The organism is Pseudomonas paraglycinae, from assembly GCF_021601625.1.
Classification (GTDB): domain Bacteria; phylum Pseudomonadota; class Gammaproteobacteria; order Pseudomonadales; family Pseudomonadaceae; genus Aquipseudomonas; species Aquipseudomonas paraglycinae.
This window is the reverse complement of sequence record NZ_BQHR01000027.1, coordinates 1-54,645: the sequence shown is the minus strand read 5'-3', so window position 1 is coordinate 54,645 and position 54,645 is coordinate 1. Positions and strand designations below refer to the sequence as shown.

45 protein-coding genes and 2 pseudogenes are annotated in these 54,645 nt (G+C 63.2%); 20 read left to right on the top strand and 27 right to left on the bottom strand.

What is annotated here, in order from left to right; translation table 11 throughout:
* Positions 1-397 (bottom strand): contractile injection system protein, VgrG/Pvc8 family (locus L6D82_RS27170; RefSeq protein ID WP_248285768.1); only part of this gene is annotated, 397 nt, incomplete at its 3' end.
* Positions 398-666: 269 nt separating this feature from the next.
* Between L6D82_RS27170 and L6D82_RS27165 the strand changes: the two genes are divergently transcribed.
* The gene (locus L6D82_RS27165) at positions 667-1,659 is read left to right on the top strand and encodes a diaminopimelate epimerase (protein ID WP_102688662.1); all 993 of its coding nucleotides are present in this window, start codon (positions 667-669) and stop codon (positions 1,657-1,659) included.
* A gap of 143 nt (positions 1,660-1,802) precedes the next feature.
* Here L6D82_RS27165 and codA read toward each other — a convergent pair whose 3' ends face one another.
* From codA to L6D82_RS27140, 5 genes are all read right to left on the bottom strand, one after another.
* Positions 1,803-3,044 (bottom strand): cytosine deaminase, encoded by a 1,242-nt coding sequence (gene codA / locus L6D82_RS27160; RefSeq protein WP_236192026.1) that lies wholly within the window; start codon positions 3,042-3,044, stop codon positions 1,803-1,805.
* Between the two features lie 13 nt (positions 3,045-3,057).
* On the bottom strand, positions 3,058-4,329 hold the full coding sequence (codB, locus tag L6D82_RS27155) for a cytosine permease (protein ID WP_102688664.1): 1,272 nt from the start codon (positions 4,327-4,329) through the stop codon (positions 3,058-3,060).
* A gap of 172 nt (positions 4,330-4,501) precedes the next feature.
* Positions 4,502-5,314 carry an alpha/beta fold hydrolase gene (locus L6D82_RS27150; protein WP_102688665.1) on the bottom strand — a complete coding sequence of 271 codons (813 nt, stop codon included), beginning with the start codon at positions 5,312-5,314 and terminating at the stop codon, positions 4,502-4,504.
* Between the two features lie 85 nt (positions 5,315-5,399).
* Positions 5,400-5,756, bottom strand: a complete 357-nt coding sequence (gene queD, locus L6D82_RS27145) for a 6-carboxytetrahydropterin synthase QueD (RefSeq protein ID WP_007955941.1) — start codon at positions 5,754-5,756, stop codon at positions 5,400-5,402.
* 86 nt (positions 5,757-5,842) lie between these two features.
* A complete protein-coding gene (locus L6D82_RS27140) occupies positions 5,843-6,922 on the bottom strand; it encodes a patatin-like phospholipase family protein (protein ID WP_129974348.1) in 1,080 nt (359 codons plus the stop codon).
* A gap of 146 nt (positions 6,923-7,068) precedes the next feature.
* Between L6D82_RS27140 and L6D82_RS27135 the strand changes: the two genes are divergently transcribed.
* From L6D82_RS27135 to L6D82_RS27120, 4 genes are read left to right on the top strand one after another with little or no spacing between them, the layout of a single operon-like run.
* Positions 7,069-7,377, top strand: a complete 309-nt coding sequence (locus L6D82_RS27135) for a PepSY domain-containing protein (protein WP_011335107.1) — start codon at positions 7,069-7,071, stop codon at positions 7,375-7,377.
* Positions 7,377-7,688: a PepSY domain-containing protein gene (locus tag L6D82_RS27130; protein ID WP_039770259.1), complete on the top strand. Its 312-nt coding sequence runs from the start codon at positions 7,377-7,379 to the stop codon at positions 7,686-7,688. The genes L6D82_RS27135 and L6D82_RS27130 overlap by 1 nt, the downstream gene beginning before the upstream one ends.
* A 3-nt stretch (positions 7,689-7,691) precedes the next feature.
* Positions 7,692-8,360: a response regulator transcription factor gene (locus tag L6D82_RS27125; RefSeq protein WP_011335105.1), complete on the top strand. Its 669-nt coding sequence runs from the start codon at positions 7,692-7,694 to the stop codon at positions 8,358-8,360.
* Positions 8,357-9,670, top strand: coding sequence for a sensor histidine kinase (locus tag L6D82_RS27120; RefSeq protein WP_236192025.1), 1,314 nt, complete (start codon positions 8,357-8,359; stop codon positions 9,668-9,670). Before L6D82_RS27125 ends, L6D82_RS27120 begins: the two co-directional genes overlap by 4 nt.
* 201 nt (positions 9,671-9,871) lie before the next feature.
* On the opposite strand, the gene L6D82_RS28805 is transcribed toward L6D82_RS27120, so the two are convergent.
* Complete coding sequence (locus tag L6D82_RS28805) at positions 9,872-10,627, bottom strand: methyl-accepting chemotaxis protein (RefSeq protein ID WP_371807414.1); 756 nt, start codon at positions 10,625-10,627, stop codon at positions 9,872-9,874.
* A gap of 102 nt (positions 10,628-10,729) precedes the next feature.
* Positions 10,730-10,876: pseudogene (locus L6D82_RS28800) on the bottom strand (HAMP domain-containing protein); the annotation flags it as partial.
* 1,457 nt (positions 10,877-12,333) lie between these two features.
* Between L6D82_RS28800 and L6D82_RS27110 the strand changes: the two are divergent.
* From L6D82_RS27110 to L6D82_RS28790, 3 genes and pseudogenes are all read left to right on the top strand, one after another.
* Entirely contained in the window at positions 12,334-13,650 is a 1,317-nt protein-coding gene (locus L6D82_RS27110) for a Na+/H+ antiporter family protein (RefSeq protein WP_102687106.1), read from the top strand.
* 212 nt (positions 13,651-13,862) lie between these two features.
* A pseudogene (locus L6D82_RS28795) lies at positions 13,863-14,639 on the top strand (cache domain-containing protein); the annotation flags it as partial.
* Between the two features lie 84 nt (positions 14,640-14,723).
* Positions 14,724-15,545: a methyl-accepting chemotaxis protein gene (locus tag L6D82_RS28790; RefSeq protein WP_371807413.1), complete on the top strand. Its 822-nt coding sequence runs from the start codon at positions 14,724-14,726 to the stop codon at positions 15,543-15,545.
* 210 nt (positions 15,546-15,755) lie between these two features.
* On the opposite strand, the gene L6D82_RS27100 is transcribed toward L6D82_RS28790, so the two are convergent.
* Positions 15,756-16,691: a LysR family transcriptional regulator gene (locus tag L6D82_RS27100; protein WP_236192023.1), complete on the bottom strand. Its 936-nt coding sequence runs from the start codon at positions 16,689-16,691 to the stop codon at positions 15,756-15,758.
* 111 nt (positions 16,692-16,802) lie between these two features.
* Between L6D82_RS27100 and L6D82_RS27095 the strand changes: the two genes are divergently transcribed.
* From L6D82_RS27095 to L6D82_RS27085, 3 genes are all read left to right on the top strand, one after another.
* Positions 16,803-17,291, top strand: a complete 489-nt coding sequence (locus L6D82_RS27095) for a DMT family transporter (RefSeq protein WP_039770247.1) — start codon at positions 16,803-16,805, stop codon at positions 17,289-17,291.
* Positions 17,292-17,294: 3 nt separating this feature from the next.
* Positions 17,295-17,750, top strand: a complete 456-nt coding sequence (locus L6D82_RS27090; protein WP_085686889.1) for a DMT family transporter — start codon at positions 17,295-17,297, stop codon at positions 17,748-17,750.
* Positions 17,751-18,134: 384 nt separating this feature from the next.
* Complete coding sequence (locus L6D82_RS27085) at positions 18,135-18,302, top strand: metallothionein (RefSeq protein ID WP_074689145.1); 168 nt, start codon at positions 18,135-18,137, stop codon at positions 18,300-18,302.
* Between the two features lie 25 nt (positions 18,303-18,327).
* Here L6D82_RS27085 and L6D82_RS27080 read toward each other — a convergent pair whose 3' ends face one another.
* Together L6D82_RS27080 and L6D82_RS27075 are read right to left on the bottom strand one after the other, a co-directional pair.
* Positions 18,328-18,600 (bottom strand): hypothetical protein, encoded by a 273-nt coding sequence (locus tag L6D82_RS27080; protein ID WP_085745874.1) that lies wholly within the window; start codon positions 18,598-18,600, stop codon positions 18,328-18,330.
* A gap of 38 nt (positions 18,601-18,638) precedes the next feature.
* Entirely contained in the window at positions 18,639-18,866 is a 228-nt protein-coding gene (locus tag L6D82_RS27075; RefSeq protein ID WP_011335095.1) for a DUF6555 family protein, read from the bottom strand.
* 146 nt (positions 18,867-19,012) lie between these two features.
* On the opposite strand from L6D82_RS27075, the gene L6D82_RS27070 reads away from it, so the two are divergent.
* From L6D82_RS27070 to L6D82_RS27060, 3 genes are all read left to right on the top strand, one after another.
* Complete coding sequence (locus L6D82_RS27070) at positions 19,013-19,792, top strand: AraC family transcriptional regulator (protein WP_236192022.1); 780 nt, start codon at positions 19,013-19,015, stop codon at positions 19,790-19,792.
* Positions 19,793-19,881: 89 nt separating this feature from the next.
* Positions 19,882-20,055: a DUF1427 family protein gene (locus L6D82_RS27065; RefSeq protein ID WP_007958996.1), complete on the top strand. Its 174-nt coding sequence runs from the start codon at positions 19,882-19,884 to the stop codon at positions 20,053-20,055.
* A 30-nt stretch (positions 20,056-20,085) separates the two neighbouring features.
* Positions 20,086-21,042, top strand: a complete 957-nt coding sequence (locus L6D82_RS27060; protein ID WP_236192021.1) for a quinone oxidoreductase family protein — start codon at positions 20,086-20,088, stop codon at positions 21,040-21,042.
* 139 nt (positions 21,043-21,181) lie between these two features.
* On the opposite strand, the gene L6D82_RS27055 is transcribed toward L6D82_RS27060, so the two are convergent.
* Complete coding sequence (locus L6D82_RS27055) at positions 21,182-21,559, bottom strand: DUF6124 family protein (RefSeq protein ID WP_039770242.1); 378 nt, start codon at positions 21,557-21,559, stop codon at positions 21,182-21,184.
* A gap of 487 nt (positions 21,560-22,046) precedes the next feature.
* The gene (locus L6D82_RS27050) at positions 22,047-23,006 is read right to left on the bottom strand and encodes a nucleoside-specific channel-forming protein Tsx (protein WP_102718753.1); all 960 of its coding nucleotides are present in this window, start codon (positions 23,004-23,006) and stop codon (positions 22,047-22,049) included.
* 410 nt (positions 23,007-23,416) lie between these two features.
* Between L6D82_RS27050 and L6D82_RS27045 the strand changes: the two genes are divergently transcribed.
* The 3 genes from L6D82_RS27045 to mnmH all read left to right on the top strand — a co-directional run bounded on the left by L6D82_RS27045 (position 23,417) and on the right by mnmH (position 36,177).
* A complete protein-coding gene (locus L6D82_RS27045) occupies positions 23,417-33,940 on the top strand; it encodes an autotransporter-associated beta strand repeat-containing protein (RefSeq protein WP_236192020.1) in 10,524 nt (3,507 codons plus the stop codon).
* A 99-nt stretch (positions 33,941-34,039) separates the two neighbouring features.
* Positions 34,040-35,074, top strand: a complete 1,035-nt coding sequence (gene selD / locus L6D82_RS27040) for a selenide, water dikinase SelD (protein WP_129974238.1) — start codon at positions 34,040-34,042, stop codon at positions 35,072-35,074.
* The gene (gene mnmH / locus L6D82_RS27035) at positions 35,074-36,177 is read left to right on the top strand and encodes a tRNA 2-selenouridine(34) synthase MnmH (RefSeq protein ID WP_129974239.1); all 1,104 of its coding nucleotides are present in this window, start codon (positions 35,074-35,076) and stop codon (positions 36,175-36,177) included. The genes selD and mnmH overlap by 1 nt, the downstream gene beginning before the upstream one ends.
* 27 nt (positions 36,178-36,204) lie before the next feature.
* Here mnmH and L6D82_RS27030 read toward each other — a convergent pair whose 3' ends face one another.
* Positions 36,205-36,879 carry a histidine phosphatase family protein gene (locus L6D82_RS27030; RefSeq protein WP_085745881.1) on the bottom strand — a complete coding sequence of 225 codons (675 nt, stop codon included), beginning with the start codon at positions 36,877-36,879 and terminating at the stop codon, positions 36,205-36,207.
* A gap of 294 nt (positions 36,880-37,173) precedes the next feature.
* Here L6D82_RS27030 and L6D82_RS27025 point away from each other — a divergent pair, with 294 nt between their 5' ends.
* Positions 37,174-37,872 carry a glutathione S-transferase family protein gene (locus L6D82_RS27025; RefSeq protein ID WP_102718853.1) on the top strand — a complete coding sequence of 233 codons (699 nt, stop codon included), beginning with the start codon at positions 37,174-37,176 and terminating at the stop codon, positions 37,870-37,872.
* A gap of 142 nt (positions 37,873-38,014) precedes the next feature.
* Entirely contained in the window at positions 38,015-38,989 is a 975-nt protein-coding gene (gene hemB, locus L6D82_RS27020) for a porphobilinogen synthase (protein ID WP_064380881.1), read from the top strand.
* 4 nt (positions 38,990-38,993) lie between these two features.
* On the opposite strand, the gene L6D82_RS27015 is transcribed toward hemB, so the two are convergent.
* Positions 38,994-40,529 carry an FAD-dependent oxidoreductase gene (locus tag L6D82_RS27015; RefSeq protein WP_236192019.1) on the bottom strand — a complete coding sequence of 512 codons (1,536 nt, stop codon included), beginning with the start codon at positions 40,527-40,529 and terminating at the stop codon, positions 38,994-38,996.
* A 193-nt stretch (positions 40,530-40,722) separates the two neighbouring features.
* Between L6D82_RS27015 and L6D82_RS27010 the strand changes: the two genes are divergently transcribed.
* Complete coding sequence (locus L6D82_RS27010) at positions 40,723-41,811, top strand: DUF1615 domain-containing protein (protein ID WP_276574283.1); 1,089 nt, start codon at positions 40,723-40,725, stop codon at positions 41,809-41,811.
* A 78-nt stretch (positions 41,812-41,889) separates the two neighbouring features.
* On the opposite strand, the gene L6D82_RS27005 is transcribed toward L6D82_RS27010, so the two are convergent.
* The 12 genes from L6D82_RS27005 to L6D82_RS26950 all read right to left on the bottom strand — a co-directional run.
* Positions 41,890-42,369, bottom strand: coding sequence for a phage infection protein (locus L6D82_RS27005; protein ID WP_236192017.1), 480 nt, complete (start codon positions 42,367-42,369; stop codon positions 41,890-41,892).
* A gap of 113 nt (positions 42,370-42,482) precedes the next feature.
* The gene (locus L6D82_RS27000) at positions 42,483-43,178 is read right to left on the bottom strand and encodes an anti-sigma factor (RefSeq protein ID WP_236192016.1); all 696 of its coding nucleotides are present in this window, start codon (positions 43,176-43,178) and stop codon (positions 42,483-42,485) included.
* Positions 43,175-43,708, bottom strand: coding sequence for a sigma-70 family RNA polymerase sigma factor (locus L6D82_RS26995; protein ID WP_170928941.1), 534 nt, complete (start codon positions 43,706-43,708; stop codon positions 43,175-43,177). Before L6D82_RS26995 ends, L6D82_RS27000 begins: the two co-directional genes overlap by 4 nt.
* 42 nt (positions 43,709-43,750) lie before the next feature.
* Positions 43,751-44,272, bottom strand: a complete 522-nt coding sequence (locus L6D82_RS26990) for a DUF3455 domain-containing protein (RefSeq protein WP_064597927.1) — start codon at positions 44,270-44,272, stop codon at positions 43,751-43,753.
* A 119-nt stretch (positions 44,273-44,391) separates the two neighbouring features.
* Positions 44,392-46,005 (bottom strand): ABC transporter ATP-binding protein, encoded by a 1,614-nt coding sequence (locus L6D82_RS26985; RefSeq protein WP_102687113.1) that lies wholly within the window; start codon positions 46,003-46,005, stop codon positions 44,392-44,394.
* Between the two features lie 14 nt (positions 46,006-46,019).
* On the bottom strand, positions 46,020-47,042 hold the full coding sequence (locus L6D82_RS26980; protein WP_085648212.1) for an ABC transporter permease: 1,023 nt from the start codon (positions 47,040-47,042) through the stop codon (positions 46,020-46,022).
* Positions 47,042-48,106, bottom strand: coding sequence for a microcin C ABC transporter permease YejB (locus L6D82_RS26975; RefSeq protein WP_236192015.1), 1,065 nt, complete (start codon positions 48,104-48,106; stop codon positions 47,042-47,044). Before L6D82_RS26975 ends, L6D82_RS26980 begins: the two co-directional genes overlap by 1 nt.
* Before the next feature lies 1 nt (position 48,107).
* Positions 48,108-49,979: an extracellular solute-binding protein gene (locus L6D82_RS26970; RefSeq protein ID WP_236192014.1), complete on the bottom strand. Its 1,872-nt coding sequence runs from the start codon at positions 49,977-49,979 to the stop codon at positions 48,108-48,110.
* 110 nt (positions 49,980-50,089) lie between these two features.
* Positions 50,090-52,795, bottom strand: a complete 2,706-nt coding sequence (locus L6D82_RS26965; protein ID WP_173892847.1) for a TonB-dependent receptor — start codon at positions 52,793-52,795, stop codon at positions 50,090-50,092.
* Between the two features lie 208 nt (positions 52,796-53,003).
* Positions 53,004-53,405, bottom strand: coding sequence for an ExbD/TolR family protein (locus L6D82_RS26960; protein WP_011335072.1), 402 nt, complete (start codon positions 53,403-53,405; stop codon positions 53,004-53,006).
* Positions 53,405-54,109 carry a MotA/TolQ/ExbB proton channel family protein gene (locus tag L6D82_RS26955; protein WP_039770206.1) on the bottom strand — a complete coding sequence of 235 codons (705 nt, stop codon included), beginning with the start codon at positions 54,107-54,109 and terminating at the stop codon, positions 53,405-53,407. Before L6D82_RS26955 ends, L6D82_RS26960 begins: the two co-directional genes overlap by 1 nt.
* Before the next feature lie 49 nt (positions 54,110-54,158).
* Positions 54,159-54,645 (bottom strand): energy transducer TonB (locus L6D82_RS26950; protein ID WP_236192013.1); only part of this gene is annotated, 487 nt, incomplete at its 5' end.

Here is a 54,645-nt window from a genome sequence, read left to right as displayed (position 1 = left end):
TGTAGGCGTTGCCCTTGATGCCGTGCTCGTCGAGGATCAGCGCGATGATTTTCGGCGCCGACATCTGCTGGTAGATGCGCTGGTTGGTGCGGTGATGCAGGTATTGCAGCTGCGGCACCAGCGAGACTTTGTAGCGGGTCAGGCGCTTGCCGGCATCACCTTGGGCGACGCGGTAGATCTGGCCGTGGATACCGGAGCCTTGTGGATCGAGGGCGAGGAACGCCTGTTTGTGCAGGAGTTTTTCCAGGTCCAGATCCGGGTTTTCGCTGACCAGTTCCAGGTCGAAACGAAACGGCTGGCTGATGCCTTCGGTGCCGGTGAACGACAGGACTTGCAGGTCGCCCACGTAGTCTTCAACGGTCAGGCTGAAGTGCGTTTCGTTGGCTGGACTGAACATTTGACGCTCCTTGAGGTGAAACTGAATCTCCTGAAAGTTCTAACCTCGGCGAAAGCCTGATCCAGAACCGAGTCGGATCATAAAGGCTTAAAGTTGCGCAAAAAGTTGCGCACATGCCCTGAAAGCCGCGGTTCATAAGGCCTGTTCGAAGTTGCTACGAGATGTTTCTTGGCAAAGTGATATCACTTTCGCTGATATTTCCACGTGATTGTCGATACCGTCAGGCGATACAGTGGAGCGCAGACAGCAACCTGAACGCAGGAAACGAGATGGCAACGTTTTACGATGCGCGCGGCAATATCTACGGCGTGGTTTCACCCCTACAGGTACGTGAGGCGGGCATCGACCTGCCGGCCAACGCACAAGAGGCGGCGTCATCCAGAGCCATCTGGAGCGAGCAGACCATCGCGACATTCTGCCAATGGCCTGATTCAATCCGGCCCGCCGGAGCCAGGCATCATCGCAGCGATGGCTTGCTGATCGGCCCTTTTCAGTCCTTGGCACCCTTTGATCTGCTGATCGTCAACACCGACGGCACGCTGGCTGAACGCAGCGGCAACGGTCTGACGATTTTTTCTCAGGCACTGCTTGAGCAGGGGCTGATGCCAGAGCAGGGCGCATCGTTGCAGGTGCATCACGACAAACAGGATGCGCAGTCGCCCGTGCCGATCTCGGTCAAGCCGGCTGAGGTCGCGGGCGTGCAGGGCTTCTGGCTGGATCTCGGGCAACCCGGATTCGGCCCGGCAGCCGTCAGTGCGCTCGGCGTTGAACCGGTGCCGTTCAATGGTGTGGAAATCAGCCGTGTTCGACCGTTGGCGCAACTCGATCCCGGCTGGGCACACAGTCAGTTCGTGAGAATCGGCAATCCGCACTGCGTGACGCTGCTGGAGGACGAGGCGGCATTGCCGAGCAACGAACAGATGCTTGAGTCGCCGCTGGCGGACAGTCTGACCGCCATCGCCTTCGCCGTGCCCACCGGCGCCGGCCAGCCGTGCCCGGCCGGGGTAAACCTGCAATGGGCGATACGTGCTGGCGATCAACGCATTGTGGCGCGGGTATTCGAACGGGGCGAAGGCCCGACCGCCTCATCCGGCACCAGCGCCAGTGCAGTGGCAAGCGCGGCGTGGCGGGTGGGCTGGGTGTCTGCGGGAGAAGTGCAGGTGGTGATGCCCGGCGGAACCGCGCCGATCCTGCTGGAGGAGCGCGACGGAGAACTGCTGCGAGTGCGCCTGTTCGGCACGGCGCACACGACAGAAAAGTGAAGTCCCTTTCATGATCGTCCCCCCGGGAACGATGGATCCCTTGGGCTTTACTGTGAGCCGGTTCGAGGCGGTTGTCGCCTGTCAGATCTGACAGGCTGGCTCTTTCGATTCGCGATAAAACCGGCGCGAGCAATAACCGCCACTCAACCCTCCACGAACTCCACCACCGGCATCTGCCGCTTCATCAGCACCTCGCCATTGCGGATCGAGTACAGCGGCAGGCCCTGGCTGCGGATCACTTCGTAGTCGCTGTCCGCCGACAGGATCAGCAGGTTGGCCGGGCGGCCCTGTTCCAGGCCATAGCGTTCGCCAAGGTGCATGGCCTTGGCGCTGTTGTCGGTGACCAGATCCAGCGCGCTTTGCAGGTTGCGGTAACCGAGCATGTGGCAGATGTGCAGGCCGGCTTCGAGGACCCGCAGGATGTTGCCGTTGCCCAGCGGATACCACGGATCGACGATCGAATCCTGACCGAAACAGACGTTCATCCCGGCTTCGAGCAGCTCGTTGACGCGGGTCACGCCCCGGCGTTTCGGGAAGTTGTCGAAGCGCCCTTGCAGGTGAATGCTTTCGGTCGGGCAGGAGACAAAACTGATCCCCGAATGCCCGAGCAGGCGGAACAGTTTGGCGCAGTAGGCGTTGTCGTAGGAGCCCATCGCCGTGGTGTGGCTGGCGGTCACGAGGGCGCCCATGTCGCGGCTGCGGGCCTCTTCGGCCAGCACTTCGAGGAAGCGCGAATGCGGATCGTCGGTTTCGTCGCAGTGCACATCCACCAGACAACCGGTGCGCTCGGCCAGGTCCATCAGGAATTTCACCGAGCTGACACCTTGGTCGCGGGTGTACTCGAAATGCGGGATCCCGCCGACCACGTCAGCGCCCATACGGATCGCTTCTTCCATCAGCTCGCGCCCATTGCGGAACGATTCGATGCCTTCCTGGGGGAACGCGACGATCTGCAGGTCGATCAGGTGACGGCTTTCCTCGCGCACATCGAGCATCGCCTTGAGCGCGGTGAGTTGCGGATCGGTGACGTCGACGTGGGTGCGCACGTGCTGGATGCCGTGGGCGGCGAGGGTCTGAATGGTTTTCTTCGCCCGGGTCTTGGTGTCTTCCTGGGTGATGGTGACCTTGCGCTCGCCCCAGCACTCGATGCCTTCGAACAGCGTACCGCTCATGTTCCAGCGCGGCTCGCCGGCGGTCAGGGTGGCGTCGAGGTGAATGTGCGGCTCGACGAAGGGCGGCACCACCAGGTTGCCGCCGGCGTCGAGGTCGTCGGGGCCCAGGGTCGGCGCTTCGGTCTGGCGCGCGATGCTGCGGATCAGGCCGTCTTCGAGGTGCAATTCGTGCAGACCTTCCTGGTTGCGCAGTCGGGCGTTGATGATGTGCATCGGGCGAATCCTTTTATAGATCTTGTAGAGGGGCGGCCGCGTTGCGGGCGCCGAGCAGGCCGGTCACTGCGATATACGTTAACGCGGCAACGGCGATGCCGACCAGCGGCGCGACCCACGGCGAGCCGAACGCCGCGACGGTACCGGCCGCGTAAGCCGCGAGCCCCGGCCAGTTGAACGCCGGTAACCGTGCGTCGGCCAGACGCGGATAACGCCCGCGCCAGCGGTAGAAAAAGTCCGCCATGATCACGCCGCCAATCGGCGGGATCACCGTGCCGAGCAGGATCAGATAAGGCACCAGCATGTCGTACATGCCCAGCAACGCGAGCGCGGTGCCGATCACGGCGCCGGCCAGGGTCACGGTCTTGCGGCGACCGGTGCGCAGCAGGTTGCAGCCGGCGACGGCGAAGTTGTAGATGGTGTTGTCCTGGGTACTCCAGATGTTCAGCAACAGCATCGCCATCGCCGCCATGGCGAAGCCCTGCAACAGCAGCACTTCGACCACGTCGGGCTGTTGATAGACGATCGCACCATAGGCACCGATCAGCACCATCAGGCCGTTGCCGATGAAAAAACCGATCAGACTGGCCAGCACCGCGACCCGTGCCGAACGGGAAAAACGCGTCCAGTTGGTGGCCTGGGTCGCGCCGCTGACGAAGGTACCGAATACCAGCGTGATGGCGGTCGACCAGTCCAGCGAACCGCTGGGCACGACGCTGAGCAAACCGTCGAGGCCGCCGACTTTCACGGTCGCGACCCACATCGACAGCATCAGCAGCAACATCATCGCCGGCACCGCGATGTACGACAGAATCTCCAGCCCGCGATAACCGACATACGCCGTGGCGCAGAACACCAGGCCGAACAGCACCATCAGCCCCAGCACCGTGGCTTCGTTCAAATCGAAATACTTGCCGAGCACCACCGCCGCCGTCGCGGTGCCCCAGGCGTACCAGCCGATCTGGGTGAACCCGAGGATCAGGTCGCTGAGCTTGCTGCCGACTTCGCCAAAACAGAAGCGCCCCATCAGCACCGAATTCAGCCCGCTTTTGAAGGCGATGTAACCCAGGCCTGCGGCGTACACGCCGAGCAGCAGGTTGCCGATGATGATGACGGCGAGCATTTCGCCGAAGTTGAACGCCACGCCGAGCTTGCCGCCGGCAAACATGGTTGCGGTGAAGAAGGTGAAGCCCAGCAGCACCATCGCCGTGGAGGCCAGGCCTTTGCGCGCGTGCATCGGCACTTCACTGAGGGGGTAATCGTTGCCGGGATCGTTTTGCGTCATGGGGCGTTCCTTGCTGGAAAGGGGAGGACGCGAAGTGGTTGCAGCGGTCGTGCCAAACGCAATGTTGCGGGTATTTATAGACGAGGCACGGATGATCGGCGCGAAAGCAGTGCATCGGGCGCCGCACCGAACCATGTGGGAGCAGCTGTTCCCACAGGGTCACGGGATTGGATCAGAGGAACCGCAGCAGCGCGGCGACTATGGCTTCAGGCGCATCTTCCTGCACCAGATGCCCGGCATTCGGGACCGGATGAAACTGCGATCCCGGAATCATCTTGTGCAACTCACGCCCGCGTTCGATGGGGATCCACTGATCCTCTTCGCCCCAGAGAATCTGCACCGGGCAACGGATCGTCGGGTACAGCGGCTGCGCCTCCAGCGTGTAGCGCTGATCCATCTGCGCGATCTGCCGGTAGAACGCCGCTTGCCCCGGATCGCCCAGCCACGGCTGGACGTAGGGCGCCAGTTCATCGTCGGGAATATCCCGCTGGATCGCCCCGCGAATATAGGTCGGCACAATGGCGCGCTGGATGTAATCCGGCAGGCCGCCGAACGCCGCTTCATGCTGGCGCACGTGCTGCACGAACGGCGAACCCCAGGGTGTCAGCGCGACTGGGTCGATCAGGGTCAGGCTGCGGTAATCCTTGCCGTTGAGCAGGTGCGCGCGCAGCACGGTGGCGCCGCCGAAGTCGTGGGCGACCACGTCCGGGCGTTGCAGATTCCAGTGATCGAGCAACTGCGCAAGCAATTCGTTCTGCACGCCGAGGGAGACATCGGCGTCCGGTTGCTCGGATTGGCCGTAGCCCAGCAGATCGAAGTAATGCACCCGATGCGTGGCGAAAAAGTGCGGCGCGATGCGGTGCCACACGTAAGACGAGAAGGGCGTGCCGTGCACGAACACCAGCGGCGGGCCGTCGCCGCGCACCCCGTGGCGAATCTGTCGCCCGTTGAAATCAAAGATCTGATCCAGCAGCCAGTCCCTCATGGGCCTGTCCTCTTGGCGGGTTCGAGCCAAAAAGCATAGGCGTAAAAAAACCACCGGTCTCGGTGGTTTTTTTGTGTCGCGGGAATTACTCGCCGCGATAGATGCAACCGCTGGTGCAGGTCTCGTGGATGCGGATCGCACTGAGTTCCGGCAGCAGGGGCTTCAATTCATTCCAGATGAATTTGGCCAGCACTTCGCTGGTCGGGTTCTCGAGGCCCGGAATGTCGTTGAGGTAGTTGTGGTCCAGACGCTCGTACAACGGCTTGAAAATCGCTTTGATCTCGGAGAAATCACGGATCCAGCCGGTGTGCGGATCGAGGTCGCCGCTCAGGTGAATCGCCACTTTGAACGAGTGACCGTGCAGGCGTCCGCACTTGTGGCCGTCCGGTACGTGGGGCAGGCGGTGGGCGGATTCGAACGTAAATTCCTTGAAGATTTCCACAGTGATTTCAGCTCTGTTCAGATGGCGTTCGCCGCAGCGAATTCGGGCAGGCGGCGAGTTTATCAGCTTGTTCCCGGCTGTGCTGACTAAAGGGTCAGCAAGCGCTCGGCGAGGCGACCATTGGCAGTCAGTTCAAGGAACTCATCACCCAATCGGCGACTTTCGTCCATCGCCGCGCGCCAGTATTTCTGCCGGCTCGGCGCATCGCCCATGAAGCGTTTGAAGTCGTTACGGTCGGGGAGTTTGCCGTAGGGCAGGCGCGCCAGGTATTCCTTCGATGGCGCCAGCAACAGCACGTCCTGCAAACGCTCGACCGAAGCTTTGCGCCACGGCAGGGTCTTGTCGAACCAGCCCGGAATCACCCGGTCGGTGAAGTGCGGATACAGCACGATGCCGTCGCCGCTGTAGGGCAGGTCGAGGTGATAGTCCAGCAGACCGCCGTCGCGGAACGTGCCGGCACCGGCGCCCGGCAGGTCGCGCACGCCTTCCATGACCATCGGGATCGAACCGGACGCCAGCAGCGCCTGACGCAGGTTGCCGGCATCGAGGGCGACGAAACGTGACGGGAAGTCATTCAGCGCATGCACCGGCGGCGCCAGGCGCGGGTCGTGGATGATCAGCCGTTCGAAGTGCCGCGACAGCCGCGCACGACCCCGCAGGTTGTCGGCGATCACCGAGCCCAGCGCCAGCCCGAGCCGGCCGCGATGGTCGTCCGCCAGCCCGCCGTGGCTTTTGACCACCATGATGTTCAAGCGGTAATGGGCGTTGGTCAGAAGGCTGGTGTCGCGGCCGTCGAGCAGGTCATCGAGCATTCGCTGCGAACTGCGGCTGACGTCGCCGATGGTCACGCCTTTGTTGAAGTTCTGCTCGGTGTACAGATGACCGAGGCGGCGGATGCCTTCGGCGGCGTCCGGCAGACAAGCGCTGGCGAAGCGCCAGGAACCCACCGACGCACCGATCAGCGAACGCTCGCGCGGCGCCGCCGGCAGCCACTCGCCGAACAACGCCAGATCCAGCCCTTGAATCCCCAGCGCCTTTGGCCCGCCGGCAGCACCGGGCAGGGTGCCGACGTCGGCGGCGCTCAGGCCTTGGGCACGAATACGCGCCATGGCCCTGGGGCCGGCCTTGAGGGTGAGGGCAGGGAACTTGATGTGAATGGCGGTCATACCGGTCTCGATCGTTAGCAAGCGAAAGATTATAAGCACATGTTGCCGTGGCTGCAGGAGCAGGCCCAATGATGGCCATTCAGTTTCAGTTAAGTTCGCACCGTTAAGGTGCCGACCGTAGCGACACATAAAAATACGGAGACACCATGAAAACCCTGACTGCCCTGACCCTCGCCTCGATCATCGGCCTCGCCGCCAGCACCGTTCACGCCCGCGATCTCGGCCCGGATGAAGCCCTGCGCCTGCGCGACGCTGGTACTATCGTCTCCTTCGAGAAGCTCAACGCCACCGCGCTGGCCAAACACCCGGGTTCGACGATCACCGACACCGAGCTGGAAGAACAGTACGGCAAGTACATCTACCAGATCGAACTGCGTGATCCGCAGGGGCTGGAATGGGATCTGGAACTGGATGCGGTGAGCGGGCAAGTGCTCAAGGATCATCAGGATACGTAATGAAGGTTAATGTTCGCGCCACCCGCCGTACGGCATTGGCGCTGGTGATGTTTTGCTCGACGGCGATGGCCCGCGACCTGGGGCCCGACGAAGCCCTCAATCTGCGCAAGCAGGGCGTGATCCTGCCGCTGGAGCAAGTGCTGCAGCAGGCGATGGATCGTTATCCCGGCGCGAAACTGCTGGAAGTCGAGCTGGAAGAAAAACACGACGTCTACATTTATGAAGTCGAGTTGCTGACCGTCGAAGGTGTGGCCCGCGAGCTGCACCTGAAGGCCGACACCGGTGAACTCGTGAAAGACAAGGAAGATTGACCGATGCGCTTGCTTCTGGTGGAAGACCACGTACCGCTGGCTGACGAACTGCTCGCCGGCCTGCAACGTCAGGGCTACGCGGTGGACTGGCTGGCGGACGGGCGCGATGCGGTCTATCAGGGCAGCAGCGAGCCCTACGACCTGATCGTCCTCGACCTCGGTCTGCCCGGCGTGCCGGGGCTTGAGGTGCTGGCGCAATGGCGCGCCGGCGGTCTGACGATTCCGGTGCTGATCCTTACCGCCCGTGATTCCTGGGCCGAGCGCATCGAAGGCCTGAAGGCCGGTGCCGACGATTACCTGACCAAACCTTTCCACCCGGAAGAACTGTATTTGCGCATCCAGTCGCTGCTGCGCCGTTCCAAGGGCCAGGCCAACCAGCCGACGCTCAAGGCCGCCGGTCTGCACCTGGACGAGGGCCGTCAGTGTGTCGTGCGCGACGGTGCCGATATTCAGCTGACCGCCGCCGAATTCCGTCTGTTGCGCTACTTCATGCTGCACCCGGAGCAGATCCTCTCCAAAAGCCACCTCGCCGAACACCTCTACGACGGCGAGACCGAGCGCGATTCCAACGTGCTGGAAGTCCACGTCAATCACCTGCGGCGCAAGCTCGGCAAGAGCGTGATCGAAACCCGTCGCGGCCAGGGTTATCTGTTTGGCGGACAGGCTTCGTGAGATCGATCCAGCGCCGCTTGAGCCTGGGGTTGATCAGTGTGCTGGTGGTCGTCGGCGTGCTGCTGGCGCAAACCAGTCTGTGGTTGTTCGAAGTCGGATTGCAGCGCTATCTCGAAGCCGGCTTGCGTAACGACAGCGAGAGCCTGCTGGTGGCGCTGGTTCGCGGCCCGCAAGGCTTGCAGCTGGATGAGCGGCACTTGTCGCCAGCCTACCAGCGACCGTTTTCCGGGCATTACTTCCGCATCGATTTCGCCGACAGCCATTGGCGCTCCCGCTCGTTGTGGGATCAGGATCTGCCGCTGCTCGAACGCTCCGGGTTGCACAGCAACCTGCAGCTGGGGCCGGACGGTCAGCAATTATTGGTGCTGCGTTCGGACTATCGACGGCTCGGCCAGTCGATTTCCATCAGCGTGGCCCAGGATTACACGCCGGTGCGCGAGAGCTTCCAGCGCATGCGCCAGATCGGTCTCGGCCTCGGGCTGGCCGGGTTGCTGCTGATTCTGTTGCTGCAACGCCTGACCGTGCGCCGCGCGTTGCGTCCGCTGGAAAAGGCTCGTGAACAGATCGCCCAGTTGCAGCAGGGCCAGCGTTCACAACTCGATGAACAAGTACCGGCGGAGCTGGAACCGCTGGTGGCGCAGATCAACCATTTGCTGGCGCACACCGAAGACAGCCTCAAGCGTTCGCGCAATGCCCTGGGCAATCTCGGGCATGCGCTGAAAACCCCGTTGGCGGTGCTGCTCAGTCTGGCGTCGAGTGAAAGGCTCGACGCGCACCCGGAACTGCGCAAGATTCTCAAGGAACAACTGGAACAGGTTCAGCAACGGCTGAACCGCGAGCTCAACCGTGCGCGGCTCTCTGGCGATGCGCTGCCGGGAGCGTTGTTCGATTGCGACGCCGAGCTGCCGGGGCTGCTGTCGACGTTGAACATGATTCATGGCGAGCATCTGGAGTTGAGTTATGTGGCACCGCCGGGCCTGCAATTGCCGTGGGATCGTGAGGATCTGCTGGAACTGCTCGGCAACCTGCTGGACAACGCTTGCAAATGGGCGGATGCCGAGGTGCGGTTGAGCGTGGTCGAAACGGCCGAAGGTTTTGTGCTGAGCGTGGAGGATGACGGGCCGGGGATTCCCGAGGCGCAGCGGGCTCAGGTGTTCAGCCGGGGAGCGCGGCTGGATGAGCAGACCCATGGGCATGGGTTGGGGCTGGGGATTGTGCGGGATATTGTTGAAACGTGGGGTGGGGTTTTGGTGTTGGGTGAAAGTGAGTGGGGTGGGTTGAAGGTGGAGATTCAGTTGCCTCGGCGGTGAGCTTCAAGAGCCCCCTCACCCTAACCCTCTCCCGGAGGGAGAGGGGACTGACCGAGGTGGATGTTCGAGTCTCACCGACTTGATATATCGAGGTGTACTCAGGCTCCGATAGCAACGGAGATCTGCTCCCTTTCCCCCTCGCCCCCTTGGGGGAGAGGGCTGGGGTGAGGGGGTAAGCTCTTGATCTTCAGCAATCCCGAGTCAAACCCGAAACTGATCCATCAAACTCTGCTGCTGATTCGCCAGGCTATTGAGCGACTGACTCACCCGCGCCGATTCATTCGCCTGTCCCGAGAGCGACTCCGTCACATCACGAATCGTCGCCACGTTGTTGTTGATCTCTTCGGCCACCGCGCTCTGCTCTTCGGCAGCGCTGGCGATCTGCAGGTTCATGTCGCTGATCACCGTCACCGCATCGCCGATCTGGCGCAGCGCGGTAACCGCTTGACCCACCTGTTCGACGCTGCCCTGGGCCTGACGATGGCTGTTGCCCATCGAGCCGACCACGTCCTGGGTGCCGTTCTGCAATTGCTCGATGACCTGACGGGTTTCTTCCACCGACTCTTGGGTGCGGCGGGCGAGGTTGCGCACTTCGTCGGCGACCACCGCAAAACCACGTCCGGCTTCACCGGCACGGGCCGCTTCAATGGCGGCGTTGAGGGCCAGCAGGTTGGTCTGTTCGGCGATGGCGCGGATGGTTTCCAGCACGGTGCCGATCTTCTCGCTGTTGGCGGCTAGGCCTTCGACCTGCACCATCGCCGCGCTCATGTCGGCGGCGAGGGTGTCGATGCTGGCGGTGGTCCGGTCGATCACGGTCAGGCCCTGACGGGTGGCGCGATCGGCATCCTTGGCCGCTTCGGCGGCTTGTGCCGCGCTGCGGGCCACGTCCTGGGCGGTGGCGCTCATTTCGTGGGATGCGGTGGCCACCTGATCGACCTGACGGTATTGCTGCTCCATGCCGGCGCTGGTCTGAGTGGCGATGGCCGAAGACTGATCGGCGGTGTTGCGCGCGTCCTGCACCGAGCGTTTCACCTCGGCGATGATCGGTTGCAGCTTGTCGAGGAAGCGGTTGAACCAGCCGGCCAACTTGCCAAGCTCGTCCTTCTTGTCGTAGGCCAGACGGCGGGTCAGATCGCCTTCGCCGCTGGCGATGTCTTCCAGCATGTGGGCCACGCCGAGGATCGGTTTGGTCACGCTGCGGGCCATCAGCCACACCAGCAGCAGGCCGATCAGCGCGGCGAGCACGCCCAGGCTCAGTTCGATGAGGGTGCCCGAGGTGTTGCTGGCATCCAGTTGCTGCTTGAGCGCTTCGGCGCGGCTGACCAGCACTTTCTCCGGCACATCGAGCAGCACGCCCCACGACGGGCCGCCGGGAATCGGCTGGAACGGCGACAGCACTTTCAGTTGCGCGTTGCTGTGCAGGCTGCTGACGGTGTGGCTCGAAGCGAGCAGGCGCAGCAGCTCGGCGCCGCTGGTGGTGTCCACGGCATCCAGGCGCTGGCTGAGTTTATTGGCATCCGGGCTGTAACCGGCGAGCAGGCCGGCGGGGCTGATGATGCTCACGGCGGTCTGGCCGTCGTAGAGCTTCTTGCTGGCGCTCTGGCTGATCGCTTGCAGGCTGTTGAGGTTGATATCCACCGACAGCGACGCGATGACTTTGCCGTTGACCATCAGCGGGAACACGATGCTGGTCATCAGCACCTTTTGCCCGTCGATCACATAGAAGTAGGGTTCGATCACGCACGGCTTGAGCGTGGTGCGCGGGCAGGTGAACCAGGCGTTGGCGGCCTGGCCGCTGGGGCCGGTGCTGGTGTCGGTCATGTCGCTTTCCGGCAGGGCCATCGAGGTCACCTTACCCGGGGTCGGCTGCGACCAGTACAGGGCGAAGCGGCCCTTGTCGTTGCTGCCGAGTTCTGCCTGGCCGGCAAACAGTTCGTCCTTGCCGTCCAGCGCGTTGGCTTCGAACACCAGCGACAGGCCGAGCAGATCCGGATTGGCCTGCAGCGCCGATTTCACCTGACGGGTCATGTCCTCGCGCAAGTCGAAGGCATCGAGGAAGCGCTTCTCGGCCTGTTCGCGCAGGAACAGCACCTGACGCGAGAACCCGTGGCCATATTGATAGGCGTCCATGAACTGCTGGCGAATGCCCGCTGCCTGGACTTCGCCCTGGGATTCGATGCGGGCCTGGGCCGATTCGGTGAGCATTTCCATGCTCGAAGCTTTCACCAGTTCGGAACTGTGCTCCATGCGATACAGCGAAAGACCCACCAACAGGGTCACGATACCGGCCAGGCAGAGCCCGGCGAGCAGGGTGATTTTCCATTGAATGGAAAGTTGTCTGAGTGACATGGAAACGTCCTTATTCGATAAATATCTGAGACTTTGCACTGTAACGGCCGCGTTTCGGCTTTCTTTATGGCGTAAATGCAATAGGGCGAATTGACGCATGTTGTGGCGGATATGCCTTGTTCAGCGGATTGATCATGGAAAGTTACACAGTGTTGCGACCAGTCGCTTTGACACTGCGCCCGCGCTGCGGCACAGTGCGCGCCCTTCTAATAAGACCCTCTATGCAAATCCGCTGGCGACCCTCGTGGCTTGTCGGCCGGACTCATCCTGTCTGGCGGTGAATGGCTTTACCGTCGTGTTTTCGAGGTAGTGAAATGAATGCAGTGATTGCTGCGGTCGGCGTCATGCTGATCCTCAGCCTGTCCCGGGTGCATGTGGTGATCGCGTTGATCGTCGGTGCGCTGGTTGGTGGCCTGACCGGTGGTCTGGGCATCGACGCCACGCTCAAGGCCTTCAACAGTGGCCTGGGTGGCGGGGCGACAGTGGCGTTGTCCTACGCGTTGCTCGGCGCTTTCGCCGTGGCGATTGCCAAGTCCGGTCTGGCCCACGCGCTGGCCGACAAGGCTCTGGCGATGGTCGACCGCCAGCATGCGACCGGTGGCGGCAGCGTCAAATGGATGCTGATCGGCCTGCTGTGGGTGGTGGCGATCGCGTCGCAGAACATCCTGCCGATTCATATTGCGTTCATTCCGCTGCTGGTGCCGCCGCTTTTATATGTACTGACCAAGCTGCAACTGGACCGCCGGTTGATCGCCTGCGTCATGACCTTCGGCCTGATCACGCCGTACATGTTCCTGCCGGTTGGCTTCGGCAACATTTTCCTCAACGAGATCCTGCTGGCCAACGTTGCCCGCAGTGGCGTGGACATCAGCGGGATCAACGTCACCCATGCCATGGGGATTCCGGCGCTGGGCATGCTGGTGGGGCTGGGCATCGCCTTTATCAGTTACCGCAAGAAGCGCGTATACGACCTGGGAAAAATCGAGCAGGTCGAGCAGGTGGCAGTGCAGTACAACCCGCGCAGTCTGTTGATCGCCGGTGTCGCCATTGCCGCAGCTTTCATTATTCAGTTGCTGCTGGATTCGATGATTATCGGGGCGCTGGCCGGTTTCCTGATCTTTTCGGCGTCGGGCATCGTCAAATGGCGCGAGACGGATGACCTGTTTACCGAAGGCATGAAGATGATGGCGATGATCGGCTTCATCATGATCGCCGCTTCCGGATTCGCCGAAGTGATGAAGGCCACTGGCGAGGTGCAGACGCTGGTCGAGTCTTCGGCGTCGTGGATCAACCACAGCAAGGGCATCGGTGCGTTGCTGATGCTGCTGGTCGGTCTTCTGGTGACCATGGGCATAGGCTCGTCGTTTTCCACGGTGCCGATTCTGGCGGCGATTTTCGTGCCGCTGTGCGTGCAACTGGGTTTCAGCCCGATTGCCATTGTCTGCATCGTCGGCACGGCCGGGGCCTTGGGCGATGCCGGTTCGCCCGCGTCAGACTCGACCCTTGGCCCGACCTCCGGTCTGAACATCGACGGCCAGCACCACCACATCTGGGACACCGTTGTTCCGACCTTCCTGCACTACAACCTGCCGCTGCTGGCGTTTGGCTGGGTGGCTGCGATGGTCCTTTAACTCCCGTGATCGTTCCCACGCTCTGCGTGGGAATGCAGCCCGGGACGCTCCGCGTCCCAAAGCGTGACGCAGAGCGTCACAAGAGGCATTCCCACGCAGAGCGTGGGAACGATCGGCGTCGAGGTGTCGTTCTCAAGCTGCAGCTCAACTTTTGGTTACGCGTGCCGTTAAAGCCTTTAACCACGCCAATAAAACCAAAAGAGTGAGCCCCCATGCGCCTGAGTCTCAAGGCTAAAGTCCTGTCCCTTGCCGTCCTTCCGGTGCTGCTCTTTGCGCTGGTGATCAGCCTGACCACGCTGTTCATCCTTCAGGAACAGGCGCGCAATGAAGTCCAGCAGACCCGCGAACGCCTGCTCGGCGACGCCAAAGCCACGCTGGCCAGTTACGTCGCCGTGGCCATGACCACCATCAAACCGTTGTACGACGCCGCCGCTCCCGGTGACGCCGAGGCGCGGGCGCAGGTGATCAAGCTGCTGTCGAGCATCAAGTACGGCAAGGACGGCTACTTCTTCGGCTACGACTCCGAGACCGTGCGCCTGTTCAAGGCCAACGACCCCGAAGGCGTGGGCAAAAGCTTCAAGGACAACCGCGACCCGAACGGCGTCTATGTCAACCGCGACCTGGTGAAAGTCGCGAAGGACGGCACTCACTACCTGCAATACAGCTCGCCGCTGCCGGGCAACGCGCAAGTGCTGGTGCCGAAACTTGGCTACACCGAATATCTGGCGAAGTGGGACATGGCGGTCGGTACGTCGGTCAACCTCGACGGCATCGAAGCGCAAGTGGCGGTGGTCGAGGCCAAGGTGCAGGAACGCATGCAGGGCGTGGTCTTGAGCATCGTCGGTGTGGCAGTGGTGGTGCTGCTGGTGATCGCGGCGGCGGGGATGCTGCTGGCCAACACCATTCTGCGACCGCTGACCCTGATGAAAGCCAACCTCGATGACATCGCGGCGGGCGAGGGTGACCTGACCCGGCGCCTGACCATCACCAGCCAGGACGAACTCGGCGAACTGGCCGGCTCGTTCAACCGTTTCGTCGACAAGATCCACGGCCTGGTGCGGCAGATCACCGAGATGACGTCGCAACTGACTGGCTTGGTGACGCAAGTGTCGGATCAGGCCCAGCGCTCCGATCAGGCCATGGAACGTCAGCGTCACGAAACCGATCAGGTCGCCACGGCGATCAACGAGATGTCCGCCGCCGCCCAGGAAGTCGCCAAGAGCGCGCAGAACGCCGCCGTCGCCGCGCAGCAGACCGACGAAGAGGGCCAGACCGCCAAGCGCGTGGTGGCCGGCAGCATCAAGCAGATTCATGCGCTGGTGGACGACATCCGCAGCAGCGGCGTGTCCCTCGACAGCCTGCAGCAGGACGTGTCGTCGATTGTCGGCGTGCTCGGGGTGATCCGTTCGATTGCCGAACAGACCAACCTGCTGGCACTCAACGCCGCGATCGAAGCGGCCCGGGCCGGTGAGGCCGGGCGCGGTTTTGCGGTGGTGGCGGACGAGGTGCGGGCGCTGGCGTCGCGCACGCAGATCAGTACGCAGGAAATTCAGGGCATGATCGACCGCTTGCAGGCGGGTACGCAGTCGGCGGTGGAAGCGATGCGCCGTTCCAGCGAGGCGGGTGACGGTACTTCGGCTCAAGCCAATCAGGCGGGGGCGTCGCTGGATGCGATGGCGGATCTGATTGCGACCATCAACTCGATGAACGCGCAGATTGCCAGTGCCGCTGAAGAGCAGACGGCGGTGGCGGAAGAGATCAACCGCAGCGTGCACCAGATTGCGGTGGCGGTGGATAACGTGGCGGATGAGACCCAGTTGGGGGCGCAGACCTCGCGCAGTCTCGCGGAGTTGGGGCAGCGGCTTGGGAAGTTGGTGGGGCAGTTCCGGATCTGACCCCCAAAGGCCCCCTCACCCTAACCCTCTCCCGGAGGGAGAGGGGACTGACCGCAGTGTCTTGCGTCATACATCGACCTGAAAAATCGTGTCGATTATGGATTCACAGCCGATCGCTCATGTCGGCGTATCTCTCGAATATCCCCCGTTCGGTTCCCTCTCCCTCCGGGAGAGGGCTAGGGTGAGGGCCGGCTTTTGACTTTGGCGAGCTCAGGGCCTGTCCCAGTAGGGGACTTCGCCAAAGCACTCGATAAAAAAGTCGATGACCGTCCGCACCTTCACCGACAACCGCCGGCTCCCCGGCCACAGCACCGAAATCTGCTGCGGCTCGACACTGTTCGACACCTGATAATCCCCCAACACCGGCACCAGCGTGCCCTCGCGCACCGCCTCGCCGATCAGCCATGACGGAAACATCACCAGCCCCAGCCCTTGCACAGCGGCCTGGGTCAACGTGTCCGCATGGTTGCCGGTAATCGGGCCCTTGACTGCATAGGGTGTCCACTCGCCCTGACCCTGACGGAAGAACCAGCGCTGCTGACCGGTCGCGCCCTTGTAGGCCAGGCACTGGTGGCGGGCGAGGTCTTCGGGATGTTGTGGCGTGCCGGCGCGCTTGAGGTACGCGGGACTTGCCGCGACCTGAAACCGGTGCGGCGCGAGGATCCGCGCCTGCATGCTTGAGTCGTGCAGCGGGCCGATGCGAAACAGCAGGTCGGCGCCTTCCTGCAGCGGATCGATGTAGTGGTCGGTCTGCTGGATGTCCAGTTGCAGCTTCGGATAGCGCTCGCACAAACGGCCGAGCCATGGCGTCAGGTGGCGTTGGCCGAACACCACCGGGGCGTTGATCCGCACCAGGCCGGTCGGCTCGCTTTGCTGTTCCTGCAACGCCTGTTCGGCCTCTTCCAGTTGCACCAGCACCAGCCGCGCGTGGTGGCCGAGCATGCGCCCGGCTTCGGTCGGCGTGACCGCTCGGGTGTGGCGGTAGAGCAGCTGCTGGTTCAGCGCTTGCTCCATCAACTGGATCTGCCGGGAAATCGAGGAGGGCGCCACGCCCTCGCGGCGGGCGACTTCGGAAAAACTGCCGTGGTCGAGCACCGCCACAAACAGCCTTAGCGCCTTGAATCCCAGTTCGTTGAGCCCGTGCATGGTCTGTCCTGCTGTGCGATTTGCGCAAAAGTGTTGTCCGGATGCTGCCATTTATCGCACAGCTGCGCCAGCCGATAATCCGCGCCATCGTTTCCTTCAGAGGTTTTTCAGATGCAGTCGTTTGATGAAGTGAGTGCCGCGCCGGCGCCGGTAGCGCGGCCCGGTTTGCGTTTGTTGCTGTTGCCGCTGGTGATTCTGGCTGGCATGGGTTTGTCGGTGGAGGCGGGGTTGCTGGGGCCGTTGGGTGAGCAGGTCGGGCATTTGTGGGCGACCTTGAGCATCTTCGGGGTGGGCTCGGCGATTCTGTTTTTGTTGTTGCTGTTTGCGGGGCCGCAGAAGGGGCCGGCGCTGACCGATCTGCCGCGCTGGCAGTTGATCGGCGGTTTTCTGGGGCCGATGTATGTGGTGGTGTTGACGCTGGCGACGCCGCATATCGGGATTGCGATGACGATGATTGCGATTTTGTCGGGGCAGGTTGGCAAGAGTGTGTTGATTGACCATTTCGGGTGGTTTGGGGCTACGCGCAAGAAGGTCAATGCTGAGCGGTGGCTGGCGTTGGGGTTGATTGTGGCGGCTTTGGTTTTGATTGCGCGGGGGTGAGTGATGAGTCTGGTTATTTTGTTGGCGGTGGTGGTGTTGGCCGGTGCGGTGTTGAGTGTGCAGGCGGCGATCAATGGGCGGTTGGGGGAGACCGTTGGGGTGTTGCGCAGCAGTTTGTTGACGTTTGTCGTCGGCGCTGTTTCTACGGGGTTGTTGATTCTGTTTTTTGAGCCTGCTCAGGCGGTGAGTTTGCTGGAGGTGCCGAAGTGGCAGTTGAGTGGGGCGCTGTTTGGGGTGGTTTATATGATGGTGATGGTTGGCGCGGTACCGCGCGTCGGTACGGCTGTGGCGACCGTGGCGGTGATTGTCGGGCAGTTGGGGATGGGGATGTTGATTGATAATTTTGGGTGGTTGGGGAATCCGGCGATTGAGCTGTCTTCTAGTCGAGTTTTGGCGATGGTTTGTCTCGGGTTGGCGCTGGTTTTCATGTATCGCAGTAGCGTGCGTCAGGCTGATTGATTGAGTGAATATCCGTTTCTTCGGGGGTGGCTGCTTATGGTTCCGCCCTTACGGCGGGTCACTTTTTCCAAACGCCGAAAAAGTAACCAAAAAGGCTTTACCCTGACGTACGGCCCTCGCTGTGGCTCGGGTTCCTTCGCTCCGGGATTGATCCGGGGGCATCGCCTACGGTTTGCTTCGCTGCACCTCCTCTCGATGCATGCGGCTGCGCCGCACGGTCGCTGCGCTCCCACCCCCGGATCAATCCCTCCACTCAGCCTGCCGACGGGCGTTGCGATCAAAAGCGGTACTTGAGCTAACGCTCATCGTGGTCAGCACCTTCTACACTGGTAGCACGGCTTGTTCTTTCGGCCTCAGACAACCACCACCGAAGGAGTCTGTTCCATGGCAGATAGAAAATGCGATTGTCCGGGATGTCGTTGTACGATCAAGGAGGGTGAGCATTCTTATGTGGCGCACGGGAAGCATTATTGCTGTGAGGCCTGTGCGCATCATCACAAGAGTGGTGAGGAGTGTTCTGGTAAGGGGTGTCAGTGTGCGCATCCCAAGTAATCTCGGGTATTGAAAAAAGTGGAGCCTAGTCGGGCTCCACTTCCAGTTTCAGGCTGTCGTCGTCCAGGCGTTCGGTGTGGCGGACGTTGCCTTGCAGGCGGCGGCCTTCGACGTTGACGACGATGGTTTTGGCCTTTTCAAGGTCTTCCGGCAAGGGGGCCGGGACGCGCAGGGCGAAGCGGTAGGGGTCGTTTTCGACGGGTTCCAGGCCAACCGGGCAGTCGACGCTTTTGGTGATGCGGCCAAAGAGGGTGTCCAGGCCGTAGTCCAGGTGCGCGGGGCTGTTGATGGTTGTCATGTGTAATCCCCCGAAATAGTTCCCGCCTGCGCGCAAGCTTAGCTGGCCGGTCGCCATGTGACGTTTTCCACGCCGAATTTTTCTGCCATCGGCTTGCTGGTCTTTTGCACTTTCTCCCGGCCGAAACGCGGGATGCGGCCGACCCCTGCGTCGCAGCTTGCCCAGTGCCACGCCTCGGTGTTGTCCATTTTGTCCGAGCGGATAATGAACGACTTTGGCGCGCCGTGAAGGGTGTAATCGATGACGTACAGTTTTGCGTTGTTCATAAAGCCCATCTTCCTCCCTGTGGTAATAGAAGGATCGCTGGGCTCCGGGAAAATTCACTCGGATTGTCCGACGGTATCTATCAATGGCGAGGTTCCGGTCGGACTGGTTACCATAGTGCTTCCGCCAACCCCGATGAACGCTCGCCATGGCCCTCGCTGCACCCCCCGATCTGAGTGATACCGATGTGCCGGTGCAACCGCTGGCGCGTACGTATCCGCGTGGTCTGTTCATCGAGCCGCATGAGCATGTCTGGGGGCAGTTGCTGTATGCGATGAGCGGGGTGATGTGGGTCGAGACCCCCCACGAGGCGCTGGTGGTACCCCCTCAGCGGGCGGTGTGGTTGCCGCCGGGGGTGCCACACGGGATTCGGGTGGTGTCGGATTTGCAGATGCGTAATATCTACTTGCGCCCGGCGCTGGCGGCGACGCTGGATGAGACGGTGCAGGTGATCGAGGTCGGCGGGCTGCTGCGTGAGTTGATCGTCGGGCTGGTGGCGCAGGGCGACAGCGGCGATGCCGAGTACTACGAGGCACTGGTCGGGCTGGCGCTGCTGGAGCTGAAACGCGCAAGGCGTTCGCAGTTGAAAATCCCGTTGCCGGACGACGCCGACCGGCGGCTGATGAGTCTGTGTCAGGCGGTGATGGCCGCGCCGTCGCTGGACATTCCTTTTGAGCAACACGCCGAGAACGCCGGGGCCAGCGTGCGCACCCTGGCGCGGTTGTTCAAGGAAGGGTTGGGCATGGGCTTCGCCGAGTGGCGGCGGCAGGTGCAGTTGGCGACGGCAGTGGCGGAGTTGATTCAGGGCGTGCCGGTCAGCGCGATTGCCCGGGAGCTGGGTTATTCGCCGAGCAGTTTCAGCGACATGTTCCGTCGGGAACTGGGTGTCGCGCCTTCGCAGTTCGACGGCGGGCCGCTTGCCGGCTGATTTGGCAGAAATTCAGAAGTCCTTGGCCGATGCCGGTCGCCGCCTTTCCCTAGACTCTACCCATTCCTTTTTTGTGGCGGAGTGATCCCATGAATTACCTGATTTCACTGGGCGTCGGTCTGGGTGTCGGCCTGCTGTATGGCGCGCTGGATGTCCGTTCTCCGGCGCCGCCGACCATCGCGCTGGTGGGCCTGTTGGGCATGCTGGCGGGCGAGCAGTTGTGGCCGATGGGGCGGCAACTGGTCAGTGGCTGGCTGTCCTGAATTTCCTTTTTTCATTCGGTGGATGAACTCATGAAAGCACTGCAATTCGATAAAACCGGCGACCTGTCGTCCCTGCGCTTCGTCGAGGTGCCGACGCCGGTGCCGGACGCTGACGAGGTGCTGGTGCAGATCAGGGCTGCCGGCCTCAATCCCAGCGACGTCAAGAACGTGCTCGGGCGTTTCCCGTACACCACGCTGCCGCGTATTCCCGGTCGGGACTTTGCCGGTGTGGTGGTCGAAGGGCCGCAAGGGTTGATCGGTCAGGAGGTCTGGGGCACCGGGCGTGAGCTGGGTTTTTTCGCCGATGGCTCCCACGCACAGTTCGTCAAACTGCCGGCCAATGGCGTGGCGCACAAGCCTTCGCATTTGAGTTTCACCCAGGCCGCCAGCCTCGGCGTGCCGTACACCACGGCGTGGGATGCGCTGGAGCGCAGTCTGGTCAGTGCCGAAACCCGTTTGCTGGTGATTGGCGGCGGGGCGGTGGCGACGGCGGCACTGGCGCTGGCCAAGGTGCGCGGCGCGCAGTTGCTGGCGGCGGCGCGGCGGCCGGAGCAGGTCAAGGACTTGCAGGCGCAGGGTTATCAGACGATTCAGCTGGATAAACCCGAGGATCTGGGTGCGCAGGTCAACGCCGTGTATCGCGGTGGTGCCGATGTGATCTTCGACACCACCGGGTTCTGGCTGCCAGCGTCGGTGCCGGCGTTGGCACCGTTCGGGCGGATCGCGATCATCGCTGCGCCAGTCGATGGGCATGTGCAGTTGCCGGCGCTGGCGCTGTATCGCAAGGGCGGTTCGGTGGTCGGCATCAACTCGTTGCTGTATGGCGTTGAAGCCTGCGCGGCGATGCTGGATCAGTTTGGCCGGTTCTTCGACGAAGATCTGCTGCCACTGCCGCAAGGGCTGGTGGAAGCGCCTCTGGCCAAAGGGCTGGCGCGGTATGCCGATGTGAATCAGGGCAGTGGCGACAAGGTCATCCTGATTCCCTGAGCGACACCAATGCATTAGATCGTTCCCACGCTCTGCGTGGGAATGCCTCAATGGACGCTCTGCGTCCGCTCTTTGGGACGCGGAGCGTCCCGGGCTGCATTCCCACGCAGAGCGTGGGAACGATCAGTCGATCAATCGATCAGGCTGCAGCGGACGCCTCAGTCTTCACTTCCAGATTATCCAGCACCCGATTCACCGCCAGCTCACCCAGCATGATCAGTTGCGCAATCCCCAACAGCACATGCCGCTGCGGGCCATCCACCAGCCCGGCGAAGTCATTGGCCATCACCTTGGCCGAGGTCAGAGTTTCGCAGGCGTCGGCCAGCAGTTCTTCGTTGTCGATGCCGGGGGCGATGAGGTAGCGGGTGTTGTGTTTGAGCAGGGGTTTTCGGGGGAGCAGTGGATTGAGATAGTGATCGAGGGCGCGTTCGGCGGCTTCGTGGAATTTCTTGGAGTCGAGGGTTTCGTAGGGCGAGGTGGGGTCGGTTTCGGGTGGATTGGGTGTGGGTTTGATCATGGTGAAGCTCCTATAAGAGTGGAGCCGCCCGGAGCTGTCGCTAAACAGGAAGGTGGCGGCTGTACGCAGGTTAGCGAACCGGTTATAGGCACCCGGCAGACCCGAGGGTCTCCCGCATACAGCCACCATAGCGGAGTTGCAGACGTTGAGCCTGCGACAAAGCATGGAGCGCTGATGCACCTATTTATGATTCGAGTCGCTAAACCCGATCGCTGTTTTTCAGCGACCGCCAAACAATAGAACCCGCCCCCAAGGCGCACAAGCCGGCGGATTCTGGCGGATGCGTAGGCAAAGGCGCAAGGTCGCGTGGCTTTGCGGACATAATCTTCAACACTCTCCAACACTGCGTTGATTTGTGCCCGAAACGACAAAACCCGCCGTCCCGATCAAACGGGGCGGCGGGTTTGTATACCTGATGCGCTGTATTGTTCTGTAGGCGTCAACGCGAGCAGTCTCGCCAGTATGTTCAGCCTTGAAAGGGGCGGGATCAGAACTGATACCCGACCCCCGCGTAATACCCCCAGCCATTGGAACGTGCACGGAAATTACCGTCGCCGAAGTTCAGCTCGCTGCCGTCCTCCCAGTTGCCGCCGTTGTGGAAGTAACGGCCGACCAAAGTGAAGCGCAAGTGGGTGAACGAGTACAGCAAGACGTTGGTCGCCACCGTGGCATTGGCGGTGCGCGCCGGGTTGTCCTTGTGGATGTCCGAGCCGAAATCGAAGTTGGTGAAGCCGATGTAGGTCAGCGAGGCGCCGTTGCTGAATTTGTCGATCGGCACGATGTACTTGAGTTGCGCGCGGTAGCCGTCCCACGAATATTCGTTGCTGGCGCCGTAGTTTTCCCACTGGTAACGCCCGTACAGGTTGGCCGACAGATTGACCCGCGAGTGGGTGTCGATGTCGGTGCCGAAACCGCTGTACAGCGTGTTGGCGCGGTTCTCTTTACGGCTGCCGTGGTCGTAGATCCAGTCGAACGCCACGTACCATTCCTTGAACGGCCCGATGGCCAGGCTGCGGCCGGCGAGGTAGTCGATGGAGATGCGCGGCTCGTGCTCCATGAACACCGGCGAGCCGTGATCCCACACGCCTTTGTCGTGGCTGTTGCCGATGTTGAAGATCTTCGGAATGTCGATGTAGCCGTACAGCTCGAACGGACCTTTGCGCCCGAAGTACTCGTATTCCAGGTAGATGTCGTCGGCCGGTTGCGGGCCGAAGCTGATGTCCTTGCTGCCGATCAGCATCAGGTCCTGGTTGTACCAGTCCGACAGGTACGCGCCTTTTTGCGGCGGGCTGGCTTCAGGGCTGAGGGCTTCTCCCTGGGCGGATTCCTCGGGCAGGGCAGGTTGCGCCAGCGCGGTGTGACTGAGAACTCCGGTAACGCCGGCCAGTAGCAGGGAAACAGCAAAGGTGCGTGCACCGCGACGGCGGTGGCAGTAAGAAACGTACATTCAAAGTCCTTTTTGCAGATCAAGGCCCGAAATGATGGGCCCTGTACGGTTTTGTAACGAAAACGCGGTCATTAGCGATTAGCAAACGTTTGCACAAGCCGTACCAGTTTTCCAAACCACTGAAAAATCGATTGATTCACGGGTTTACCTGGCGATTCGATCAACTCCCCGCAAAAGCGCCTCAAATCGTCCTCAAGCCCTTGCTCAGAACGGCCGGAAGTATCGACGCAGGGCCTTATCGCACAAAAGTATTAACACTATTTAACCGGTGCCCCATCGCAGGGCATCAACTAGCGTGTGTCTGGAATGGGACGGTTTATCTGATGACCGTCATACGCTTGATACGCGTGTTGGATCTTGCCGCAGTTGCACGCCTTCAAGGACGAAATCGGCCACGAAAGGAGTAACCCGTGGAAGCAAGGTTTGGTGTCGCCCTCGTTTCGCGTTTTTCCCCACTGTCCCTTGCTGTGCATCTGAGCGTCGCCGGACTCTTGTTCGGTGGTGTCAGCGAGCAGGCGTTCGCCACCTGCTCGGCGGCGGGCTCCACGATTACCTGTTCGGGCGTGCCGACCCTGCCGCTGTTTCTCAATGACTACAGCAGTGCCACCAGCGGCCTGACGGTCAACGTCAACTCGGGCGCGCAGATGAATGCGACGCTGGGCGGCAAGGTCATCAACCTGACCGGGGCCAATATCAACCTGAACAACTCCGGCACCGTCGACCCGGCCTTGCTGGGCCTGGTGTCGATCCTCAGTGGCGGTGCATTCATCGGCACCGGCGCGACCAGCACGGTCAGCGTGGTCAACAATGCCAGCGGGATCATGCGTGGCACGGGGATGTTGCTCGGCCTCAACCTCACCAGCATTGACGGCCTGGCTATCGGCGTGAACAACGCGGCGGCGGGTACCACGACCATTACCAACAACGGCACCATTACGTCCACAGGGCTGTCGGTCGGCGGCATCACCCTGGCCGATACCCCGGTGGTCGGGGTGTATGGCGGCTCGCAAGTCAACATGACCAACAGTGCCAGCGGCACGATCAACGGCCGGATTGCGTTCGAGACGTCGGCAGCAGGCAACACCTTCACCAACGCCGGTAACATCACCGGCGGTGTGTCGATGGGCGCGGGCAGCACCAACACCTTCTACGCGATCACCGGTTCCAGCGTTAACGTCGGTGACGGTGTGCAAGTGTCCGTCGGCCTCGGTGGCCTGGTCGGCATCAACCTGACCTTCGCCCCGACCGGCACCATCGATGGCGGCGCGGGGGGCACCAACACGCTGATCCTGCAAAACCCGATCGGCGTCGGTGGTGGCGTCACCGGGACCGGCACTGCGTCCAGCGCGACCTACGTCAACTTCAACAACCTGACCCTCAACAGCGGTACCTGGACCTTGCAGGGGCCGTTGGTCAGCGGGGCGACCACACTCAATGGCGGTGTCGCGCAGTTCAACGACAACGCCGCGTTCGGCAGCGGTGTGCTGACGTCCAACGGCGGGATCCTCCAGGCCAGCAACGCGGGACTGTCGCTGGCCAACCAGATCAATCTGGGCGCGAGCGGCCTGACCCTGCAGGGCATCAACGGCACGACCCTCAACGGCGTGATTTCCGGTACTGGCGGCCTGACCAAGATCGGCAGCGGTCAGCTCAACCTCAACGGCATCAACACTTACACCGGCAACACTGTGCTCAACGGCGGCACAGTGCTAGTGGGTAATAACTCGGCATTCAGCACTGGCGGCATTACGGTCGGCGGCGCTTCGAGCATCTCGGCAACGACGCCGATTTCGCTGGCCAACGCGATCACGCTCAACAGCACCCTGACCGCAACCGGCACCGGAACGCTGACCCTGGGCGGGGTGATCAGCGGTACCAGCAACCTGACCAAGACCGGCAGCGGCAGCCTGACCCTCAACGGCATCAACACCTACACCGGGAACACCAGCCTCAACGCCGGCACCTTGCGCGTCGGCAACAACAACGCCTTGGGCACCGGTGTCCTCAACACCAGCAACGGTACCAGTCTCGACAGCACCGGCAACGTGACGCTGGCCAACAACGTCGGCATCACCGGTGCGTTGAACGTGCTCGGCAGCAATGCCCTGACCCTGGCCGGCGTCGTGTCCGGCACCGGGGCGATCACCAAGAGCGGCAGCGCCAGCCTGACCCTGACCGGCAACAACACCAACAGCGGCACCACCGCGCTCAATGGTGGCAGCTTGCTCGTCGGCAGCAACACCGCCCTCGGCACGGGCGCGTTGAACGCAGCGGCCGGCACTACGCTGGATGCGACCACCGCCGTGACCCTGGCCAACGCGGTGGCGCTGGCGGCGGATCTGACCATCGGTGGTACTCAGGCACTGGGCTTGAGCGGGGTCATCAGCGGCGCCGGCAACCTGATCAAGAACGGCACCGCAAACCTGACCCTCAGCGGCAACAACACCTTCTCCGGCGGCACGGCACTGAATGCCGGGACGCTGATCGTCGGCTCCAACACCGCGCTGGGCACCGGCGCGCTGACCACGGCGGCGGGCACCACCCTCGATGCCAGCACCGCCGTGGCGCTGAGCAACGCGGTCGCCCTCGGCGGTAACCTGAACATTGGTGGCAGCGCCAACCTGACCCTCGGCGGCGTGGTCAGCGGCAGCGGCGGGCTGACCAAGAACGGCGCGGCGAACCTGATTCTCAACGGCACCAACACGTTTCTCGGTGCTATTGCGTTGAACGCAGGCACCATTACGGCGGGCGCCAACGCTGCGCTCGGCAGTGGCAATATCACTGTCGGCGGCGCGGCGACTCTCGACAGCAATACCGCGGTGACGCTGAACAACAACGTCATTCTCAACAACAATCTGGCGATCGGCGGCAGCAATGCACTGACCCTTGGCGGGGTGATCAGCGGCGCCAGTCAATTGATCAAGAACGGCACGGCCAACCTGACCCTCAACGGCGCCAACACCTTCACCGGCGGCACTGCACTCAACGCCGGCAGCCTGACCGTCGGCAACGGCGCGGCACTCGGCACCGGCACGCTGACCGTGGGCGGGTCGGGCGGCACGCTCAACAGCAGCGCCAACGTGACGCTGAACAACGCCATTGCCCTGAACGCCAACCTCACCACCGGTGGCGCTAACCCGCTGACCCTCGGCGGCGTGATCAGCGGCGGCAGCAACCTGATCAAGACCGGTGCTTCGACCCTGACCCTGACCGGCAACAACACCTTCACCGGCGCTACGTCGCTGAACGCCGGGACGTTGGTCGTCGGCTCCAACACTGCCCTCGGCACTGGCGTACTCAACGCCGCCAACGGCACCACACTGGATGCCAGCACAGCGGCGAGCCTGGCCAACAACGTCAACCTCGGCGGCAACGTGACCATCGGTGGCAGCAACGCGCTGACCCTCGCGGGCGTGGTCTCCGGTGTCGGCGGCCTGACCAAAAGCGGCCCGGCCGATCTGATCCTCAACGGCGCCAACACCTACTTCGGCAACACCGCGCTGAACGTCGGCAAGCTGATTGTCGGCAGCAATACCGCGATCGGTAGCGGCGCGTTGAACGCAGCGGCCGGCACCACGCTGGACACCAACACCGCCGTCACTCTGGGTAATCAAGTCAACCTCGCCGGGGCACTAAATGTGGGCGGCAGCGCGGATCTGACCCTCACCGGAACCGTCGCCGGCGCCGGCAGTCTGGTGAAAGACGGTGCGGCTAACCTGAGCCTCAATGGCACCAACACCTATGTCGGTGGCACCACGCTGAACGCCGGTACGCTGACGGTCGGCAATAGCTCGGCGCTCGGCACCGGCGCCTTGACCGTCGGCGGTGCGGCCACCCTCGACAGCAGTTCGCCGCTGGTCAGCCTGACTAACGCGGTCGTGTTGAATGCGGCCCTGAGCGTTGGCGGCACACAGAACCTGACCCTCGGCGGCGTGCTCAGTGGCACCGGCCAACTGGTCAAGAACGGCAGCGCCAACCTGACCGTCAACGGCACCAACACCTTCAGCGGCGGCACCACCCTCAACGCCGGCACCCTGACCCTCGGCGCGCCCGGCGCATTGGGCAGCGGCACGCTCACCGTCGGTGGCGCCGCGACGCTGGACAACAGCAGCGCTTTCACCCTCGGTAACAACATCACCCTCGATGCCGGGCTGACCCTGGCCGGCAACAACGGCCTGACCCTCAGCGGCGTGATCGACGGCGCCGGCAGCCTGACCAAGACCGGCCTGGATGACTTGGCCCTCAGTGGCAACAACACCTTTACCGGCGCGCTGAACATTGCTGCCGGCAGCGTCACCACCCTGAGCAGCGGGGCACTGGGCAACACCTCCGGCGCCAACGTCAGCGCCGGCGCCAGTCTCAACCTCGGCAGCAACGCCAGCCTCAATGGCCTGAGTGGCAGCGGCAGCGTGCAGATCGGCGGCGGCAACACATTGACCGTGGGCGGGGTCAGCAGCACCAGCACCTTTGACGGCGACCTCAGCGGCAACGGCGGCCTGACCAAGGTCGGCACCGGCACCCTGAACCTGACCGGGATCAACGGCATCATCGGCAACACCGCCGTCAACGGCGGTACCCTGAACCTCAGCGGTTCGCTGGCCAGTGCCCAGGTCAACGTCAATACCGGCGCCACCCTCACCGGCAACGGTTCGGCGCTCGGCGCGATGACCATCAACAGTGGCGGTCACCTGGCCCTGTCGTCGGGTAATACACTCTCGGCCGGATCATTGACGCTCGCAGCCGGCAGCAATGTCGATGCGGCGCTGGGGACGCCATCGACCACGTCGCTGATGAACGTCGGCGGCAACCTCACCCTCGACGGTAATCTCAACGTCACCGATGCCGGTGGGTTCGGCGTCGGTGTGTATCGTCTGTTCAACTACACCGGTGCCCTGACCAATCTGGGCCTGGACGTTGCCAGCGTGCCGGTCGGTTATGGGCTGGGCGATCTGGTGGTGCAGACCGGGGTCGCCAATCAGATCAACATTCAGGTTTCGGCGCCGAATTCGGACATTCGTTACTGGGACGGCAGCCAGACCATCGCCAACGGTACTGTCGATGGCGGCAGCGGTACCTGGAACGGCGCCGGCACCAACTGGACCGACGCCAATGGTCTGGTCAATCAGACCTGGGCCGGCGACTTCGCGGTGTTCCAGGGCACGGCCGGCACGGTATCGGTCAATGGCACGCAACTGTTCACCGGCATGCAGTTCCTCACCGATGGCTACAACGTGGTCAACGGCACCTCGGGACTGCTGACCGCCGTCAACGGTGCCGGCGGCACCACGGCGATGCGCGTTGATCCGGGCGTGACCGCCACGGTCGGCGTGAACATCAACGGCAGCGGCATTCTCAATAAACTCGACAGCGGCACCCTGGTGCTCAATGGCGCCAACAGCTACACCGGCGGCACGCAACTCGATGGCGGCAAAATCGTGGTCGGCAACAACACCGCGCTGGGCAGCGGTGCGTTGATCGCCAATGCCGGCACGCAACTGGACAGCAACACCGCCGTGACCCTGGCCAACGCAACCACGCTCAACGGCAACCTGACGATCCTTGGCAGCAACGCGCTGACCCTCAACGGTGTGATCAACGGTACCGGTGGGCTGATCAAGAATGGCGCGGCCAACCTGACCCTTGGCGGCAACAACGCCTTCCTCGGCCCGGTGGCATTGAACGCGGGCGGTCTGATTCTGGCGTCGAACAGCGCGCTGGGCTCGGCCACCCTGAACGCGGCGAACGGCACTACCCTGGATGCCAGCAGTGCTGTCACGGCGGGTAACGCGATCAACCTGGCGGGCAACCTCGGTATCGTCGGCAGCAACGATCTGACACTCAGCGGTGCGATCAACGGCGCCGGCAGCCTGACCAAAAACGGCGCGGCCAACCTGATCCTGAGCGGGGCCAACAACTTCCTCGGCGGCGTCACCCTCAACGCCGGCACCCTGACCGCCGGCAGCAACGGCGCTCTCGGTCTGGGCAACCTGACCGTGGCGGGCGCCTCGGCGCTGGACAGCAACACCTCGGTGTCGCTGGGCAACAACGTGGTGCTCAACGCCAATCTGACCAACACCGGCAACAGCGACGTGGCGCTCAGCGGCGTGGTCAGCGGCACCGGCGGTCTGATCAAGAACGGCGCCTCCAATCTGACCCTCAACGGCATCAACACCTATAGCGGCGGCACCACGCTGAACGCCGGCACCGTGACCCTCGGCACCTCGGCAGGCCTGGGTTCCGGCGCGGTGACCGTGGCGGGCGCTTCGACCCTCGACACCACGGCGCCGCTGGTGCTGGCCAACAACCTCAACGTCAATGCTAACCTGAGCGTGGCCGGCAACAACAACCTGACCCTCGGTGGCGTGATCGCCGGGGCGGGCACCCTGACCAAGAACGGTCTGGCCGACCTGACGCTGTCCGGCAACAACACCTTCAGCGGCACCTTCGACGTGCAGTCCGGCAGCCTGACCACCCTGGGCAACTCGGCACTGGGCAGCAATGCCGGGGTCAATCTCGGCGCTGCGGCGACCCTCAATCTCGGCGGCTCCGGCAGCCTCGCCAGCCTGACCGGCAGCGGCACCGCACTGATCGGCGGCGGCAACACGCTGAGCATCGGCGGCAACAACGCCAGCAGCATCTTCGATGGCGTGCTCACCGGTACCGGCGAGTTGAGCAAACTCGGCACCGGTACGCTGACCCTCACCGGCCTCAACAGCCTGACCGGCAACACCACGGTCAATGCTGGCACCTTGAACGTCAGCGGCTCGCTGGACAGCGCCAGTGTGCTGGTCAACAGCGGCGGCACCCTGACCGGTGGCGGCTCGCTCGGCGGGGCGGTGACTGTGGCGGACGGCGGTCATTTGGCCGGCGCCACCGGCAGCACGCTGTCGGTGAATTCGCTGGTGTTCAACGCCAACTCCAACTTCGATGTCGGCCTCGGTACACCGGTCTCCGGTGGCGGCAACGCACTGGTCAACGTCGGCGGCAACCTGACCCTCGACGGCACCCTCAACGTCAGCGACATCGGCGGTTTCGGCAGCGGCGTGTACCGGTTGATCAACTACACCGGTGGCCTGACCGACAACGGCATGCTGATCGGCACCGTGCCGGGCAGCGTCACTCCGGGCGACCTGACCCTGCAAACCGCACTGGCCAACCAGATCAACCTGCTGGTCACCGCACCGGGCGTCACCGTGCAGTTCTGGGACGGCAACCAACTGGTCGCCAACGGTTCGGTGGATGGCGGCAGCGGCACCTGGGGCACCGGCACCACCAACTGGACCGACGTCAACGGCACCACCAATCAGGCCTGGACCAACAGCTTCGCGGTGTTCCAGGGCACGGCGGGCACCGTCACGGTGAACGGCGCGCAAACCATCACCGGCATGCAGTTCGTCACCGATGGCTACAGCCTGCAGAACGGCACGGCCGGTTCGCTGAATCTGGTCAACGGGTCGCTGGGCAATGCCACCGTGCGGGTCGATCCGAACGTCACCGCCACCGTGGGCGTAGCACTCAACGGCGCCGGCACACTGGGCAAATACGACACCGGCACCCTGGTGCTCAACGCGGCCAACGGCTACACCGGCGGCACCGCGCTCAATGGCGGCAAAATCGTGGTCGGCAACAACTCAGCCCTCGGCACCGGCGTGTTGACCGCCGCCAACGGCACGGCGCTGGACAGCAACGCAGCGGTCAGCCTGGCCAACGCCGTGGTGCTCAACGGCGGACTCACCGTTGCCGGCTCCAACGCATTGACCCTCGACGGTGTCGTCAGCGGCAGCGGCAGTCTGATCAAGACCGGCGCCTCAAGCCTGACTCTCAACGGCAGCAACACTTACAGCGGCGGTACCCAGCTCTCGGGTGGCTCGCTGATCCTGGGCAACAACAGCGCGATCAGCAGCGGCGTCCTCAGCGTGCTGGGCAACGGCACCCTCGACAGTACCTCTGCGCTGCAACTGGCCAATGCCATCAACCTGGGTGCGGAATTGACCCTGGCCGGCAACCAGAACACCACGCTGATCGGTGCAATCACCGGCAGCGGCAGTCTGGTGAAAAACGGCAGTGGCGACCTCGTCCTTAGCGGTGCCAATACCTACAGCGGCGGTACGACGCTGAACGGCGGCAGCACCCGTGGCGACACCAGCAGCCTGCAAGGCGCCATCGCCAACAACGCGACGCTGACCTTCGAGCAGAACAGCGACGGCAGCTACACCGGCAACCTGACGGGCGTCGGCACACTCAACAAAACCGGCACCGGCGCCTTGCTGCTGACCGGCAACAACACCTTTACCGGCAACACCGCGGTGCAGGCCGGTTCGCTGAACGTCAACGGTGTGTTCAACAGTGCCAGCGTCAACGTTGCCAGTGGGGCGGCGATCGGCGGCAGCGGCCAGTTCGGCGGCGCCGTGCAACTGGCCAATGGTGCGACACTGAATGGCGGCGGCGCTGCAACGCCGTTGTCGGTCGGTTCGCTGGCGTTGTCGTCGGGCACCAACCTGGACTTCACCCTCGGCTCGGCCGCCAGTTCCACCACAGTGGTCAACGTCGCCGGCAACCTGACCCTCGACGGCACGCTGAATATCAGCAATGCCGGCGGCTTCGGCACCGGGGTCTATCAACTGTTCAGCTACGGCGGCAGCCTGACCGACAACGGTCTGGTCTACGGCAGCCTGCCGGTGTCGGCGGCCAACCTGACCCTGCAGACCGCGCTGGCCAATCAGGTCAACCTGCTGGTGCAGAACACCCCGGGTGAAGTGCAGTTCTGGAACGGCGGCACCACCAACCCGGACGGCAGCATCGGTGGCGGCAGCGGCGTGTGGGGGCCGGGCACCAACTGGACCGATCCGAGCGGTACTCAGGCGCTGGCGTCGAACGGTCAGTTCGCCGTGTTCGGCGGGCAGAGCGGCACGGTCACGGTGCAAGGCAATCAGAACTTTACCGGGTTGCAGTTCCTCTCCAGCGGTTACAGCCTGGTTCCAGGTGCTGGCGGTACGCTGACCCCGGTCAACGGCCCGGGTGGCAGCCTCGCTCCGGTGCGGGTGAATGCCGGTGGCAGCGCGGAAATTTCCGCACCGCTGGTGGGCAGTGGCGGTATCGAGAAACTGGATTCCGGCACTCTGGTCCTCAGCGGCGCCAACACCTACAGCGGCGGGACCACGGTCAGCGGCGGTACGCTGATCGGTAATACCACCAGCCTGCAGGGCAACATCCTCAACAACGCCTCGCTGGTGTTCCAGCAGAACGCCAACGGCCAGTTCAACGGACGCCTCAGCGGTGTCGGCGCCCTGGCCAAACGCGGTGCCGCGCGCTTGCTTCTGACCGGTGATCAACCCTTCAGCGGCACCGTGGCGGTGGATCAGGGCGTGCTGCAGGTCGGCAGCCGTGCGGCGCGGGCGTCCCTCGCCGGCCAGGTCACCGTGACCAATGGCGCGGGCCTGAGCGGTAATGGTAGCGTCGGGTCGGTGGTCAACCATGGCGTGGTGGCTTCCGGTGGCGAGGACGGCACCTTGAGTGTCGCCGGCAACCTGACCAACGCCGCCGACGGTGTGCTGGCCCTGACGGTCAGCTCGCCGACCGCCACTCCGCTGGCCGTCGGTGGTACCGCGACTCTGAGCGGTGGTCTGCAGGTCAACAGCCTGGCACCGTTCACCGGCAATACCGTGTACTCGCTGATCACCGCCGGTGGCGGAGTGACCGGCACCTTCAGCGCCGCCGACCTGCCGCAATACGCGTTCCTCAATACTGCGCTGGTGTATGACCCGAACGCGGTGAACCTGGTGGTCAGCCGCAACGGCAACTCGTTCGTCGACGTCGCCGCCACCGGCAACCAGCGCAACACCGCTTCGGCGTTGATGCGCAACGGTGCGGCGGGCGCTGCGTTGCAGAACGAAATCATCAACCTCAGCGTGGCGGGCGCACGTAACGCCTTCGACAGTCTGTCGGGGGAAATCCATGCCAGCACCGCCAGCGCAATCCTCGAGGATTCGCGATACGTGCGGGATGCGGTCAACGACCGTATGCGCCAGCCGTCGTGCAGCGCGCCGGACGATCCACGCCGCGCCCTGGCCCCGAGCGACAACCAGCTGAGCAGCAACGGCTGCCACGGCGAAATGGTCGGCTGGGCCCGCGCACTCGGCGCCTGGGGCGAGTCGGATGGCGACAGCAACAGTGCGAAGCTGGATCGCAACCTGAGCGGCTTCATGCTCGGCACCGACAAACAGATCGACGACCAATGGCGCGTCGGCATGGCCGCCGGTTACACCCGCAGCGATCTGGATGCTCATGATCGTCGCTCGAATGCCACGGTCGAGAGCTACCACCTGGCGGCGTACCTCAACTCGCAATTCGATGCCCTGGCAGTGCGCCTTGGCGCGGCGTACAGCTGGCACGATATCGAAACCAAGCGCGACGTCAGCGTCGGCGCCTACAACGATCGGTTGAAGGCCAATTACGACGCGCGCAGCGCCCAGGTGTTCGGTGAAGTCGGTTATGCCATCGAAGCGGCCGGGATTGCCCTGGAACCGTTCGCCGGCCTGGCGTACGTCAACTACGACAGCGACAAGGCCAAGGAGAAAGGCGGAGTAGGGCGTCTACGCGCCGAGTCCGATCAGGACATCACCTTCTCGACCCTGGGCGTGCGCGCCGGCAAGGTCATCACCCTGGCCAACGGCGGGCAGTTCACCCCGCGCGCGGCCCTCGGCTGGCGGCATGCCTTCGGCGACACCAAACCTGACGCCGACCTGACCTTCATCGACGGCGGCGCCTCGTTCAACACCCAGGGCGTGCCGATTGCCAAGGACAGCGCGGTGGTCGAAGCCGGCGTGGACTTCCAGATCAGCCCGACCGGCAAGCTCGGTATCGGCTATTCGGGGCAGCTGTCGAACGAGAGCAACGACCATGCGATGACCATCAGCTTCAGCCTCGGGTTCTGATTCAGGAGCGAAGCACTTCAGCCGCCCGCAAGGGCGGCTTTTTTTTGCCCGCCGACCCCTCTGCTAAAATCCCTCCCACTGCCTCCCGGAGACTGCCCCATGACCGAGCCCATCCGTCTGACCCAATACAGCCACGGCGCCGGCTGTGGCTGCAAGATTTCGCCCAAGGTGCTGGAGGTGATTCTGGCCGGCAGCGGGGCGCAGAACCTTGATCCGAAACTGTGGGTCGGCAACGCGTCGCGCGATGATGCGGCGGTGTATGAGATCGATGCCGAGCGCGGGGTGGTGTCGACCACGGATTTCTTCATGCCGATCGTCGACGACCCGTTCGACTTCGGCCGCATCGCCGCCACCAACGCCATCAGTGACATCTACGCCATGGGCGGCGATCCGTTGATGGCGATTGCGATCCTCGGCTGGCCGGTCAACGTGCTGGCGCCGGAAGTGGCGCGAGACGTGATTCGCGGCGGACGTGCGGTGTGCGATGCGGCGGGGATTCCGCTGGCCGGCGGGCATTCGATCGATGCACCGGAGCCGATCTTCGGTCTGGCCGTCACCGGGCTGGTGGAAAAGCGCTTCATGAAACGCAACGACACCGCCACCGCCGGTTGCCTGCTGTACCTGACCAAACCGTTGGGCATCGGCATCCTCACCACCGCCGAGAAGAAGGGCAAGCTGCGCCCCGACGACATCGGCGAGGCCCGGGACTGGATGTGTACGCTGAACAAGCCCGGCAGCCGTTTCGGCAAACTGGCCGGGGTCACTGCCATGACCGACGTCACCGGCTTCGGGCTGCTCGGGCATCTGGTGGAAATGGCCGACGGCAGTCACCTGACGGCGCGCATTTTTTATGACCGGGTACCGCGTCTGGCGAGTGTCGAGTATTACCTCGAGCAGGGCTGCGTACCGGGCGGCACCCTGCGTAATTTCGACAGTTATTCGGGCCGCGTCGGGCGGGTGCAGGAATTGCACAAGCGGGTGCTGTGCGACCCGCAGACCAGCGGCGGATTGCTGGTGGCCGTGACCCCCGAAGGCAATGCCGAATTCCTCGCCGTCGCTGCCGAACTCGGCCTCGCGCTTGAGCCGATCGGTGAGTTGATCGGGCGACAGAGCCACGCGGTCGAGGTGAATTGATGTCCATCGACGTCACCGACTACCGCGACATCTTCCTCAACGACCGGCCGCTGATGGACGCCCGTGCGCCGGTCGAGTTTCACAAGGGCGCGTTTCCCGGGGCGCTCAATCTGCCGCTGATGAACGACATCGAGCGGCAGCGGGTCGGCACTTGCTACAAGCATCACGGTCAGCAGGCCGCCATCGAGCTGGGCCATCAATTGGTGTCCGGCGCGGTCAAGGCCGAGCGTCTGCAAGCGTGGGCGGAATTTGCCCAGGCGCATCCCGACGGGTTTCTTTATTGCTTTCGTGGCGGCCTGCGCTCGCAGATCGTCCAGCAGTGGCTCAAGACAGAAGCCGGCATCGATTACCCGCGTATCGGCGGTGGCTACAAGGCGCTGCGGGGTTTTCTGATCGACACGCTCGAATCCGCCCAGGCCGACTGTGATTTCGTGTTGCTGGGCGGCATGACCGGCACCGGCAAGACCGAAGTGCTGGTGCAACTGCGCAACAGTGTGGATCTGGAAGGCCATGCCAATCACCGGGGCTCGAGTTTCGGCAAGCGCGCCACCGGTCAGCCGTCGAACATCGATTTCGAGAACCGGCTGGCCATCGACTTCCTGAAAAAACGTGCGGCCGGCATCGATCAGTTTGTGCTGGAGGATGAGAGCCGGGTGGTGGGCAGCTGTGCGCTGCCGCTGTCGCTGTATCAGGGCATGCAGCAATACCCGATGGTCTGGCTGGAAGATCGTTTCGAGCAGCGCGTCGAGCGGATCCTGCGCGATTACGTGGTGGATTTGTCCGCCGAATTTCAGGCAGTGCATGGGGACGAGGGTTTCGGGCGGTTTTCCGAGCGGTTGCTGGACAGCCTCGACAACGTGCACAAGCGCCTGGGCGGCGAACGGCATCGACGGATGCGGGTGTGGATGGAAGAGGCGCTGGCGGAGCAGAGCCGCAGCGGGGCGGTGGATTTGCACCGCGCGTGGATCGAGGGTTTGCTGCGCGAGTATTACGACCCGATGTATGTGTTCCAGCGCGAGAAGAAGGGCGGGCGGATCGAATTTGCCGGGGAGCGGCAGGCCGTTATCGAATATTTGCGTCAGCGAATCAAACCCCAGGCCTGACGGGGCCCGAGCGGGCCCCGGGCAAACTCAGGTCGGACAGCTTTCCTGGCCGTTATCCAGCCCCTGTTTGTAGCTGTGGCTCTGCAGGCTGGCCTTGCCGTTGTGCCAGGTCAGGGTCAGCACGTACAGCGAGTCGTAATCGCTGGATTCCCAATCTTCGGTGATCTTCTGCTTCTCGCCGACGGCCTTGCCCGCGACCTTGTTGATCAGCTCCGGCAGGTAGCCGTGGGACCACGCGGTGTAAATGGTCGAGTTGTGGTACTTGTCGTCGGTCAGTTCCCGGGCCAGGTCGCTGGTGTCGTTGGCCGAGAACTCGATGTTCACCGGCAGGCCGAGCTTGATCGCCGCCGGGCTGATGGTCATCAGCGGGCGGATGTAGCTGTAGGAGTTGTCCAGCTCGCCTTCCTCGACATTGCGCGTCGGGTTGGCGGCGAACACATAGTCGGCCTTGCCGAATTTTTCCGGTAGCAGGGTCGACAGGTCGATCGCCCGGTTCAGGCCCTGGCAGTTGAGCTGGCCGAGACCACCGGCGGGTTTCTCGGCATGGCGCAGGAACACCAGGGTCTGGGTGCCGTCCACCGGTTGCGCACGGCTTTCGCTGGATTCCAGCGACAGGAACAGCGCGCTGACTGCCAGCAGGGTGGGCAGGGCCACATACGCGCGATGTTTGAAGCGGTTGGCGACTTTCATCAAGTTCGTCATGGGATAAGGCGTCTTCAGTCTGTTCGGTTAAGGCTGACAAACCTCTGCACCGGTGCGTGGGCGCCGGGTGTTTTCCCTGTCATCACTGGCTTGCTTGGAGCCCCCTGAGGCCCGTTTGGTTCGATCCGCTTGAGTGCGCCGCACTTTACCGTTGAAGCTGTGCGGTTGGAGGGAAGGTTAACCACAGGATGTTGCGGATTTAAGTAAGCCGGCGGGCGAGGGCGTAAAGAACCCGAGCCAGAGCGCTGTTCGTGGATTATGCTCAGGCCTTTCATTTGTGACTGGATGCTACACATGACTGATCTGTCCGCGTTCCCGATCACCCAGAAATGGCCGGCGCAGTACCCTGACTGGATTCAGCTCTATTCCCTGCCGACCCCCAACGGCGTCAAGGTCTCGATCATGCTCGAAGAGATCGGCCTGCCGTACGAGCCGCACCGCGTGGGCTTCGACACCAATGACCAGATGTCTCCGGAATTCCTCTCTCTGAACCCGAACAACAAGATCCCGGCGATCCTCGACCCCCACGGTCCCGAGGACAAACCGCTGCCGTTGTTCGAATCCGGCGCGATCCTGATCTACCTCGCCGACAAGAGCGGCCAGTTGCTGGCCCAGGAAGGCGCGCTGCGATACGAAACCATTCAGTGGCTGATGTTCCAGATGGGCGGCATCGGACCGATGTTCGGCCAGCTCGGTTTCTTCAACAAATTTGCCGGCAAGGACTACGAAGACAAGCGTCCCCGTGACCGCTACGTCGAAGAAAGCCGCCGCCTGCTCAGCGTCCTCAACACCCGCCTGGAAGGCCGCGACTGGATCATGGGCGAGCGCTACACCATCGCCGACATCGCCACGTTCCCGTGGGTGCGCAACCTGATCGGTTTCTACGAGGCGGGCGATCTGGTCGGCATCAACAACTTCCCGAACGTCACCCGGGTGCTGGAGCGCTTCCTGGCGCGGCCGGCCGTTGTGCGCGGCCTGGCCATTCCTTCCTGACCCTGTTGCAGCCGGGTGCGCAGATTGTTGCGTGCCCGGTAATGCACTGTTGATTGATCCAGGTTTGTACCCCGTCCCTCGCAAGGCATAAGCTTCGCCCCCTACGACTTTCGTCTCATCCGCTGTTTTCAGGAAAGGCCCCATGTCCAGTCAGTTCCCCGAAGCACGTCCACGCCGTCTGCGCCGCAATGCGAGCCTGCGCAGCCTGTTCCAGGAAACCGAGTTTTCCCTCAACGATCTGGTGCTGCCGATCTTCGTCGAAGAAGAGATCGACGATTTCGTGCCGATCAAGAGCATGCCCGGCGTGATGCGTATTCCCGAGCGCAAACTGGCCGGCGAAATCGAGCGTTACGCCCGGGCCGGGATCAAGTCGGTGATGACCTTCGGTGTGTCCCACCATCTGGATGCCAACGGCAGCGACACCTGGCGTGAGAACGGTCTGGTGTCGCGCATGTCGCGGATCGCCAAGGACGCCGTGCCGGACATGATCGTGATGTCCGACACCTGCTTCTGCGAGTACACCGATCACGGCCATTGCGGCGTGATGCACAACCATGAAGTCGACAACGACCAGACCCTGATCAACCTCGGCAAGCAAGCGGTGGCGGCAGCCCGTGCCGGTGCCGACGTGATCGCGCCATCGGCAGCGATGGACGGCCAGGTGCGGGCGATTCGCCGGGCGCTGGACGATGCCGGGTTCACGCAGATTCCGATCATGGCCTACTCGACCAAATTCGCCTCGGCGCTCTACGGCCCGTTCCGCGAGGCCGGCGGCAGCGCGCTGAAGGGCGATCGCAAAAGCTATCAGATGAACCCGATGAACCGCCGCGAAGCCCTGCGCGAATCGTTGCTCGACGAGCAGGAAGGCGCCGACGCGCTGATGGTCAAACCGGCCGGCGCGTACCTGGACATCATCCGCGACATCCGCGAAGCCTCGAACCTGCCGCTGGCGGCGTATCAGGTCAGCGGCGAGTACGCGATGATCAAGTTCGGCGCCCAGGCCGGGGCTATCGACGAAGATCGCGTGGTGCGCGAAAGCCTTGGTGCGATCAAACGCGCGGGTGCGGATCTGATCTTCACCTACTTTGCGATGGACCTGGCCCTGGCCGGGATCTGATCCGTCAGGGGCAATTGAAGAACGGCCGGATCCCGTGATCACGGAAGTACCGCTCGATCACCTTCGGATCCGCGCTGTTGTCGGCAATCGCCACGTAGGTATCCGGGCGCAGCAGGTAAAAGCCGTTGCGCCCCAGTCCCGCCGTTTCAAACGCCGGACGCCAGTCGAATACGTGCAGCGGCAAGTGATGTTCATTGCACCAGGCGATCATCTCGTCGCTGGTGTCGCCGTACACATGCACCTGCCAGCACGGATGGCGCAACGGTTCGTAATTATCCCCCTCGCCATCATGGGCCCACGGCAAGCGGTCGCCGCCGTGGACGTGCCCGGCCACGCCTTCGCTCAACGCCATGCCTCGATAGTTGACGGTGATTTGCGAGACGGTGCGAAACAGGAACTCGCGGCTGGTCTCGAATGAGGCCATTTTCGGAATCAGGAACGGCGCCAGCCGCGTGCGCAGCAGGTCGGCCATACGGCCTTCGGCGGTGACGAAGCTGAAGACTTTGTCGGTGGTCGACACCAGTCGCCGGGCGAAGGCGATGCGTTCGGTTTCGTAGCTGTCGAGCAGTTTGGGCGTGGCCGCGCCGCCGAGCACTGCCGCGAGTTTCCACGCCAGATTGATCGCATCGCCGATGCCGGTGTTCATGCCCTGACCGCCGGCCGGGCTGTGTACGTGCGCCGCATCGCCGAGCAGAAACGCCCGGCCTTTGCGAAAGTGATCCGCCACCCGATGATGCACTCGGTAGGTGGAGAACCAGTTGACGTCCTCGATGTGCACGTTCAGATGTTCGATGGCGCGATTGCTGACATCGGAAAACTCGAGGGTTTCGGCACGATCCGCACGTTCGTCACGAACCGTGCCGATCAACCGCGCACGGCCTTCGCCAGCCAGCGGAAACACCGCGAGAAAGTCCGCTTCATCCAGATCCAGATGCAACTCGCCATTGAGCGCCGGGCCGCTGGCCCGCACATCGGCGACGTAGAAAATCTGCTGATAAGTGCCGCCGGGAAAACCGGTGTCGAGGGTTTTGCGCACGACCGAACGGGCGCCGTCACACCCGGCCAGATAGCAGGCCTGGCAGATTTCCTGCTCGCCATCCGGCAGGCGCAAATGCGCGGTGAGGCCGTCGCCGTTTTCCGTGAAACTCTCCAGCGTCGTGTTGCGCTCGACGGTCACGTCGTAGTCTTCGAGGCGGTCGATCAACAGTCGCTCGTGTTCGTCCTGCGGGTACATTTCCAGAAAGGCATAGGGCGTCAGGCCTTCGCCGATCCGGTTCAGCGGCAGCTGTGCCACGGGTTTGCCCTTGACCCAGAAATTCGCCGCGGCCACCCGGTGACCGTTGCGCACCACCGTATCGGCCAGATCCAGTTGCCGGTACAGCTCAAGGGTGCGCGCCTGCACCGCCAGCGCCCGCGACGTGGTGCCCGGCGCGGAGGTCTTGTCGATGATGCGCACGCGCACGCCCAGTTTGCTCAGCCACAGGGCCAGCACCAGTCCGGTTGGGCCTGCGCCGATGATCAGAACATCACTGCGGTTCATGGTCTGTCCTCCTCGCGTGTCCTGATCCAAGACTTGCCACTGAGTGCGCAGCAGCAAGTATGGATCAGACGGCGAGGGCGGCCAGTCGGCCTGCCAAACGGGGCGATGGAACAGCGCCGCCGGCCCGCAGTCCTATCCTGCACCCTGCGATTGAGCGTAGGGTTAACCCGGCTCAACGGACTGGATGAAGCGTATGCACACCCCTCGATTATTCGTCAGCCTCGCCGCGCTGCTGGTACTGGCCGGTTGCGCCGGTCAACGCAGCGAAGAACCGGCGCCGCGCCCGCCCGCCGAGGTCAAGGCGCAGATCGTGCGCCTGCTGCCGGCAAAAACCGTCGACCGCAAGGGCTGGGCCACCGACATCTACGCCGCGTTCGCCGCCCAGGGCATCAGCCCGACCACGCAAAACCTGTGTTCGGTGCTGGCCGTCGCCGAGCAGGAATCCACTTTTCAGGTCGATCCGCCGGTACCCGGCCTGGGCAAGATCGCCCGTGACGAAATCGACCGCCGCGCCGCCAAGGTGCATATCCCGAGTCTGTTGGTCAGCGGCGCCTTGCAGGTGCGTTCGCCGAACGGCAAGACCTACAGCGAACGCCTCAGCGCCGCCCGCAGCGAAAAGGAATTGAGCGCAATTTTCGACGACTTCATCGGCTCGGTGCCGATGGGCCGCACGCTGTTCAGCGGTTTCAACCCGGTGCACACCGGCGGGCCGATGCAGGTCAGCATCGAATTCGCCGAGCAGCATGCCAAGGACTACCCGTACCCGGTGGACGGCACGATTCGCCGCGAGGTGTTCAGCCGTCGGGGCGGCATGTACTTCGGCATCGCCCATTTGCTCGGTTATCCGGTGAGTTATCGCGAGCCGCTGTACCGCTTCGCCGACTTCAACGCCGGCTGGTACGCCAGTCGCAACGCGGCATTTCAGAACGCGGTCAGCCGCGCGTCGGGGATTCCGCTGGCGCTGGACGGCGACCTGATCCGCCCGGGCGCGATCATGCCGGGCAGCACTGAACTGGCAGTGCGCACCCTCGGCAAATCCCTGGGCATGCGCAATCCGGTGATCCGCGATCAACTGGAGAAGGGCGATAGCCTGGCTTTCGAGGAGACCAAACTGTATCAACGGGTCTTCGAGCTGGCGGAGCGTGCGGAAGGCAAGTCATTGCCCCGTGCGGTGCTGCCGGGCATCGTGCTGCAGAGCCCGAAGATCACCCGCAAGCTGACCACGGCGTGGTTTGCCAAACGGGTCGACGAGCGTTATCGGCGCTGCATGGCCAAGGGCTGAGGACGATCAAAAGGGAATAAAAAAACCCGGCTGACGGGAGCCGGGTTTTTTCTGGGTTGTTGCGATCAAGCCATGCATTCAGGCAACGCGGCGTTCGATCAGACGATCCGAACCACCTTCGGCAACACGGCGTTCGATCAGACGATCCGAACCACCTTCGGCAACGCGGCGTTCGATCAGACGGTCCGAACCACCTTCGGCAACACGGCGTTCGATCAGACGATCCGAACCACCTTCGGCAACACGGCGTTCGATCAGACGATCCGAACCACCTTCGGCAACGCGACGCTCGATCAGACGGTCCGAACCACCTTCGGCAACGCGACGTTCGATCAGACGATCCGAGCCACCTTCGGCGACGCGACGTTCGATCAGCCGATCCGAACCACTTTCGGCAACGCGACGTTCAATCAGACGATCTGAGCCGCCTTCAGCAACGCGCTGTTCGATCAGACGATCCGAACCGCCTTCGGCGATCATGGTGTGGGCCGGTTTGGCGGCAAATGCGTTGAAGGCCAGAACCGAAAGGGCAATGCTGAGGATGACTTGGCGTTTCATGATTTTGTGCTCCGGGGGTGTTGTTTGTTTGGTATGGAGCCGATGTTACGCCCGGGATTTTTTAAGAGAACTTCATTGACGTGATGGTGAACATCGACGCCGATGATGGTTTGTCACAGCACCTTCACTGCGCGGCCGATTGCCTGGATCGGCCCGGTAGGTTTGCCGATCGGCGAACCGGTGGCGCCTTCCAGCGTCAGCTCGAACAACTGGTTCGGTTGCAGCGGCGGCAGCTTGTCCAGCGGGATCGACAGCGCCTGGCCCGGTTTGACCAGCCCCAGCGACACCGGACCCTGCCAGCCGTCGGCCTTGGTCCAGAACTCCAGCGCTTTGTCGGCCGGCACCTCGACCACGCCCAACGGAATCAACTGGATCTCCCGTGGACTGCTGGCCTGTATCACCCAGCCCGGCGCCTTGTCCTGCGGGGCGACCAGCACCACCAGAAAGCTCGGTTTCGGTGTGGTCTGGGTCAACAGGATCGAACCCAGCAACAAAGTCGCGGCCAACCCGGCAGCGCTCAATCCGCGCCACAGCGACAGGCGGTTCCACCAGGAAATCTCGGGCGCCACTTTGTGGGTGAGTTGCCCGACACTGCGTTCGATGCGTTGCCACAGCTGCGACGAGGGCTGATGCGCCGGGGCGAGGTCGGTCAACTCCAGCAAGCGCCGCTCCCAGGCATCCACCGCCGCTTGCAGCTCGGGCTCGTTGGGCAAGCGTCGTTGCACTTCGGCGCGCTCTTGGGCCGAGAGGGTACCGAGCACGTATTCGCTGGCCAGTTCATCGCGTTCCTGCGCCGATTCGGTGGTCATCCCATGCACTCCCGCAACGCATTGAGGCTGCGCTTGATCCAGGCTTTGACGGTGCCCAGCGGCGTGTCGAGGCGTTGGGCGATCTGCGCGTGGCTGTAACCGTCGACGTAGGCGTGAAGGATGCAGCGGCGGCGTTGCGGCTCCAGTTGATGCAGGCAGCGATGGATGCGGGTCGATTGCGCCAGCGCATCGAAGTCGTCATCAATCGCCGGAGATTCGTTGCTGTCGTTCAACGGCGTTTCCCGGTCGTGATTGCGCAACACATTCAACGCCAGATGCCGGGTCACGCTGAACATCCAGCCTCGGGCCGAACCGCGCGCCGGATCGAACCCCGCCGCGCCGGCCCAGATCTTGATGAATGCGTCGTGAACGATGTCTTCGGCCAGCGCCGTGTCGCGCACCAGACGTCGGGCCACACCGAGCAGCCGCGGGCTTTCCTGCACATACAATTCGCGCAGGGCCCCGCGCTCGCCGCGGGCACAGGCGGCGAGGCGGGCTTCGTAATCGAACGCGGTTTCGGGTAATGGCATGTCCTGCAATCTAGCAAGCATCGAGCAAACGTCCAGTCAGGCTCAGTTCGCGGCCCAGAAAATGTAGTCGGCCTGGTACTTCACCACTTCCTGTTTGCCCTTGTTCGCCGCCGTGCATTCGCTGCCCGGCGCCACGCCGCCCTTGAGCGCGACGCGCTGGATGTAGCTCACGCCGCTCATCGCGCCTTTGCCCTCGGCGGGGTTGGCCTTGACCAATTGATAGGGCAGGTTGCCCGGGCTCGACGGCGCGACGGCCAATTGCGTGCCGGTGACTTTCGAGCCGTCCTTTGCCTGCCAGGTGGCGGGCGGGCCGAAGTAGGTGCCGACCTGTTTGCCGCTGCGATCGTTGAGCACCGCTTTGGGGCCGACGAACACCCACTCGGTCTGGCCGGCGGCATTGGCCTTGTCCCGGCATTCGTAGGTGATCTCGCCGACCCCGGTGGTTTCCATCGCGATCTTGTGACCGTCCGGCACCTTGATCGCATCGGGATAACTGCTTTGGGCAAAGCTTGTCGAGGCGACGGCGAGCAAACCGGTGAAGCCGATCAGTTGGGTGATGTTCATCAGTGTTTCTCCGAAAAAGGGTAAACCGCTGACAGCCGAAAGGGGGCTGTTACAGGGACTACCCGTGACGGAGGCGTTTGGATGCAGTGGCCGGAAAATAAATCTGAAAGCACTGAAGGTCAGATTGCTGGAACCCGCTCACCCCCGGTTTTTGCCAATGCCAGGCCGGAGGCTTTCAGCAGTTCCTGGGTATAGACATGCTGCGGCGCCGCAAAAATCTGGCGCGACGCTCCCTGTTCCACCACCTTGCCGTCCTTGATCACCATCAAATCGTGCGCCAGTGCATGCACCACCGCCAGGTCATGGCTGATGAACAGGTACGTCAAGCCATGGCGGATCTGCAACTGCCGCAATAATTCCACCACCTGTTTCTGCACCGTGCGGTCCAGCGCCGAGGTCGGTTCGTCGAGCAGAATCAGCGCCGGTTCCAGCACCAGCGCCCGGGCGATGGAAATGCGCTGGCGCTGGCCACCGGAAAACTCGTGGGGATAGCGATGGCGGCTCTGCGGATCGAGGCCGACTTCCTCCAGCACGCGGATCACCGCCGCTTCGCGTTCTTCGGCCGTGCCGATGCCGTGGGTCAGCAGGCCTTCGGCGATGATCTGCTGCACCGACATCCGAGGGCTGAGGCTGCCGAACGGGTCCTGGAACACCACCTGGATCTGCCGGCGCAAGGGGCGCATCAAACGCTGATTGAGCAGGCTCAATTGCTTGTTGCCGAAGCGAATATCGCCCTCGGATTCCACCAGCCGCAGAATCGCCTGGCCCAGCGTCGACTTGCCCGAGCCGGACTCGCCGACAATGCCCAGAGTCTTGCCCCGTTGCAGCCGGAAACTCACGCCGTCCACGGCCTTGATGTATTCCTGGGTGCGGCTGAACAACGCCTTGGGCAGCGGGAACCAGACTTTCAGATCATCCACCTCCAGCAGATTGTGATCGTAGCGACTCGGCACCGGTGCGCCGGACGGTTCCGCCTCGATCAGCAGGCGGCTGTAAGGATGCTGCGGGGCGCGGAACAGCGTTGCGCAGTCGGCTTGTTCGACGATTTCCCCGTGGCGCATCACGCACACCCGTTGGGCGATGCGTCTCACCAGATTGAGGTCGTGACTGATCAGCAGCAGCGACATGCCGAGGCGTTGCTGCAACTCGATCAGCAGCTCGAGAATCTTCTGCTGCACGGTCACGTCCAGCGCCGTGGTCGGTTCGTCGGCGATCAGCAATTGCGGCTCGTTGGCCAGCGCCATGGCGATCATCACCCGTTGCCGCTGGCCACCGGAGAGCTGGTGCGGATAGGCCTTCAAGCGCTGCAACGGCTGGCGAATGCCCACCAATTCCAGCAGCTCCAGCGTGCGCTGGCGTGCGGCGCGACCCTTGAGCCCCTTGTGGATCTCCAGCACTTCGCTGATCTGCTTTTCCACCGTGTGCAGCGGGTTCAGCGAGGTCATCGGCTCCTGGAAAATCATCGCGATGCGGTTGCCGCGCAAGCCGCGCATCTGCTGCTCGCTGGCATGCAGCAAGTCCACGCCGTTGTAGCGGATGCTGCCCGTGCTGCTGACCGTTTTGCCCGGCAGCAAACGCAGAATCGAGTGGGCCGTCACCGACTTGCCCGAGCCGGATTCGCCGACCAGTGCCAGGCACTCGCCACGGCGGATGTCGAGGTTCACGCCGTGCACCACTTCGTGCCCGGCGAAGGCGACGCGCAGGTCGCGGATTTCAATCAGGTTGTCGGTCATTTCAGCTCCGGGGATCAGGATCGCGGATCGAACGCGTCACGGCAGGCTTCGCCGATAAACACCAGCAGGGACAGAATCAGCGCCAGGGCAAAAAACGCCGTCAGCCCCAACCACGGCGCTTGCAGATTGCGCTTGGCCTGGCCGATCAGTTCGCCCAGCGATGCGGTGCCGGCGGGCATGCCGAAGCCGAGAAAATCCAGCGCGGTGAGGGTGGCGATGGCGCCGGTCAGAATGAACGGCAGGTAGGTCAGGGTGGAGGTCATGGCGTTGGGCAGAATGTGCCGGCGCATCAGCTCGCTGTCCGTCAGGCCCAGGGCCCGCGCGGCCTTGACGTATTCCAGGCTGCGCCCGCGCAGGAACTCGGCGCGCACCACGTCCACCAGTGCCAGCCAGGAAAACAGCGCCATGATCCCCAGCAGCCACCAGAAACTCGGCGATACGAACCCCGACAAAATGATCAGCAGGTACAGCACCGGCAGCCCCGACCAGATCTCCAGCACCCGTTGCCCGAGCAAGTCGACCCAGCCGCCGTAATAACCCTGCAACGCCCCGGCGACGATGCCGATCAGCGCACTGACGGCGGTGAGAATCAGCGCAAACAGGATCGAAATCCGCGTGCCGAAAATCACCCGCGCCAACACGTCCCGGGCCTGATCGTCGGTGCCCAGCCAGTTGCTGGAGGACGGCGGACTCGGCGCCGGTTCAGTTAGGTCGTAATTGACCGTGTCGTAGCTGAACGGGATCGGCGGGAACAGCATCCAGCCGCCCTGATCCTCGATCAGTTTGTGTACGTAATTGCTCGCGTAATCCGGCTGGAACGGCAGTTCCCCGCCGAAATCGGTTTCCAGATAATCGCTGAGGATCGGGAAGTAGAAGGCATGGTGGTAGCGGATCACCAGCGGCTTGTCGTTGGCGATCAGTTCGCCGCCGAGGCAGATCAGGCACAGCCCGATGAACAGCCACAGCGACCAGCGCCCGCGACGGTTGGCCTTGAATTGGGCGATGCGCCGCCGGCCCAGAGGGGAGAGTGTGAACATCAGGCAGTCCTCGCCGAGAAGTCGATGCGCGGGTCGAGCAGGGTGTAGCAGAGGTCGCCGATCAGCTTGATCAACAGGCCGAACAGGGTGAACAGGAACAGCGTGCCGAACACCACCGGGTAGTCCCGCGACACCGCCGCTTCGTAGCTCATGCGCCCGAGGCCGTCGAGGTTGAAGATGGTTTCGATCAGCAGGGAGCCGGCGAAAAACACCTCGATCAACGCCGACGGCACACCGGCGACCACCAGCAGCATCGCGTTGCGAAACACATGGCCGTAGAGCACGCGTCTTTCGGTCAGGCCCTTGGCGCGCGCGGTGATCACATACTGGCGGCTGATCTCGTTGAGGAAGCTGTTCTTGGTCAGGATCGTCAGCGTCGCAAAACCGCCGATCACCAGCGCCGTCACCGGCAACACCAGGTGCCAGAGGTAGTCGCCGACCTTGCCCCACAGGCTCAGGCTGTCGAAATTGTCCGAAACCAGCCCCTGCACCGGAAACCAGTTGACGTAGCTGCCCCCGGCGAACACCACGATCAACAGGATCGCGAACAGAAACGCCGGCATCGCGTAACCGACGATGATCGCCGTGCTGCTCCAGACATCGAATGCGCTGCCGTTTTTGATCGTCTTGCGAATGCCCAGCGGGATCGAAATCAGGTAGGTGATCAAGGTCGCCCACAGGCCGAGGGACAGCGACACCGGCAGCTTCTGCACGATCAGATCCGTCACTTTCGCACCGCGAAAGAAACTGCTGCCCAGGTCCAGTTGCGCGTAGTTTTTCAGCATCAGCCACAGGCGTTCGTGCATCGGTTTGTCGAAGCCGTAGTGGTGCTTGATCTCTTCGATCAGCGCCGGGTCCAGGCCTCGGCTGCTGCGCCCGGCACCGCCGATGGCGGTTACCTCGCTGGCGCCGCCCATGCTGTGCCCGCCGAAGCCTTGCAGGCGGGCGATGGCCTGTTCCACCGGGCCGCCGGGCGCGGCCTGCACGATGACGAAGTTGACCACCAGAATGCACAGCAGCGTCGGAATGATCAGCAACAGACGTCGACTCAGATAACGCCACATGTCACTGGCCCCCCGCGAGCTGATGCAGGGCGCTCATCTGCTGATTGGTCAGCGGCTTGGCCGAGACCTCCCACCAGGTATCGAGGCCTTCGCTGTAAATCGGCTGCACCGACGGCATGCCGAAGCGGTTCTGAAACACCGTCGGCGTGCCTTTGGAGTAGTAGTTGGGAATCATGTAGTCACCCCATTGCAGCACCCGGTCTAGGGCGCGGGCGTAACGCACCATGGCGTCGCGGGTATTGGCCTGGACCAGGCCGTCGATCAGCCGGTCCACCGCCGGGTCCGCCAGCACCATCGAATTGGAACTGCCGACCTGCGTGGCGCTCTGCGAGGCATACAGGCTGTACAACTCGCGGCCCGGCGAGACGATCGGATCGCCGCTGCGCGGGAAACTGGTGACGATCATGTCGTAGTCCCGGGCGTTGAGCCGGTTGATGTATTGCGCCGAATCGATGCGCCGCAGATTGAGGGTGATGCCGATCTGCGCCAGGGTGCGTTTGTACGGCAGCAGCATGCGGTCGAAACCGCCCTGGCCGTCGAGGAAGGTGAATTCGAATGGCTCGCCGGCGGCGTTCACCAGCCGATTGTTTTTCGGTGTCCATCCGGCCTCGGCCAACAGCTTCAGGGCCTGCAGTTGCTTGTCGCGGATGTAGCCGCTGCCATCGGTTTTCGGCGCCTGATAGACCCGGCTGAAGACCTCGTCCGGGATCTGTCCGCGCAGCGGTTCGAGGATTGCCAGCTCGCCGGCGTCGGGCAGGGCGGTGGCGGCCATTTCACTCTTCGGCCAGTAGCTGTTCTGGCGCACGTAGAAGCCGCGCATCATCTGCTTGTTGGTCCACTCGAAATCCCACAACAGGCTCAGCGCCTGACGCACGCGGCGATCCTTGAACAACGGGTTCTGCAGGTTGAACACGAAACCCTGAGCGCTGGTCGGTTTGTCCGGGGCGAGAATCGCCTGTTGCAGGCGACCGTCACGCAGGGCCGGGCTGTCGTAGCCGACCACGTAACCGGACGAGGAAAACTCGCGGTTGTAGTCGAACGCCCCGGCCTGCAGCAGTTGTCGGGCGACGTCGGTGTCGCCATAGAAATTCACGGTCAGGCTGTCGAAGTTGTACATCCCGCGACTGACCGGCAGGTCTTTGCCCCACCACTGCGGGTCACGCTGGAAACTGATGCTGCGTCCCGCATCGACCTTGCTCACCCGATAAGGGCCGCTGCCCAATGGTGGTTCGAAACCGCCGCCGTTGGCGAAGTCGCGGGTTTTCCACCAGTGCTCGGGCACCGGTCGCAGCGACGCCAGATCCAGCGCCAGGGTGCGGTTGAGGTTGTTCTTGAAAGTGAAGCGAATCTGCCGCGGGCCTTCGATCAGCACGTTCTGCACGTCGGCGTATTGCTGGCGATAACTCAGGCTGCCCTTGGTCATCAACAGTTCGAAGGTGTAGCGCACGTCCTCGGCGGTGATCGGCGTGCCATCGGCGAAACGCGCCTCGGGATTCAGGTTGAAACGCACCCACAGACCGCCGGGATCGCGCTCCATGGATTGCGCCACCAGACCGTAGACGGTGTAGGGCTCGTCCAGCGAACGGAACCCCAGCGGCGAATATACCCAGTCGTTGACCTGCACCACGGAAATGCCCTGATCGGCATACGGGGTGATGTAGTTGTACTGACCGATCTCCATCGAAGCGCGGCTGAGCGAGCCACCCTTGGGGGCATCGGGATTGACGAAATCGAAGTGCTGGAAACCGGCGGGGTATTTCGGCGCCTCGCCGTACACCGTCATCGCGTAGCTGCCGCCGGCCAGCGCAGATGACGCGTTGCACAGCAGCGCGCTGCCGAGCAGCAGGCCGGCCATGTTGCGCATGAATGTCATGAAGTCGTTCCTCTGAGCCGGAAAAACCCGAAGCGGCGGCAGGCCGCTGCGGGATGCGAATTCGCAAGGGGAAGGGGCCGGCCGGAGTCTTGCGCGGCCCCGACCGGGACTCAGAAGTGGTACGTCATGCGCGCAAACAGCGTGCGGCCCAGCGGATCGGTGTAGCGCGGGTCATAACCGCTCTGGAAGTTGTAGGCCTGGTTGGAGAACGGCGGATCGCGGTCGAACAGGTTCTTCACCCCGGCATCGACGTCCAGCACCTTGTCGAAGGTGTAGCCGGCCGACAGGTCCCACACCGAATACGACGCGACCCGCGCGTTGGTCTCGCGGTCGTAGTCGTTGTAGCCGGTGGTGAAGCGGTTGGTCAGCGCCGCGCGGGCTGCACCGAAGGTCCAGGAACCGGTCAGGTTGTGTTTCCAGCGGGCAATCACACCGTCGCCCTTGAAGTCGCCGACCTTGTCGGTGAACGGGCCCTTGATGGTGCTCTGGAAGTCGTACTCGTCGACATAGGTGCCTTGCAGGCCCAGGCCGAATTGACCGTACGGCGTGTTGGGGAAGCGATAGTCCAGCGACACATCGACGCCGTTGGTTTCGACGATGCCGAGGTTGGCGTTGCCGGTGACGATGTAATTGAGCGTGCCGTCGGCGTTGCGCACGAAGCGGTCAGGGTAGCTGCCGGCCTGATCGAACACGGTGGATTCCGGGAACGGCTGGATCTGGTTGGAGATGTGAATCCACCAGAAATCCAGTCCCACGGACAGATTGCTGACCGGCTGATAGACAAAGCCCAGCGTGACGTTGCGCGCCTTCTCCGGGGCCAGGTCTTCGTTGCCGCCGATCTGGTTGAGGAACTGCTGACCGCAATCGCGCCCGCCGTTGCCGCCCGGTTGCACCACGCCGCCGGTACACAGCACCGGGTCGTTGTAGTAGCCCTGGGTGAAGGTGATGCTGCGCGGCGAATACAACTCATACAGCGACGGTGCGCGGAAGCCTTCGCTGTAGGCGCCGCGCACCACCAGCTCCTTGAGCGGCTGATAACGGAACGAATATTTCGGGTTGGTGGTGCTGCCGAAGTCGCTGTATTTGTCGTGACGCACAGCGGCGGACAGTTCCAGGCTGTCGAGCACCGGTACGTTGATTTCCGCGTAGGCGGCTTTCACGCTGCGGTCGCCCTCGACGCTGCCGGCCGGGTCGATGCCCAGGCTCTGGATGTCGCCGGCAAAGGCTTCGAAGTCCTGGTGGAATTTCTCTTTGCGGTACTCGCCGCCCAGCGCCAGACCCGACGGGCCGGCACCGAACCAGTCACCGATCTCGCGGCTGATCCGCCCGTCGAAACCGGCGACCCGACCGACCGCCGTGGAATAGGCGCCGTGGTACGCGGCCTGATCGATGTATTGCTGACCGGCGCTGGTCTGCGGGCCAAACGGGTTGAGCAGACCGCTGGCCAGACCGTCGATCATCGCCTGATCGCTGACGTAGCCGCTGGTGACGCTGGAGACGATCTTGTTCTGGTTGTACGAGGCGCCGACGTTGTAATCCCAGCCGCCCACCAGACCGTCGAAGCTCAGCAGAAAGCGCTGGCTGGTGTTCTGGTCTTTCGATTCGCGCGGGCCGGCGGCGGTTTCGCGCCAGTTCACGTCCACCGGTTGCGTCGGATCGAGGGCGAAACCGGTGGGCGCCGGGGTGATGCCGTTGCCGGGGTAGTAGGGCGAGGACGAATCCAGGCTCAGGCCGGTCAATGGCGCTGGGCCAATAGCGGTGGCGTTGTTGTTGCGCGACCAGAAGTATTCGAGGTTGACGTTGTGGTCGTCGGCCAGTTTGCCGGTGGTCTTGCCGAAGAACGACGTTTTCTCGGTCTGCGGCACCAGGTCGATGTATTCGCGGGTGCTGAAGCGGCAGAGGCCGTCGCGGGCCACCAGGTTGGGGCCGTTGCAATTGCTGTTGGCCAGCGGGTTGGTGGCGTTGCCGTTCTGGCTGTAGTTGCCGGGGAACGCAGTGCCGGAGGTCTGGTCCAGGCCACGGCCGGGCACATAGTCGCGGGCGAAGGAGCGGTCGTTGGCGTCGAGGTTCTGCTGCTTGTTGTAGTTGAACACGCCGAGCACGTTGAAGCGGTCCTGCTCCAGATCGCCGTAGCCCCAACTGGCGCTCATGTCCTTGGTCGCACCGCCGCCACTGTGGGTCGGGGTTTCGCCGCCGAGGGTGAGTTGGCCGTCGGTCATGGATTTCTTGGTGATGAAGTTGATCACGCCGCCGATGGCGTCGGTACCGTACAGGGCCGAGGCGCCGTCGCGCAGCACTTCCACGCGCTCGATCGCGGCAAACGGGATCATGTTCAGATCCACCGCGCCGCCGGCCGAGTTGGTGCCCGACAGGGCGTTGTTGGCCAGTCGGCGACCGTTGAGCAGCACCAGCGTTTTGTTCGCGCCGATGCCGCGCATGTCGGCGAACGATGCACCGCCGGTGGCCGCGCCGACCGAGCCTGCACTGTTGTTGATCGACTGGCTGCCGGTGATGCGCTGCACCAGTTCGGCGGTGGTGGTCACGCCCTGTTTGCGCAGTTCATCGGCCTTGAGCACGGTGATCGGCACCGCCGTTTCCGCGTCGACCCGACGGATCGCCGAACCGGTCACTTCGACTCGTTGCAGTTGCGTGGTCGGCGCGACCACCGCAGCGGCGGCCGGGACGCTGTTGTCGTCCTCGGCAGCCTGAACCCCGGCGCCCATCCCCATGGCCACCAGGTACAACGGAACGAAACGGTGGCGGGAAATCGTCGCCACCAAGGGTTTGAGCGTGAAGCGTGGAGTGTTCATCAGCATGGTTGTTTCCGACTTTGTTAGACGTTTATCGAAATGGCCTTGTGAGCCCTCTTTGCACGGAGCACGGTGGTGCCGCGCCGCGAAAACCACTTTCTTCAAGCAAGCCGATCCCCTCCGAAGACGCGCTGCGTTTTTTCGGTCGGCCGATTGCGACGGGATTCAACGAACGGTGCCGGGCGCGTCCCTCACTGCGCACCCGGCACCGCCGTCAGCGGGTGGTCATCACCGATATCTTGGTGATGCCCGAGCGCTCGATGGACGCCATGGCTTTGGCCACCTGGCCGTAATTCACGGCGGAGTCGGCCTGCAGCTGCACGCGCACGTCAGCATCCTTGGCCTTGACCTCCTTGAGGCTGGCCTCCAGTGATTCCGGCGCCAGCTCGGTCTTGGCCAGGAAGAACTTGCCGTCCTGATCGACGCTGACCACCACCGGATCCTTCTTTTCGGCGGGAGCGACGGCGTCGGTTTTTGGCAGGTTGACCTTGATCGCGTTGGTCATCAGCGGCGCGGTGACGATGAACACCACCAGCAGCACGAGCATCACGTCCACCAGCGGCGTGACGTTCATTTCGCTGAGCACTTCATCGCTGTCTTGAGTGGAAAAGGACATCAGCTGGCCTCCCGCACGGCGGCCGTGGTTTTGGCGATGGCCTGGCGGCTGATGGAGAAAGCGCTGCGCGAGGCGAGGGCGTCGAAGTCATGGGCGAAGTCATCCATGTCCGCCGAGGCCAGTTTCAGGCGTCGCAGGAAGAAGTTGTAAATCAGCACTGCCGGCACCGCGACGGCAATCCCCACGCCGGTGGCGATCAGCGCGTGGCCGATCGGCCCGGCCACGGTTTCCAGGCTGGCCGACCCGCTGGCGCCGATGCTTTGCAGGGCTTCCATGATTCCCCACACGGTGCCGAACAGACCAATGAACGGCGCGGTGCTGCCGATGCTGGCGAGGATCGCCTGGCCGTTTTCCAGCGAGCGACGTTCCTTCTGGATCTGCTGGCGCAGGTTGCGCTCCAGGCGGTCGGCACGGTTGATGGTGTGTGCCAGTTGCTGGGTGGTGCGCGGGGATTCTTCCACCAACAGGGCTTCAAAACCGCTGCTGGCGATCCGCGCCAGTGAGCCCGGGTATTGGCTGGCGTGTTCGGCGGCGGTGAGCAGGTCCGGCGCGCCCCAGAAGGCTTTGCTGAACTGCTTGTTCTGGGTTTTCTGGCGCAAGTATTGCGCCGACTTGACCAGCAGGATCGCCCAGCTGACCACGGAAAACAGCACCAGCCCCCAGAGCACGCCGGGGACAATCATCGAAGACAAAGAATCGTTCATGGCTACACCTCGCTTGCGTTAATCGGTTGTGAGTTCGGTTGTCGCGCCGTCATTGCGGCAATTTGAAATCGATGGTCTGGGTGGCGAAGCCGTCGATCGGTGTGTCGCCGCGCTTGGCCGGGATGAACTTCCAGGCCTTCACCGCCGCGACCGCCGCGTCATCCAGTTGCGGCTTGCCGCTGGATTTGGTCACCGTCACCGAACCGGCGCGACCGTTGGCCAGCACCTGAATCCGCAGCACCACGCTGCCTTCCCAGTTGCGCCGCAGGGCCAGCGACGGGTATTCCGGCGGCGGGTTGCCGAGGCTGGCGAGGCCGGAAATCGCCGCCGACTCTTTCACCGGGCCCGGTGCCGCCGCAGGTGCAGGAGGCGCACTCGGGATGGCCGGAGCGGCAGGCGCTGCCGGTTGCGCAGGGGCGGGCGGCGCTTTCGGCGGTTCGGCCTTTTTCACCGGTTTGGGTTTCTCGACCGGTTTCGGTTTTTCGATCGGCTTGGGTTTCTCCACCGGTTTGGGCGGCGGCTTGACCGCGTCCTCG

Coding starts and splice junctions, on each gene's coding strand:
- L6D82_RS27165 (WP_102688662.1), top strand. CDS start 667: ATGGCAACGTTTTACGATGCGCGCGGCAATATCTACGGCGTGGTTTCA.
- codA (WP_236192026.1), bottom strand. CDS start 3,044: ATGCACATCATCAACGCCCGACTGCGCAACCAGGAAGGTCTGCACGAA.
- codB (WP_102688664.1), bottom strand. CDS start 4,329: ATGACGCAAAACGATCCCGGCAACGATTACCCCCTCAGTGAAGTGCCG.
- L6D82_RS27150 (WP_102688665.1), bottom strand. CDS start 5,314: ATGAGGGACTGGCTGCTGGATCAGATCTTTGATTTCAACGGGCGACAG.
- L6D82_RS27140 (WP_129974348.1), bottom strand. CDS start 6,922: ATGACCGCCATTCACATCAAGTTCCCTGCCCTCACCCTCAAGGCCGGC.
- L6D82_RS27135 (WP_011335107.1), top strand. CDS start 7,069: ATGAAAACCCTGACTGCCCTGACCCTCGCCTCGATCATCGGCCTCGCC.
- L6D82_RS27130 (WP_039770259.1), top strand. CDS start 7,377: ATGAAGGTTAATGTTCGCGCCACCCGCCGTACGGCATTGGCGCTGGTG.
- L6D82_RS27125 (WP_011335105.1), top strand. CDS start 7,692: ATGCGCTTGCTTCTGGTGGAAGACCACGTACCGCTGGCTGACGAACTG.
- L6D82_RS28805 (WP_371807414.1), bottom strand. CDS start 10,627: ATGGAGCAGCAATACCGTCAGGTCGATCAGGTGGCCACCGCATCCCAC.
- L6D82_RS27110 (WP_102687106.1), top strand. CDS start 12,334: ATGAATGCAGTGATTGCTGCGGTCGGCGTCATGCTGATCCTCAGCCTG.
- L6D82_RS28790 (WP_371807413.1), top strand. CDS start 14,724: ATGACGTCGCAACTGACTGGCTTGGTGACGCAAGTGTCGGATCAGGCC.
- L6D82_RS27100 (WP_236192023.1), bottom strand. CDS start 16,691: ATGCACGGGCTCAACGAACTGGGATTCAAGGCGCTAAGGCTGTTTGTG.
- L6D82_RS27095 (WP_039770247.1), top strand. CDS start 16,803: ATGCAGTCGTTTGATGAAGTGAGTGCCGCGCCGGCGCCGGTAGCGCGG.
- L6D82_RS27090 (WP_085686889.1), top strand. CDS start 17,295: ATGAGTCTGGTTATTTTGTTGGCGGTGGTGGTGTTGGCCGGTGCGGTG.
- L6D82_RS27085 (WP_074689145.1), top strand. CDS start 18,135: ATGGCAGATAGAAAATGCGATTGTCCGGGATGTCGTTGTACGATCAAG.
- L6D82_RS27080 (WP_085745874.1), bottom strand. CDS start 18,600: ATGACAACCATCAACAGCCCCGCGCACCTGGACTACGGCCTGGACACC.
- L6D82_RS27075 (WP_011335095.1), bottom strand. CDS start 18,866: ATGAACAACGCAAAACTGTACGTCATCGATTACACCCTTCACGGCGCG.
- L6D82_RS27070 (WP_236192022.1), top strand. CDS start 19,013: ATGGCCCTCGCTGCACCCCCCGATCTGAGTGATACCGATGTGCCGGTG.
- L6D82_RS27065 (WP_007958996.1), top strand. CDS start 19,882: ATGAATTACCTGATTTCACTGGGCGTCGGTCTGGGTGTCGGCCTGCTG.
- L6D82_RS27060 (WP_236192021.1), top strand. CDS start 20,086: ATGAAAGCACTGCAATTCGATAAAACCGGCGACCTGTCGTCCCTGCGC.
- L6D82_RS27055 (WP_039770242.1), bottom strand. CDS start 21,559: ATGATCAAACCCACACCCAATCCACCCGAAACCGACCCCACCTCGCCC.
- L6D82_RS27050 (WP_102718753.1), bottom strand. CDS start 23,006: ATGTACGTTTCTTACTGCCACCGCCGTCGCGGTGCACGCACCTTTGCT.
- selD (WP_129974238.1), top strand. CDS start 34,040: ATGACCGAGCCCATCCGTCTGACCCAATACAGCCACGGCGCCGGCTGT.
- mnmH (WP_129974239.1), top strand. CDS start 35,074: ATGTCCATCGACGTCACCGACTACCGCGACATCTTCCTCAACGACCGG.
- L6D82_RS27030 (WP_085745881.1), bottom strand. CDS start 36,879: ATGACGAACTTGATGAAAGTCGCCAACCGCTTCAAACATCGCGCGTAT.
- L6D82_RS27025 (WP_102718853.1), top strand. CDS start 37,174: ATGACTGATCTGTCCGCGTTCCCGATCACCCAGAAATGGCCGGCGCAG.
- hemB (WP_064380881.1), top strand. CDS start 38,015: ATGTCCAGTCAGTTCCCCGAAGCACGTCCACGCCGTCTGCGCCGCAAT.
- L6D82_RS27015 (WP_236192019.1), bottom strand. CDS start 40,529: ATGAACCGCAGTGATGTTCTGATCATCGGCGCAGGCCCAACCGGACTG.
- L6D82_RS27010 (WP_276574283.1), top strand. CDS start 40,723: ATGCACACCCCTCGATTATTCGTCAGCCTCGCCGCGCTGCTGGTACTG.
- L6D82_RS27005 (WP_236192017.1), bottom strand. CDS start 42,369: ATGAAACGCCAAGTCATCCTCAGCATTGCCCTTTCGGTTCTGGCCTTC.
- L6D82_RS27000 (WP_236192016.1), bottom strand. CDS start 43,178: ATGACCACCGAATCGGCGCAGGAACGCGATGAACTGGCCAGCGAATAC.
- L6D82_RS26995 (WP_170928941.1), bottom strand. CDS start 43,708: ATGCCATTACCCGAAACCGCGTTCGATTACGAAGCCCGCCTCGCCGCC.
- L6D82_RS26990 (WP_064597927.1), bottom strand. CDS start 44,272: ATGAACATCACCCAACTGATCGGCTTCACCGGTTTGCTCGCCGTCGCC.
- L6D82_RS26985 (WP_102687113.1), bottom strand. CDS start 46,005: ATGACCGACAACCTGATTGAAATCCGCGACCTGCGCGTCGCCTTCGCC.
- L6D82_RS26980 (WP_085648212.1), bottom strand. CDS start 47,042: ATGTTCACACTCTCCCCTCTGGGCCGGCGGCGCATCGCCCAATTCAAG.
- L6D82_RS26975 (WP_236192015.1), bottom strand. CDS start 48,106: ATGTGGCGTTATCTGAGTCGACGTCTGTTGCTGATCATTCCGACGCTG.
- L6D82_RS26970 (WP_236192014.1), bottom strand. CDS start 49,979: ATGACATTCATGCGCAACATGGCCGGCCTGCTGCTCGGCAGCGCGCTG.
- L6D82_RS26965 (WP_173892847.1), bottom strand. CDS start 52,795: ATGCTGATGAACACTCCACGCTTCACGCTCAAACCCTTGGTGGCGACG.
- L6D82_RS26960 (WP_011335072.1), bottom strand. CDS start 53,405: ATGTCCTTTTCCACTCAAGACAGCGATGAAGTGCTCAGCGAAATGAAC.
- L6D82_RS26955 (WP_039770206.1), bottom strand. CDS start 54,109: ATGAACGATTCTTTGTCTTCGATGATTGTCCCCGGCGTGCTCTGGGGG.